This is a genomic window from [Eubacterium] eligens ATCC 27750, from assembly GCF_000146185.1.
GTDB lineage: Bacteria > Bacillota > Clostridia > Lachnospirales > Lachnospiraceae > Lachnospira > Lachnospira eligens.
Window position 1 is genome coordinate 1,394,042 of sequence record NC_012778.1, and the last position, 57,671, is coordinate 1,451,712.

Consider the following 57,671-nt stretch of genomic DNA (forward strand, 5'->3'; position numbering starts at 1 on the left):
AACCTCGCTGATTGTCTTCTCTGCCGCACCAACCATGTATTCACCAAGCTTGTTCTTAGCCTTGTGGATACCCGGAGTATCAACGAAAACAATCTGTCCACGCTCATCAGTGTATACAGTCTGTATTCTGTTTCTTGTAGTCTGAGGCTTGTTAGAAGTAATCGCAATCTTCTGTCCGATTATCTGGTTCATAAGTGTTGACTTACCAACATTAGGTCTTCCTATAAATGTTACAAAGCCTGTCTTAGTTCTTGTGTTCTCTGCCTTAGCGCCCCCGGTAATTCCGCTGGCTGCAAGCATCTCATCTAAATTCATACATTCTTCCTTTCTATTATCCCTGTACCTTGATAAGTGGCTGTATCTTATCAAAAAGTTCACTCTCTTTATTGATTTCCTTGCTGCTTCCCACAACGCAGAAATAATTCTCGTCCATTGCACATCTTACAAGCGGTGCAAGCTCTCTTATTCTTTCTACATTACAGTCAAGAACCTGACCTCTTTCTTTCTTGAGTGATTCATAATCTGTGTTACAGATGTATGCACCAAAGGATCTTGTTCCCTTTGCTGCCGGATTCATAGGTGTATCCATATCACCTATTGTTCCGATTATGAACTTAACCATATCCCTGTCACTTACATCAAAATGCTCAAGATAGTCTGCTGCATTTTCATATATCTCGTTAGTCTTTCTTAAATTAGGGTCTCTGTAAGAAACCATATACATGTCACCGTTTCTGTAAGAACCGCTCATGCAGCCGTATGCGCCACCTTTTACTCTAACATTAATCCAGAGATAATCGTACGAGAATATAACCTTAAGCACTCTTAATGCTCCTGTGTATTCATATCCTCCATCCCTGAAATTACCACATCTTGCAACATACTGGACCTGTGAAGCTGAAGTATATCCTGTCTTGACATTTGCAGGTGTGTACTTTCTTTCGCATGCTGGCATGTCCGATTTTTTCAATCCTTCCACATACTTTCCGAAAGCAGGTGCAAATGCATCATATCCCTTATCATCAGCAGTAAAGCTGACAATAATATTCTCTTTGTGGAATATATAATCGACAAGTTTGCTTAACTTATCTGCGATATCTTCCTTAAGCTCATCAAACTGTGAGTCAAGCTTCTGTATAAGCTCATAGAACCCATATCCTCTCATCTCATTAGAATAATATGCATTTCTTGAAAACTGTGCCATACCTGCAAGCATTGCTGTTGAATGTCCCGCACTTGTCATTGTGCTTTCCATCCTTGACTTAAGCTTCGCAATTATCTCTTTAAGTCTCTTATAATCTGAGAACTTTGTCTTATATATAATTTCATTCATCATATCAAGCACAAACTGGATATTGTCATAGAGAACCTTACCCTTAACCTCGTACATGATAGTACATTTGTCAAAATCCTTATTATCTGTGTATATGGCAGCATCAGTTGAGATTCCACCACAGTTAATATTGATTTCATTAGTCAGCTCTGTATATGTGTACTTTTCAGTATCCATAAGTCCAAGAACCGAGCTTAAAAGTCCGATATATGGAAGCAGTTCATCAGGCACATTCTTACAGTCGTAGCACATCATTATATATGCAATTCCATTAGTGAACATATTGTGGTGGATTACATCAACACCACCAGTCTTCTTAGGGTCAATATATAACTTGGCCGGCTCTCTTGTGATATCCTTTAACTCAAGCTGTGGAATCTTCTCAAGGTCCTTCTGGCTTGAAGGTGTATCCTGATATTCCTTTAATGCCTTTGTCTGCTTAACAAGCTCTTCCAGCTCTTCCTTAGAAAGTGTTGCCTTATACTTTGCAAGCTGCTCTGCTTCCTTTGCTTCCTTCTTCTCTGCAAGTCCATGCTTTGGAACAAGACTTAACACTACCTCATGATTATTATTAATAATATTGTCTTCAATGAATTTCTCAAAGAAGCCGTTCTCTGAATCCTTCTTGATTATTTCAAATGTCTCACCTGCCTCAACATGAATGAATGGCTTGTTCTCATCATAAAGCCAGCTGTCCATCATTGTAAGATAATACATAAGTCCCTTCGGATATGGCCCAAAATCAGCTTCTCTGTATTTGAATTCGTAATAGTTGATTCCTGCCTTAACCATTCTCTTGCTAAGACCGTTCTTAACAATATCAGAAAGTGTGTCTTCAACAACCTTTACGAATCTGTCTCTGTCACTTTCATTCGCATTCTTGGTAATAATTGAATACACCGGCTGGTACACAGATGTCTCTAACACACTATACACATCTGTTCCAATTCCGGCATCAATAAGTGCCTGCTTAAGCGGAGCACCCGGTGCCATGATAAGTGCATAATCAAGAATCTGTAATGCAAGGTAGCTTACAGGGTCTGTTGATGTTCCGATAACAACATTGTAAGAAAGATAAGTGTTATCCTCCTCTGGCTCATCATCAGTAATTGCATACTCTCTTGTTTCATACTTAGGTGCGTCAAATGCTTTCTGGAAAGTTACCTCGGCATCTATATTAACATCGTTCTTATCGAAAGCTGAGAGGTATTCCTTATCAAGATATTCAAGTCTCTCATCAACATCAATATCTCCGTACAGATAGATATAACTGTTCACAGGATGATAATATTCCTTGTGATACTTAATGAAATCTTCATACTTAAGCTGTGGTATAGCCTCAGGGTCACCACCTGATTCATTCTTGTATTCAGAATCAGGGAAGAGTGATACAAATGTATATCTTGAAAGTACATCATCTGCTGAAGAATACACACCCTTCATCTCATTAAATACAACTCCGTTATAAGCAAGCTCTCCATCTACATCTTCAAGTTCATAATGCCAGCCTTCCTGCTTGAATATCTCCTCATGCTCATACATTGCAGGATAGAATACCGCATCCATATAGACATCCATAATATTCTTAAAATCCGCCATATTGCAGCTTGCAACAGGATATACTGTCTTATCCGGATAAGTCATTGCATTAAGAAATGTGTTAAGAGAACCCTTGCATAGTTCTACAAATGGGTCTTTAACCGGATATTTTCTTGAGCCACACAAGGTAGAATGTTCAATTATATGCTGCATTCCTGTGTCATTATCCGGTGGTGTCTTAAAACCTATAGAAAATACCTTGTTATCATCATCATTAGAAATAATTGCAACTCTCGCACCTGATTTCTTATGCTTTAATAAAAGTCCTACAGAATTAAGGTCATTAAGCTTTTCAATATTAACAAGCTCATATGCACCGTAATCTTTATTAAGTTTGTTATATCTTGTCTCTAAATTCATATTACTGCTTTAATCTCCAATCTTTACAATAAGGAATTATACATATAAATATAATACCCCACAATGTAGGATTTTACCACATTGTGGGGTGAGTGTAAACTTACATTACATATGTAAGCTATAGTATTTATTTGCCGAAAAGACCTTTCTTCTTACCGTGTCTTTCATTGCCTGTAAGCGCCTTTTCATATGCCATAAGTGCGTCCTTCTGCTCCTGATTAAGCTTTGTAGGAATATCAACTATTAAAGTGATATAATGATCGCCTCTCTGTGCTGCATTTCTTACACTTGGCATACCTTTGCCTTTAAGTCTTACTCTTGTACCTGATGCTGTTCCCGGCTTAACTTCGTACAATACTTCTCCATCAACAGTCTTAACCTTGATTTCACCGCCAAGTACCGCTGTTGGATAGCTTATTACAACATTAGAGAATATATTGTATCCGTCTCTTTCAAATTCTGTGCTTGCTGAGATAATAACAGCAACTAAGAGGTCACCTCTTGGTCCGCCATTAACTCCCGGCTCACCTTTGCCCTGTATACGTACGCACTGACCATTATCGATACCTGCTGGGATATTGACTTCGATAGTCTTCTTGCTGCTTATATAGCCTGTTCCGTAACAATCCGGACACTTCTCCTTAATTATCTTACCAGTTCCATGACAGTCAGGACATGGCTGCTGGCTTCTTACCATTCCAAGGAATGACTGCTGTGTGAAAGTCACCTGTCCACGACCACCACATTTGCTACAGGTCTCTGGTGATGTACCAGGCTTAGCTCCTGTACCGTGACAGCTTGAGCACTCATCCTTTAATGTAACATCTATCTTCTTGGTTGTTCCCCTTACTGACTCGTCAAATGTAATTCTTACATTAACTCTTACATCAGCACCTCTTCTTGGTCCATTGCTGTTTCGTCTGCTTCCGCCGCCTCCGAACATACCGCCAAAGAGATCTCCGAAAATATCTCCCATGTCACCAAAATCGAAATCGAAGCCACCTGCTCCAGCTCCACCTGCTCCGCCTTCAAATGCGGCATGGCCAAACTGGTCATACTGTCTTCTCTTTTCAGCATCGCTTAACACCGCATAAGCTTCAGAAGCCTCTTTGAATTTTATTTCAGCTTCTTTATCCCCTGGATTCATATCAGGATGATATTTCTTTGCAAGTTGTCTGTATGCTTTCTTAATAGCAGCGTCATCGGCATCCTTAGGCACGCCAAGGACTTCATAATAATCTCTCTTATCTGCCATGATTGCTTCCTCTTTCTTATTTAATCAACAGAAACTGCACGGAGTTTACACCCCATGCAGTCCTTATTCCAGTCAGTTATTGCTGACAATTAAACCTCTTTGTAATCTCCGTCAACTACATCATCACCGTATGGAGCTGAACCATTAGAAGCACCAGCACCCATATCAGGACCTGCACCTGCTCCCATGTCTGGGCCTGCACCACCAGCAGCCTGCTGTGACTCATATAACTTAGCGAAAAGCTTCTGAGCACTTTCCATAAGTTTTTCCTTGGCAGCCTTGATTTCATCAACCTGTGCATCTGTCATGTTTTCTGGGTCAGAACCATCAACAAGTGCCTTTAATGCGTTAAGGTCAGTCTCAACTGCAGCCTTGTCAGAAGCATCAAGCTTGTCGCCTGCCTCATCCATAGCCTTCTGTGTCTGGAATACCATTGAATCAGCTTCGTTACGTGCATCAATAGCATCCTTACGCTTCTTATCCTGAGCCTCGAACTCAGCAGCTTCCTTAACTGCCTTATCGATATCTTCATCAGACATGTTAGAACCAGCAGTAATTGTGATGTGCTGTTCCTTACCTGTTCCAAGGTCCTTAGCAGATACATTTACAATACCATTGGCATCGATATCAAATGTAACTTCAATCTGTGGAACACCTCTTCTTGCTGGAGGGATACCATCAAGTCTGAACTGTCCAAGTGACTTGTTATCTCTGGCAAACTGTCTTTCACCCTGTACAACGTTGATATCAACGGCTGTCTGGTTATCAGCAGCTGTAGAGAAAATCTGACTCTTCTTTGTAGGAATAGTTGTATTTCTCTCAATAAGTCTTGTAGCAATACCACCCATTGTCTCGATTGAAAGTGAAAGTGGTGTTACATCAAGAAGAAGGATATCACCAGCACCTGCATCACCAGCTAACTTACCACCCTGGATAGAAGCACCGATAGCTACGCACTCATCTGGGTTAAGAGTCTTGCTTGGCTCATGTCCTGTTAATGACTTAACCTTATCCTGTACAGCAGGGATTCTTGTAGAACCACCAACTAATAATACCTTTGAAAGCTCTGAAGCTGTAAGACCTGCATCTGAAAGTGCATTCTTAACTGGCTCTGCAGTCTTTTCTACAAGGTCATGTGTTAATTCATCGAATTTAGCTCTTGTAAGAGTCATCTCAAAGTGCTTTGGTCCTTCAGCTGTAGCTGTGATGTAAGGAAGATTGATTTCTGTCTGAGTTGTGCTTGAAAGTTCCTTCTTAGCCTTCTCAGCTGCTTCCTTAAGTCTCTGAAGAGCCATTGTATCCTTAGAAAGGTCAACGCCTTCCTTAGCCTTGAAATCATTTAACATATACTGTGTAACAGCATTATCGAAATCATCACCACCAAGCTTGTTATTACCAGCTGTAGCAAGAACTTCAATTACACCATCACCGATTTCGATAATAGACACATCGAATGTACCACCACCTAAATCGTAAACCATAATCTTCTGCTCATGCTCATTATCAAGACCATAAGCTAAAGCAGCTGCTGTAGGCTCGTTGATAATACGCTTTACATCAAGACCTGCAATCTTACCAGCATCCTTAGTAGCCTGACGCTGTGCATCGTTGAAGTAAGCAGGAACTGTTATAACTGCCTCTGTAACCTTCTCACCAAGATAATTCTCTGCATCTGACTTTAACTTCTGTAAAATCATAGCTGAGATTTCCTGTGGAGTATATTTCTTTCCATCAATCTCAACCTTGTAATCTGTACCCATATGTCTCTTGATAGAAGAGATTGTCTTATCAGCATTAGTAACTGCCTGACGCTTTGCAGGATCACCTACAAGTCTCTCTCCTGTCTTTGAAAATGCAACTACTGAAGGAGTAGTTCTTAAACCTTCTGCGTTAGCGATAACAACTGGCTTACCACCTTCCATTACAGCTACGCAAGAATTAGTTGTACCTAAATCAATACCAATAATCTTTCCCATGATAAAATGTCCTTTCTATAATTAAATTGATTAATACCTTGTGTTACATATGCTTTCTGGCTTATCGCTAGTTAGCAACCTTGACCATGCTGTGTCTTATAACCTGGTCTCTGTATGTGTAGCCCTTCTCAAACTCTTCAACTACGATGTTCTCTCCAACTGAATCATCCTCGACATGCATTACTGCATTGTGGAAATCTGGATTGAACTCACCGCCTAAAGCTTCAATAGGCTTAACATCTGCATCCTCAAGCATCTTTAAAAGCTGCTTGTGAACCATATCCATTCCCTTAGCGAATGGAGTTTCAAGTTCCTCATCTGTCACACTCTTAAATCCTCTGTCGAAATTATCAACAATAGGTAAAAGCTTCTTAATGATATCTGAGGCTCCCATCTCGAACATAGTAGATTTCTCTTTCTCTGTTCTCTTTCTGAAATTATCAAACTCAGCCATCTGCCTCTTTACTCTGTCCTGAAGTTCTTCTATAACTGCATCCTTAGGATCTTTCTTCTTAGAGCTCTCAGTGCTCTCATCCTGTGCCTCGGCCTTGTCTGATTCATCAGCTTCACATGTATTCTGACTTTCATCAGCCTTACATTCTGATTCGCAGTTGCAGGCTTCTTCTTTCTTAGCATCAGTCTCCTGATTCTTTACTTCATCCTGAACTGTCTCTTCTGATTTCTTTTTCTTTACATCCTTTGACACTTCAATACCAACCTTTCCTAAGTTTTCTTAAATACATCATCCAAATGCGTCTGCATCTCTTTTAAGGTATCAACAACCTTTTCATAATCCATACGCTTCGGTCCAATAATACCAATTGTTCCCTTCATTCCATCCTGCAATTCATATGTGGCTGTTACCACACTACAGTCCTTCATGGACTCAACCGGTGTTTCATTTCCTATATATACCTGAATGCCGTGGTTATCATCTTCAGTCTTATCTGAATCATCCTTGTCATTAACAAGTCCAGACAAGCCCTGTTTTTCCTCCAAGGCATATATAAGCTCACTTGCTTTCCCGGAATCACTAAGCTCCGGATACTTGAATATGTTAGTTGCGCCGCTTGTGTATATCTTCAGGTCGTCAGCCTTACTTATAGTCTCAACAATCGCGTCTAACACTTCTTTAACAATACCCATATGCTCACCTGCCTGGCTCTCCATCTTGGATATAAGTCCCAGATGCATTTCCTGCAATGTAAGACCTGTGAGTGTTGTATTAAGAAGAAGATTAAGCTTCAGAAGATTCTCTGGTGAAATATCCTCGCTGATAGTTATAACCTTGTTCCTTATAAGATTACCTTCCATAACAATAACAGCAAGAAGCTTATTCGGTTCAAGCTGTGAAAGCTGAACAAATCTTAACTTATTACCAGTTACCTTAGGAGTTGTTATCATCGTGGCATAATTAGTATTATTCGCCAGAACCTTTGCTACATTCTGAAGAAGCTCCTCTACTCTGTCTACCTTCTCTGATAAGGCATCCTTCATAGAATCAAGTTCTTTCTCTTTATCACCAACCTGCTGTTCTCTTAAGGATATCTCTTCCTCTTTCTGGGCCATTAAATCGTCAACATATAATCTGTAACCCTTATCAGTTGGAATTCTTCCAGCAGAGGTATGTGGCTGTACAATGTAGCCAAGCTCTTCTAAGTCTGCCATCTCATTCCTTATAGTTGCTGAACTTAGCTGTAAGTCAGTCAGCTTGGAAATCGTTCTTGAGCCAACCGGTTCTCCGGTATCAAGATAATTCTGAATAACAGCTTTAAGTATCTTAACCTTACGGTCATCCAGTCGTCCATCCGTCTCCATGGCATCCTCTCCTTTCATCTTGTTAGCACTCATCAGATTGGAGTGCTAATATCGATACATTTAAGATATCACTACCCTTTCGTGATGTCAACAATAATATTTCTTTTTTCTATAAATAATTTATAAATTTATTGAACAGAATCTTAACATACTATATAATTCAGCTATAAATATCATTATTATATATAGAGATATTTACCAAGGAGTTATAATGAAAAAACACAGTTCAAAAAAAACATTTTTAAAGATTCTGCTTATACTTTCTCTTATCGCTGCATCTGTTACAATATCATCATTCCTTATCAATATGAAAAATTCTTCTCCTGATAATGTAAGTATTAACATAACACCAGTTGGGACTATTTCATCGGATGATTTATCGCGTGGAGAAGTTAATAATTCTGACAGTTCACAGGATAATAATAAAAATAATAATCCAGAGGATTCTTATAAAGATTTTCACAATACAATTCATTCTGAAAATGAACTGAAAGAACTACTGACATCTGGAAGAAAAGCGTATATAGATAATTTTCCGTGTCTGAATCAGTTACCGGAGCTTCCTACCGGCTGTGAAGTCACATCTCTCACTATGGTTCTTAACTATCTTGGATATGATGCTGATAAGACAGACCTGGCTGCTAATTATTTAAAAAAAGAAGACTACCCTGCTGCCAATCCTAACACAGCTTTTGTAGGAACACCTTTTGATAAATCATCATACGGCTGCTATGCTCCAGTTATTACAGATTGTGCTAATCTGTATGGTGCCCATGCCATTAATATATCTGGAGCCTCAATCGACCAGCTCTGCCAGTATGTTGAAAATGGACAGCCTGTTATTGTGTGGGCAGCTATGAATATGAATTCTATTGATTATGGTTCTTCTGTATGGATTGCTAAGGATGGTCAGCTTGTTATCTGGCCCGGTATGGAACACTGCCTGGTTATGATTGGATTTGATGCATCAGCAGATGAAGTATACACGGCTGATCCTCTGTTAGGAGAAATAAAAACATATAAATTTTCTGTATTTTATCAAAGATGGCTTGAACTTGGCTGTCAGGGAGTAATTGTTGACAGATAAATAAAAAAACTCCGGACCATCATCACACGGTCCGGAGATTTTTATTTTCTTATAATATTAGATTCCAAGAATCTTCTTAACTTCATCACACATCTTATCAGAATCACATACAGTATCATGAAGAACTGGTGCTGTTCTGATTTCTTCAATTGCGTTAGGAACTTTGACATTGCTTATCTTGCTAAGCTCATCTACAAGTTCGAAGTCTCCCATTGAATCATACTTAGAATCAATAGCATTCATAACACTTCTTGTAAACTTATATGGGCTTGCTGTTGAAGCAATAACTGTTTTAGTTGTATCGCCAGTTTCCTTTCTGTACTTATCATATACAGTTGCAGCAACTGATGTATGTGTATCGATTACATATCCGCAATCTTCATATATCTTCTTGATTGTAGCAGCGTCCTCTGCCTCTGTAGCATAATTGCCATAGAAGTCAGCTAACTGTGCTTTCATATCATCTGTAATCTTGTATTTTCCTTCTGACTTTAATGATGCCATAAGCTCTGCATTCTTAGCTGCATTATTGCCGGCAATTCTGTATATAAGTCTCTCAAGGTTGCTTGAAATAAGAATATCCATAGATGGTGAAGTTGTAAGAACGAATTCTCTGTTTCTGTCGTACTCACCTGTTGTAAAGAAATCATATAATACCTTATTCTCATTAGATGCGCAGATAAACTTATTAATAGGAAGTCCCATGTTCTTAGCATAAAATGCAGCTAAGATATTACCAAAGTTACCTGTAGGAACAACTACATTTATCTTCTCGCCATCCTTAATCTCTCCATTAGCTAATAACTTGGCATATGCATATACATAGTAGACAATCTGAGGAACAAGTCTTCCGATATTGATTGAATTAGCTGATGAGAACTGGAATCCGGCATCATTCATAACCTTCTCTAATTCCTTATCAGAGAAAATATTCTTAACACCTGTCTGCGCATCATCAAAGTTACCCTTGATCCCGATTACATATGTATTGTCACCCTTCTGTGTAACCATCTGCTTCTCCTGAATTGGGCTTACACCATTCTTAGGATAGAATACGATAATCTTAGTTCCAGGAACATTAGCAAATCCAGCTAAAGCTGCCTTTCCTGTATCTCCTGATGTAGCTGTAAGAATGACAATTTCATTCTTAACATTGTTCTTCTTTGCAGAAGTTGTAAGAAGATGTGGAAGTATAGAAAGTGCCATATCCTTGAAAGCTATTGTAGCTCCATGGAAAAGTTCAAGGAAATATTCATTCTCAACTTTAACAAGTGGAGTCATCTCCTCTGTATCAAACTTAGAATCATAAGCTCTGTCTATACAGCTCTTAAGTTCTTCCTCTGTGAAATCATCAAGCATAAGCTTCATAACTTCATAAGCAACTTCCTTATAATTCATCTTAGACAACTCTTCTAAGCTTTTATCTAATGATGGAATACTCTCTGGTACAAAAAGTCCTCCGTCTGCTGCCAGCCCCTTTAATATAGCCTGCGATGCAGTAACCTTAACACTGTCGTCTCTAGTACTTCTGTAGAACATGCTCATCTTTAATACACCTCATAATTAATATAGTGTGCCTGCGAAAACGTCGTAGGCTTTTGATATTATACAACAGACTTCTGTGCAAAAACAATACCTTTATATATCAGTTTCATCATTTGTTTGATATTTTGCCACATTTTCTACACATTTCACTTATATGTTTTCCCGCATTCTTTTAATATATGTTATAATCCATGTAACAATATTTAAAGGAGACTCACCATGACAGGAGTTTACGAGGCAAGAAAGAAAAGCGGTGAAATATATTACCGTGCGTCATTTACATATAAGAATAAACACATCAGCCTCGGAAGTTCCTCTGACGAGGCTTCCTGTCATGCCATGTACAACGAAGCCTGTGAGATAATAAACAATTCTTCTGACCACTGGATTGATACTGACCACAGAACAACTTCATATAATGAAGCAATGACACTTTCTCTTGGTAAATACATCTCACTTATCAATTTCAGGGATAACAACATTTATATAAAGACACCTATATATATGTGCCATAAATATTTCCTGTATTTTCTCAAAGAACATGAGGTTTTACAGTTTTCTACTGATGACCTTTTTTACTATTCCAACCACACAATTATGAGCCGCGGAGGATATTATTTTGTAAATGATTATGGAATGCAGACAAGCATTCTCTCAAGATTCGGAGTAAGAAGCCACTCTGTAAAAGGCAGGGATTATGTATTTAAAAATGGGGATACGCATGATTACAGATACGAAAACATTCTTGTTGTCAATAAATACAATGGTGTTTCCCAGTTTACTAAGAATGGACGAATTATGTACAGAACCAGGATTCATATTAACGGCGACTATATACTCGGTGAATTCTCATCCGAAGCGGAAGCTGCAATTGCATATAACAAGGCCGTTGACATGCTTTCAGGCCTTGTAAATATAACTTATACCCCTAATTACATAGAAGGCATATCCTCCGTAGAATATGCCTCCCTTTATCACAATATTATATTGTCTAAGAATTTCAGAAATTATGTAAAGTCTGTCTGTTTTTAAGCCTCCACAATCTTTCCAGCAATAGCACTTGCTGCTGCTGTAGCTGGAGACGCAAGGAATATCTTAACCTTGCTTGTTCCCATTCTTCCAAGGAAGTTTCTGTTGTTAGTTGCAACAACTACCTCTCCGTCAGTAAGAATTCCGCCTGTTCGTCCACAGCATAATCCGCATCCTGGATGTGTAACAATTGCTCCGGCTTCAACAAGTGTCTCAAGTGTTCCGTCTGCAAGAGCTTCTTTATATATCTTGCGGCTTGCAGGAGTAACTATTAACTTGACAAATGGTGCAACCTTCTTACCCTTAAGAATAGCTGCTGCACACTGAAGATCCTCTAATCTTCCATTAGTACATGAACCGATGAATACCTGATCTACTGCTGTTCCGGCAAGCTCTGTAACAGGCTTGATGTTATCTACCTGTGATGGACATGCAATAACTGGAACTAAATCCTCTGCATTATATGTAATCTCTCTTGCATATACTGCATCCGCATCTCCCTTTAAATCCTTTAATTCATCTGTAAGTTCTACATTACAGTACTCTGCTGTCTTTTCATCTGGTGTAAAAAGAGCACATTTGGCACCGGCTTCAATAGCCATGTTAGACATAGTCATACGGCTTGCAACGCTCATCTCGTCAATTGTTGAACCTGTGAATTCAAGTGCCTGATAAGTTGCGCCATCTGCTCCAAGGTCACCGATAAGTCTTAATATGATATCCTTTGAACGCACATTTTCAGGAAGCTTTCCATTAACTGTTACCTTGATAGTCTGTGGAACTTTAACCCACATTTTGCCTGTTCCTAATACACTTGCCATCTCTGTATATCCGATACCTGATGAAAATGCACCAACACAGCCGTATGTTGTTGTGTGGCTGTCTGTACCAAATGCGATATCTCCCGGCTTTACATAACCTGCCTCTGTCATTAACTGATGGCAGATTCCGTCTGAACGGTGGATATTCTTCATTCCGTATTCTTCCACAAATTCATTACCAATACGGAAATGTCTTGTATCATCAACCTGACTTGCTGGAACAAGATGGTCATATATAAGAACAGCCTTATCAGGGTCCCATATCTTAGTGAATCCCATTTCCTCGAATTTTTCTTTAACAAATGGAATGAAAATATCATGAATCATTACTCTGTCAACATTAACAGTTACGATATCTCCCGGCTTTACTTCCCTGCCAATATTCTTTCCAATAATCTTCTCAATAATTGTATGTCCCATTATTCTTACCTCTCCCTGTCTTAGTCAAGACCGTTAAGCTTTCTCATTGCCTTAACAAGTCCGCCTGCATTAAGTATATCCACAAGATTATCAGGAAGTGAAGCAATAGGATATGCTTTTCCATTGTGTGTAATCTTTGCATTTACTTCAACATCAATAGTATCGCCTTCCGTAACTTCGTCGTGAAGGTCTGCATTCTCTATAAGGAGAAGTCCGTTATTAATAGAATTTCTGAAGAATATTCTTGCATATGATTTGGCAATAACACATTTAATACCTAATGCCTTAATAACCTCAGGTGCCTGCTCTCTTGATGAACCACAACCAAAGTTCTTTCCTGCAACAATGATGTCGCCTGGCTTAATCTGACCTGCAAGTTCTGGTCTTAATGGCGAAAATGCATATGGTTTCATATCTTCTACTGTCTTTAATGCAAGGTACTCTGTAGGGATAATGATATCTGTATCAATGTCATCACCAAGTACCCATACTTTACCGCTAAATTTCTCGTTCATAATTACTCCTTTGAAGTTAAATCCTTGTCTTATACCATGTCTGCTGTTGCTATCTCGCCCTTGATTGCTGATGCTGTAACAGTAGCCGCTGAAGCAAGATATACAAAAGAATCTTTATGTCCTGCACGTCCCTTGAAGTTTCGTGTACCTGTACTGATAAGAGTCTCACCCTCACCGATAACACCCTGACAGCTTCCCCAGCATACAGAGCAGTTAGGATTCATAACAATTGCACCTGCGTCCATGAATATATCAAGGAGTCCCTCTTTCATAGCCTGAAGATATACCGAACGGCTTGCAGGAACTACAAGGAATCTTACCTTAGGAGCAACCTTTTTCCCTTTGATGATCGCTGCGCCAACTCTTAAATCCTCGATTCGTCCATTGTTACATGAACCAAGAAATGCTTCATCAATCTTTACACCAAGTGATTCCTTAGCCGGAACTACATTGTCAACAAAATGTGGCTTTGCAACAATTGGCTGTATTGTTGAAAGGTCAATATCATAAACCTGCTCAAATACTGCATCATCATCTGATGTAAAGCATGCCTTTGGCTCTCTGCCATGCTCCTTAAGATAATCCATTGCAACATCATCAACTTCCATGAGTGCAGTCTTAGCACCTGCCTCTACACAAAGGTTACAGATTGATATTCTGTCTGCCATTGAAAGGCTGTGTAAGCCTTCTCCTGCAAATTCCATTGCTTTATAGTTAGCACCGTTAGCGCCAATCTTTCCAATAATAGAGAGTATTAAATCTCTTGCATATACTCCATCGTTAAGCTTTCCCTTAAGGTTGAATCTTAATGTTCCCGGAACCATTACCCATGATGTTCCTGTAACCATTGCATACAAATAATCTGTACAACCAACACCTGTACCAAATGCACCTAACGCACCATATGCACAAGTATGGCTGTCTGCTCCAAATATAAGCTCACCCGGCACTACATGATTTTCCATCATAACCTGATGACACACACCCTCGCCCTCGTAGAACTTAATATCATTAGCCTTAGCAAAGTCTCTCATCTTCTTCTGTGAGGCTGCTGTCTTAGGACTGTCTGATGGAATATTGTGGTCTACAATCCATACAAGCTTATCCTTGTCAGCAATATGAGGATTCTTTAACTTCTCATACATACCAATAGTAAGATGTGTTGTTCCATCATTACTCATAAGTCTGTCAAGAGTAACAGTTGCAATATCACCAGCCTTAACCTGTGAAAGACCTGCTGCCCTTGCGATAATCTTCTCTGCAATAGTCATGCCATGCTTTGCCTCATCTGCAGGTACGGCTGTACTCTCAGACTCTTCTTTCTCACCATCAAGTGATGCAATAAGACCACCCTGATTAAGAATAGCCTGCATCTTGGCTGGAAGCTTAGTACATGTATAAGTCTTTCCATTAACAGTTATAATTCCATCTTCTAATGAAAGCTCACATTCATCCCCCGCATTAACTTCGTCATGGAGTTCTTTACATACAATAACAGGAAGTCCTATATTAATAGCATTACGATAGAATATTCTTGCAAATGATTTGGCAATCACTGCCTTGACACCTAATGCCTTAAGTACGCTTGGTGCCTGCTCTCTTGATGAACCACATCCAAAGTTGTCATCTGCAACAACGAAATCTCCCGGCTTTACGGCAGAAGCAAAATCAGAGTCTAATGATTCAAATGTATGACTCTTCATCTCATCAATTGTCGGAAACAAAAGATACTGCGATGCAATAATCTGATCTGTATCAACATCTTTATCAAACTTAAATATCCTACCCATTGTTTTCTCCTTATCTTATCCCTGATATAACAGGTATTATTAATAGTCATTTTAACATTTTACCCTATTAAAGTGTGTTTTTCAATCGTTAATATTAACAGAAACGGTAATTAAGTGAAAGGTCGTTATCCTTAACCTTAACCTGTGTATATGCCCCACTTACTATCGGCATTGAAGGTGAAAGATGCCCGAAATCACAGTCCATTATAACCGGCACATTATACTTTGCCGCAATATCTGTAACTGCTCTATACTGGTCAAGCCCCATCATTTCCTGTCCGTAGCACAGCGGTCTTCCTATGAGAAATCCCTTCACATTCTTAAACCACCCGGCATTATCCATCTGCCACATAGCCCTTCTGATTGCAAATACATTCAGATCACAGCTCTCTAAGAACCATATAATTCCGTCATCTGCGTATCTTTCGTTAAACTCTTTAACCTTGTCAAAACTTGTACCTGTAAGATTAACAAGACAGTCCATGCAGCCGCCGACAAGCCTTCCTTCAAATGCAATCTCCGTATCACATTCATCCCCACCAACATATTTTCTTAAAATCTTCTTCTCAGTAAGATTGTATTGTGGTGCAGGGTTCTCCTCATTCTTTAGAGACTCTCTCTCCCATGTGTCATATCCATGGACCTGTTTTTCCACAACTCCGTTATTGTTCTTGCAGCCTTTTCCACGAAGCACATCAAAAGTATCCACAAGCGCCTGATGCCAGTCCTTCATTGCAAATGCGCCTGCACACGGTCCGTATACACTTGCCGTATCAGCAATCGTGTTCTGTAAAAATGTGAAGTTGGTATTATCAGAATATCCAAGATACCACTTAGGCTTTGCCGCCTTAATCCTGTCAAAATCAACATATGGCAGAATCTCACACATCAGTTCACCACCGCCACATGATATAAGCACATCATTGACATTGCTCTCATACATCTGTGTAAGCTCCTTACCGCATTCCTGCGGTGTGTTGCTTATCCCAATTCCCTTGTCCTCATAACAGTTAGGTCCAAGTTCTACTGTATAACCTTCTTTTTCAAATCTTTTAATTGTCATTCCGAATGCTGTTTTATAAGGCTCCGTCGCACAACCAAAAGATGGTGCAACGAAGCCTATAGTTCCGCCTTCGGATAAGAATTCAGGATATCTCATATACTGCCTCCTTACCTCATCATTCAGATTCTGCCTGAATAATTAATCTACATATATTTCTTTACTACATTAATAGCATTATTGTTAATAATAACGCTAAAGTGTTCCTTAACAAAAGCAGCCCTTTCCTGCTTTGAAGAATCAAATTCACCATATTCCATAAGCAGATTAAGAAGGCTCCTGTATTTTTCTTCCGAACATCTTCCTTTCTGCAATACAAAATAATATGTATTATCTGTCTCATCCTTATATAAGGCATTGGTTATTCCCCATGTCCTTGCACTGACAGCACACATTTCCTCAAAGTCATTAAAGCTTTGCAGTCTGAACACTCCTGTTCCAGCCTTTAAAACATTGCTTCCTGTTTTCTTCGCATCAGAACGCTTAAAACTATCAGATTCATCATCAGATACCGCAAACTTATCAAGGCTGTCTCCAAATGTTTCAAATTCTGCATCACTATATATCCCATCACCATTCTTTATAACATTACTCTTCTCTGGCTTAGAAAATGCTTTTGATATACTTTCTCCAGCTTTCTTTAACATACTGCCTAAATCATCTTTACCCGATGAAACCGTGAGAAGTATAGAATGATCCGGCTGTGGTGCCAGCTGTAACGACATAACCTCTCCGCTTAATGTAACTCCTATATTCCTTTCAGCCTCTTCCATAACAACTTCTAACAGGCTGTGTATCTTATCTGTATCATTCTTAAAGAAATCATCCAGCGAAATATTATTATCCTCAAGGTCTTCTTCATTGAGTCTGCACTGGAACTTTCTATCATCAATTTTTTTGAATTCCATATATCCTCTTTTCAAAAATATTTATATATCAATATGTTATTATTACATACTTTTGCTAATTCTGTCTACTATTTTTCTCATTATAAGATTTTTATTTTTTAGCTCATCTTTTTCCTGAACCTTTATATTACCTCTGTATCCTTTTACATCAGCATATACTTCTATCTTATCTCCTGATATTTTCACATATGCATTACAGGATTTAACATAATCATTCATAAGAAGTCTTCTTATAATATCTTCCTCTATATCAAAGCTCATTGCCGTCGTCCGATGTGACACATCAAACATGTGCTTTATTACACTTCTTTTTCCATTAGTCAGAATGCAATATATTCCCTGTCCGTGTGGTGGAACACAATCTGAAAAGTCCATAAGAGTATATTTATACTTTAATCCGTTGTAAAGTCTGGCAATTCTGATATCATCATAAAATGCAAATACAGCATCACATTCTTCACTATCCAGTTTGCTCATGCAGTCTTTTATATTGTTTTCAACTACACACTCCACATTATCGTACATTTCACATATAACTGCGGCATTTTCATCAGAGTCCGTTACAACCACAGCATTTTCAACAACATCCTTTGTTCCTCTTCTCCGTATCATGACATACCTTGGATCTCTGCGTTTTATAACTCCCGATATAACTATTCCATCATCTAACTGCTGTCCTGACTTCTCCATTTCAACAAGCATTCTCATGTCAACAAGCACCATGTCTATATTATCATCAATAAGTGCTTCCAATGCAGGATAAATATCGCTTCCTCCAATTTCTACAGTATCCAGATTACCTTTCCAGTTCTTCTGCATTATGCCGGCTGCTTTTTTCAGTTTAATGCGTTCTATTCCCCGACCGTACATTCCCAGTCTTTCTGATTTCTCGTTATCTTTTTCCATATGTTTTAAGCATCCTTATATTCTGTTTAGGTTTTTATTATAACATATTGCTTTCAATCCTTGAAAGTATGTGTTCATTATGTTTATAATAATAAGGAAATTTTAATAAGGAATGGTATAATATATGATTCGAATTAAACTGAAACAATATTTAGGCAGCATAGTAACAATTGCTGCTGTCCTGTTTTTATTTGTTGTATTGTTTTCTTCTCCAGTAATGGCTGATGAAAATACTGCCTCAGAGGTAAATACTACAATAACACTTTCAAACAGCGGAAACGTAAGTAAAATGACAGATGGTTCTTACAACACAAAAACCTCATTTGCTTCTGGCGATTCCATAACTGTAACCGGAAAGGATAAAATATATTCTCTCTATATCAAATGGGATCTTGTTCCGGATGAATGGACTCTAAGCTATAATGGTACAACGAAAACATATGGAACTAACGGATTTCTGCATGAATATGTTGAAATTCCAGAAGGCGCTGAAACACTTACGATTACATTTTCTTCAAATGAAGCAATATGTGACCTGCATGCATATTCAGCCGGCACAGCACCTTCAGATGTACAGGCATGGAAAACGCCTTGTGATAAAGCAGATATACTTGTGTTTGCAACTCATGCCGATGATGAAATTCTTTTCCTGGGAGGAGTACTTGCAACATATGGAGGCGAGCAGGATTTAGCTGTACAGGTTGCATATATGTGTGAATTCACATCGTCTGCCAAGATAAGAGAACATGAGAAATTAGATGGTTTATGGGAATCCGGCATCAAACATTATCCTATATGCGGTGATTTCCCTGATTTATACAGCACATCCTTAGAAGCTGCCAAAAAACAATACATATATGATGATGTGTTATCATATACAACTTCAACCATAAGACGTTTTAAACCCCTTGTGGTTGTAACGCAGGATCTTAATGGTGAATATGGGCACGGCGGTCACATGCTTTTCTCACATGCAGTAGCAGAATCTGTAGAATCAAGCAGCGAGCCATCATATTTTCCTGATTCAGCTTCAAAATACGGAACATGGGATGTTCCTAAAACTTACCTTCATCTGTATTCAGATAATAAAATCACAATGAATTTAAGGCTTCCTCTTTCCCGAATGGGAAACAGAACATCTATTGAAGTTCAGACTGCTGCATATAAAAAACATGTATCACAGCAGTGGTGCTGGTTCTATGTTTCAGATGACTATGAATACAGCTGTGCTGACTTTGGTTTATACAGAACAACCGTTGGCAATGACTCTGGTAATGATATGCTGGAAAATATAACAACATACGAAGAACAGGAAAAAATCGAAAAAGAAAAAGCGGAAAAAGAATCAGTCGAAGCATCTATTGCAGCAGAAGAATCAAGTATAGCAGATGTAAAAAGCAATACATCCAATTCCACCAGACAGTCTGGCAGGAAAATAATAATTTTTGCAGCACTCATATTAATTGTTATCATAATATTATTTGCTGCCTACAGATATTATCAGCTGATACAGTCAAGAAAAAGACATCGTCGTCATAAAAGGAAGTAAATAATATATGGAATTATTAATCAATATAATTGCAATTTTACTCGTTGCAGTAATAATCGGATTCCAGTTTTCCAGAACCCGTAATTTATACAAAAAAAATATAATGAGAATAAAGACGAATTCAAAAAAGATCAGGAATAAATGATTTTCTCTGACTCATCATTACATTCAAAAAGGGCTGCCATAACGGCAGCCCTTAAATATTATCAATTACTGATTATTAGTTGTTGATAAGCATATCCTTTTCATTGTTCCAGCTGTAAAGCTTTCTAATCTCAGCTCCAACCTTCTCAGATGGATGCTCAGAAGCAAGCTTTCTCATAGCCTTGAAATGTACCTGTCCACCAGCATCGCTCATGTCAAGTAAGAATTCCTTAGCAAATGTACCATCCTGAATATCAGAAAGAATCTTCTTCATAGCCTTCTTAGTATCCTCTGTGATAATCTTAGGTCCTGTTATGTAATCACCATACTCAGCTGTGTTAGAGATTGAATATCTCATTCCTGCAAAACCTGACTGGTAAATAAGGTCAACAATAAGCTTCATCTCGTGGATACACTCGAAGTAAGCGTTACGTGGATCATATCCAGCTTCGCAAAGAGTTTCGAAACCAGCCTGCATAAGTGCACAAACACCACCGCAAAGAACTGCCTGCTCACCGAAGAGGTCTGTCTCTGTCTCTGTTCTGAATGTAGTCTCAAGAAGACCGGCTCTTGCTCCACCAATACCAAGACCATAAGCAAGTGCCATATCAAGAGCCTTACCTGTCTCATCCTGCTCTACAGCTACAAGACAAGGAGTACCCTTTCCAGCCTGATATTCTGAACGAACTGTATGTCCAGGTGCCTTAGGTGCGATCATTGTTACATCAACACCCTTAGGAGCCTTAATTAAACCAAAGTGAATGTTGAAACCATGTGCGAACATAAGCATGTTACCCGGCTCAAGATTTGGCTCGATATCTTCCTTATAAAGCTTAGCCTGCTTCTCATCATTGATAAGAATCATGATGATATCAGCTCTCTTAGCAGCCTCTGCAGCAGTGAATACTTCAAATCCCTGCTCTTCAGCTCTCTTCCATGACTTAGAGCCCTCATAAAGTCCGATAATTACATGACAACCTGAATCCTTAAGATTTAATGCGTGTGCATGTCCCTGGCTACCATAACCGATAATAGCGATTGTCTTACCGTCAAGTAATGATAAATTACAATCTGACTGATAATAGATCTTAGCTTCTGCCATTTTAAACTACCTCCATATAAATGTGTTTTATATTGTAAAAGTTCTCTGGATACTCCAAAGAATTATTACCTCTTTTTCAAATCAGCACTCCCTCTTGCAAGACCTGTAATACCTGTTCTTGCAACCTCTGTAATATTGAAGTCTTCAAGAAGTTCAATAAATGCATTCATCTTACTCAAACTTCCTGTAAGTGCAATTATCATTGACTCTTTTGATACATCAACAATATTGGCTCTGAATATATCTGCTATAGATGAAACCTGCTGTCTCTTCTCCGGACCACATTCAACCTTAATCATAACAAGTTCCCTGCAAACAGACTCATGTGCAGGAAGTTCTACAATTTCCTTCACATCAATGAGTTTGTTAAGCTGTTTCTCAATCTGCTCAAGAACATCATCCTCACCTGTTACTGCGATAGTCATTCGTGAATACTCAGGGTTGAGAGTCTCACCAACAGTAAGGCTGTCTATATTATATCCTCTGCGGCTGAACATACCAGCAACACGGCTAAGTACACCGGCTGAATTACCTACGAGAATAGAAAAAACTGCTCGTCTCATATCTAACACTCCTAAAACTCTAATTCATCTGCAAATTACTTTTAATTGCCAATTAATTATAGCACACAACATCAATCTGTCAATCGCCCACTTATAGCATTTGTCATGCCAAGGACAATCATTTTTAACATTGATATATCTGTGTCACTCCATTTTCTTCTGTTAGTTCCAAATATATCGAATTCAAACGTATATTCCTGCTCATCGTTTCCCATAGTTTTCATCTGGACAAATGAACAGATATTATTATCTCTTAATCTGCCAAATGCCTCTGGGAAATTAATTGTAAGCGATGCAATATTATTAACACAATTGATACCATATTCGTCAAAGTGGCTTTCATATCCATCTTTATATATATATGAAGCATTTTCGACCTTAATCTTGTAATGACCTGTACTGTATATGCACTTCATATCATTTCCTGCAAATATACTTATACCATGAATATTAAGCTTATCCATTATCTCAGAAAGAACATCCATGACTTTCATCTGTCCAAGTGAAACCTTCATAACGATATTAGCTGCAAGCTCATACTTCGCCATAGGCTTCATAAATTCATTGCCAAATGCAATATCATGCTTCATATCAGCCAATATATCGCCATGCTTGTCGTAATCATATATTATGTACCTGTCTTTACCCTTTTCTTTTGCAATATACAATGCTGCATCTGCAATCTTAAATAAAGTTTCAAAATCAGTTCCGTCTTTTGAAAACTGGGAAATTCCTATTGAAGTAGAAAACAGATATTCAGGCTGCTTCTGTGCCAGTAACATTTTCAGACCTTTTCTCATGGATTTAAGCATTATGCGGATTTCTTCTACTGATACATCTTTAAGAAGTACCATAAACTCATCGCCGCCAATTCTTCCAACAAGGCCTCTTCCTCCTACTGACATTCTTAATGAATCTGCAAAAGATTTAATTACTTCATCACCAAAATAATGCCCGTAGCTGTCATTAACTCTCTTAAAATTATCAATATCCAGTATCATAAGATACATTTGTCTATTCTTGTTTTCAACAGCTGCTTTATTGATTTCTTCCGTTATCATGTCAGTAATGGCTTTCTTGTTATATATTCCGGTAGCAGAGTCAAGCTTTGCCTCGTCCATATCTGTGTGCTCCTGAACCACTCTGGTTCTTTTGTCTGGCTCAGAAATAACACCAACAGTGAGTCTCTTATCAGACTCTATCATTAATGCCTGTCCATTAAACACGAGATTATCGACTCTTTCTCCCCTAGACATAATAGATGAACTGAACTTCACTGTAAAACTAGACATGCCGCTTAAGATGCTTGTGCATAATGCTTCAAAATGAATAACATCATCATTAGTAACATATCCCTTATTAATGCATGCGTCTCTCCACTCAATAAGATCCATTCTCTCGAATATCTCGGATTTATTATTTCTGTAGCAATATATTGTCAGCATCCGTGTCTCTGGGTCATATTCAAAAATCTTTTCTTCAATAACATTCATTAAAGCTCTGTATTTTCTTACCCTGTGATAATACATGTCAAAGTCATTAGATATAACAATAATATCCTGCGCAACAAGCTTTACCATACGTTCAGAACCGACATTATATATCTTCTTTTTTAGAAGGAGCATCCAGCGATATGTTCCATTCTTAATAAGACATCTGACAACGCAATATTCCTCTGACATATCAGAATTAACAAAATGTTCAAATGTAGTTACATCATCAGGGTGAACAAGTCCGTTAAAAGCTGAGAGCATTGTCTCTCCCATAAGATTATAAAATCTTTCATCTCCAATTTTGACAACATATCTGTCATCGAGTGTGAATTCAACCTCATTAGGCATATTGCCTTCGTATGAAATATCTAATTCATATTTACGCATAATTCCCCCATTCTAAGGAATCCGGCTGCTTATCCGTCAATATGTCCTTCCCGATTTTCCTTTTCTACTTTAACTTTAAGTATCATCCTGTTACGGACTTCAAGAGTCTTAAATATGTACCCATTATACTCAACTTCAAAGCTCTCCCCATCATCGGGTATTTTGCCAAGCTTATAAATCATAAAACCACTGAGTGTATCAATATCCTCACACTCAAATTCTATTCCTAACCTGGCTTCCACATCTTCAAGATCAGCCTGACCTTCTATTATATAAGAACCGTCTGCGTCGGTTACTATCTGTTCCTCTTCGTCATCATATTCATCAAGGATATTACCTACTATTTCCTCAAGTATATCCTCCATTGTTATGATTCCTGCTGTCTGTCCATATTCATCCACAACTATAGCCATATGGATTTTATCTGACTGCATCTGCCTGAATAATGGACTTATATTTCTCGTCTCAGGTATGCAATATGGCTGAAAAAGTATTTCTTTCCCAACCTCACCAAGTTTTCTGCTCTGGTTGCTTTCCTCTACATATATTTTGAGAAGATCACGGATATGTAACACACCTGTTATATTATCAATATCTCCATCATATACCGGATACCTTGAATAATTTTCTTCCATAACACGGTCAAATGCCTCTTTAACCGTAATATCATTATCAAGTGCTACAATATTGTTTCTGTGAGTCATTACATCTGATGCCTGCTTTTCTCCAAATTCGAATATATTGCCAATCATCTCAGCCTCATTCTCCTCAAGCACACCCTGTTCATGGCTCTCATTAACCATATCCATTATCTCTTCTGTTACATCCTCATCGCGTTTTCCTCTGCCAAATCTCTTAAACAGTGACGAAAACTTCTTTTCTTTCCCATCCGCGGGATGGCCGTCATTCATAATATTCCTCCATAAATAATATCCTATTGTACGATAACAATTATCCTGTCTATAATAACACAGTTTTATGCTGACAGTCAATTCATCTCTAAGCTTACAGACAGTGCTTTATTAACCTGTCCGATGATGTCATTATCCAGATGGCACACCTTATCCTTGAGTCTTCTTTTATCTATCGTTCTTAACTGTTCTAAAAGTATTACTGAATCCTTAACCATGTCATATCTTGATGAATCCAGCTCTACATGAGTTGGAAGCTTACTCTTATGCATCTGGCTCGTTATTGCAGCACATATAACTGTTGGACTGTGCTTATTTCCTGTATCATTCTGTATAATAAGTACCGGTCTTATTCCCCCTTGCTCCGAGCCAACCACAGGTCTTAAATCTGCATAAAAAATATCTCCTCTTTTTATTACCACAACTGTCACACTCCTAAAGCTAAATTGTTTCCTCTGGCATTAGTATTGCCTACTTTTAAGTGTGTATTCAGTTATCTTTTATCTTTTAATAGCATCTGCAACTGCATTTGCAATATCTGATGCCGTCATCCCTGCCTTTCCCCTGTTTAATGCTGCAATATCTCCAGCTTTTCCGTGAACATATACAGCCAGACATGCTGCCTCAAATGCATCAATTCCCATAGCTGTAAATCCCGCTGTCAGTCCTGTAAGAACATCTCCTGAACCTCCCGTTGACATTCCATCATTACCTGTACTGTTGATATACACATTTGTTCCGTCTGTTACAACTGTTCTTGCATCCTTTAATACACATATGCACTGATGTTCTTTTGCAAATTCTTTTGCACACTGTACCAGATTCTTTTTAATATCTGACACACTTTTTCCTATAAGCCTTGACATTTCCATAAGATGCGGCGTAACAATAATATTGCCTTCAGCATTTCCCCTAAAATCAATTTTTTCTGCAGCTATAATATTTAGTGCATCTGCATCTAATATTCTGACCTTATCATTAATTTCAATAACACTTCTGGTAATCTCTGCTGCCACTTCATTCATAGAAAGACCTGGTCCTGCAGCTATACTTTTTGCCCATGCAAAATCCTTTTTCAATTCTGCTGCAAGAGGCTTATTATCCTGATAAGTTGCAATCAGGCATTCTGGCATCCGTACAAGTAACGGTGTTTTATTTGCTTCATGTGTAAGAATCTTAACAAGTCCTGTTCCACTCCTGTATGCTGCGCTTGCTGATAAAACCGCAGCACCCCCCATATCCTTAGAGCCTGCTATTATAAGCGTTCTTCCGTATGTTCCCTTGTTAGAGTCCGAAGTTCTCACAACAAGTCTATCTATATCGTCATCCGTATATGTGAATGTTCTGCCAAAGCCATCCACTTTATTATGTAACACATTTTCAGGAACAAATCCTGCATTAACAACCTCCACACTACCACTGTATGTTGCTCCCGGATAAAACATGATACCTGTCTTTTTATAACCAAATGTTACAGTATAATCAGCTTTGACAGCCACTCCCATAATCTGACCATTATCAGCATTAATTCCTGATGCAATATCCACAGCAACAACCACAGAGCCTTTTTCCCCTGCTTCGTTGACAGCTTCTGCAATCTGTGCATATCTTCCTTCAATATTTCTTGAAAGTCCTATCCCGAACATTGCATCTACAATATAATCATATTCAGAAAAATCAATATTGCCATTATATTCCACACATTCTATTCCAAGATTGCTGACAATATTTTTCTGCAGTCTGTATTCTTCTGTTCCCTCTGATGTTCCCGCAATAACAACACTTACATTAATGCCATTCTCATTGAGCTGTCTTGCAACGGCAAGTCCATCTGCACCATTATTGCCACTGCCACATACACATACAGTTTTGATGCATTTATTACTTTTCTCTCTGGTAATCAGACCTTTTAAAAACACTGAAACCCCCAGTGCGGCTCTTTCCATAAGCACCACTGAGGGAATCTTAAACTCTTGTATTGAACAGTTATCAACTGTCTTCATTGTATGTGAATCTGCTAAATATTCCATAACCTTATTCCTCGTTAATTCTGTCTAATTCTTTCATGACATCTGCTCCTAAAATATCATGCATTGATGAATACATACGATTATTAGCTTCTTCTTTATCCTGCCTGATAAGAATATTCTTCTTTAACTTTACTCTGGTTGCATTAATCCATTTATCAAGTACTTCAAGATCTTCTTTGTTACTGTTAATCTTATTATAACACACCTTTACTGTCTCTATAAGCAGATTTCTGTTAGCATCAACAATATCCCTCGGTATATCAAGTGCCTCATCCTCAAGACTGTTAATCTTATCCTTTGCCTCCTGGATAAGTCTCTGATTCTGCTCCATAACCTTAGCTTTCTTAGGATCGTTATCTTCATCCTGCATATTATCAACAACATCCTGAATAAGCTGTTTTTTTATCTTTTTTACTTCTTTTATGTCATTATTAACCTGTCCCTGCTTCTTAAGCAGCTCATTAAGGCGCTTTTCCCAGTAACGTATTTCGTCCGTCTTTAACTTATCTGTTATAAGGTGATACCATCTTTCATCAAGAGTAAGTATCGGTATATCATTTATGGCTGTACAACTTTTCAGCTTCTCAATATCAGGTTCTGCCATATTATCCTCCCAAACAGTTACTTTCTGTTAGCAATAGTATATGAAAGTCTCATAAGACTTTCTGACAAATGTACATTCTCAACAATAACATCATCCGGAAGATTAAGATCTGTATGTGCAAAGTTCCATATAGCCTTGACTCCTGCATCAGCAACAACCTTTGCTATCTGTCTTGCTGCTTCTTTAGGAATAGTAAGTGCAACTATCTCGATTTCATTATCTTTAATAAAATCAGTAAGTTCATTCATCATCCTTACTTCTATTCCACGAATCTTAGTGCCCTTAATCTTAGGATTATTATCAAATATTCCCTTAATAACGAATCCTCTTTTTTCAAAATCACTATAATTAACTATTGCCTTGCCTAAATTACCGGCTCCGATAATAACCATATTATGATTTCTGTCTATTCCAAGAATCTTGCCAATTTCTTCATACAGGTACTGCACATTATATCCATATCCCTGCTGACCAAAGCCTCCAAAATTATTAAGATCCTGTCTTATCTGAGAGGCAGTCACTTTCATTCTGGCGCTCAATTCTTTAGATGATATTCTCTGTACACCAGACTCTATCAGTTCTCCCAGATATCTGTAATATCTTGGCAGCCTTCTTATTACCGCCGATGAAATCTTTTTTTCTTCCATTACCATAAACCTCCAGACTACAATTGCATATATAAAAAACACATCAAATATTATATAAATCAATTATACTAAGTGCTATAATTATAAACATTTTTTCTCGATATGTCAAAATTTTAACCAAGAACTCTTTTAGCAATATCAACAGATTCTTTTGCATCCTTTGCATAGAAATCTGCATCTATCTCTTTAGCATATTCCGGAGTAAGTACTGCTCCGCCAACCATAACCTTACAATCAAGATTATTTTCTCTTATAAGTGCAATTGTTTCCTTCATAGATACAAGTGTTGTTGTCATAAGTGCAGAAAGTCCACACAGTTTAACATCATTATCTCTTATTGCATCAACAACTGTCTGGTACTCGACATCTTTACCAAGGTCAATAACATCATATCCATAATTTTCAAGAAGAACCTTAACAATATTCTTACCGATATCATGGACATCCCCCTTGACTGTAGCTATAACAATCTTTCCCTTGCTTACAGGAGCATTATCAGACATAACCATATGCTTTCTTATAACTTCAAATGCTGCCTGTGTAACTGATGCTGCCATAATAAGCTGTGGAAGGAACAATGTACCCTTCTCGAATTCAGCACCTATCTTATCAAGCGCAGGAATAAGCACCTGATTAACAATCTCCATCGAATCCATAGTTTTAAGAAGTGCCTCTGTTATCTCAGCCCCTTCATTTTTAAGTCCTTTTTCTACGGCATAGAAAAGGTCATCTCCTGTATAGTTCCCATCCTTCTTTTCCTTCTTGACAGGATCAATCTTAGAAACATTTGGCATAGCGCCATAGTTTTTTATATAATCAACTGAATTCTTATCAATATTGGCAAGAAGCTTGTACGCCCTTACCGCACCTGTCATCTCTGGGATGTTAGGATTTATAATCGCAAGGTCAAGTCCGTTAGTAAGTGCCATTGTAAGGAAAATGTGGTTTACAAGCACTCTGTTTGGAAGTCCGAATGAAATATTAGAAACACCAAGCACTGTCTTTAAGCCAAGCTCATTCTTAACTGTATGAAGTGCATTAAGAGTTTCCATTACGCCCTCCTGTTCAGCAGAAGCTGTGAGTGTAAGGCAGTCAATATAAATATCTTCTTTAGGGATTCCCATTGCAACAGCCCTGTCCATAATCTTCTTTGCTATTGCAACTCTGTCCTCTGCCTTCTTAGGAATGCCATCTTTATCAAGTGCAAGTCCGATAACTCCTGCACCATATTTCTTAACAAGAGGAAGAACATTGTTAAGAGACTCCTCCTCACCATTAACTGAGTTAACAAGCGGCTTACCATTGTATACACGGAGTGCTGCCTCAAGTACTTCAGGTATTGTAGAATCGATCTGAAGTGGGACATCTACAACTGCCTGTAATGACTTTATTGTATCAATCATCATTTCACGCTCATCAATTCCCGGAAGACCTACATTGACATCAAGAATATCTGCTCCGCCTGATATCTGCTCTAAAGCCTGTCCAAGAATATAATCCATATCATGTCTTAAAAGTGCTTCCTTAAAAAGCTTCTTACCTGTAGGATTGATTCTTTCACCGATAATTCTTGGCTCATCAACGACAACAGTGCTTGTTGCTGAACACACTGCACCCGGAATATATTTGTGTGGTGCTGCCGGATTGCCTTCTCTTTTTAACATTTCTGATAATTCTTTAATGAATTCAGGATTAGTTCCACAGCAGCCGCCGAATATCTTAATGCCATATTTTCTTAAATCCTTCATGAAATCTGCAAACTGGACTGCAGTAACATTATAAAGGTTAGTTTCAGGGTCAGGAAGTCCTGCATTAGGCTTTACTATTATTGGAAGATTAGTCCATTTTACAAGTTCTTCAATAACCGGTTCTAATTCCTTAGGTCCTAAAGAACAGTTTACACCGAGTGCATCAACGCCAAGTCCTGTAAGCGTAAGAGCCATTGCTGATATAGAACAGCCTGTGAATGTTCTCATATTCTGTTCAAATGTCATCGTAGCAGCTATAGGAAGGTCGCTGTTTTCCTTAGCTGCAAGTACAGCAGCCTTAACATCTAAAAGGTCGGTCATTGTCTCAAATACAACAAGGTCTGCTCCCGCAGCAGCTCCAGCCTTTACTATCTCGGCATACATATCATATGCTTCTTCAAAGCTTAATACGCCTGTTGGCTCAAGAAGTTGTCCGATTGGTCCGACATCGAGTGCAACAAGTCCGTCAGGCTTTACTGCATCTCTTGCCTTCTTTGCATTGACAATTCCGGCAGTTACAAGCTCCTCAACGCTTTTTCCGCATTCTTCAAGCTTATATCTGTTTGCACCAAATGTATTGGCATATACCACATCTGAACCGGCATTAAAATACTGCTCTGCAATTGAAACAAGAAGCTCCGGCCTTGTTATATTAAGCACTTCAGGTGTCTCTCCCATCTTCATGCCAGCTGCCTGAAGCATTGTACCCATAGCACCATCAAATATTATATAATCTCTATTTTTTAAGAGTTCTCTGAATCTGTCAGCCACTACAATGTCCTCCCATTCCTCTGTATGCGCAGGTTTTATTAAGATTGCAGGTTGCGCAACCTCTGTTCTCAGTACTTACCGGCTCCTTAGTAAGTCCGATAACCGCAGTTACCGACTTTACTGGAGCAAGCATATATGATTTGTTAAGATTAAGTCCTATCTTTTTACTGGCATCTAATACCTTAAGGAAAGGAGCCTGCATGCTTATCGGCAAATCACCGTAACCAATTCCGAACCTGAATGTCTGGTAATAATCAGGATATTCCTCTCTTAAAAGTTCTTCAACCTTATCACATGCCTGTTCAACAGCTACACTTGCCAGACTATCAAACACCAGTGCCTTTGCCATATCTGTAAGCTGCAACACTCTTAGCTGTCTGTCAATACCTTCCGATATCGTTACAGCCATGCATATTGCACTATCACATTTATACAGGTGCTTCTTAATAGACTCACCCGGAAGCACCATGCTTGTATTCTTAAATGCCACACCGTCTTCATTAACTGTAAAATCGAACTTCTTATAAATAAATCTTGGAACTGCGGTCTTTAATACAAGCTCCTCACATTCATCCATAAGCTCTTCCACCCGCTCATCAGGTGCATTTTTCTTATATCCCAGATATCTTAACGCTTCTTTTCTGTTAAGACTGGTAAGCTTAATACTTTTCTCCATTTCTTCTTACCTTGCCGCCTTTACTTCTGCGTTCTTTAAGTTTGTCATGTTTTCCACGGGACTCGTCTTTTTTTCTTCTTGTATCTGGCTTTGACTTGGATTTTCTTGCAGGCTTTGCAGATACATTTGCCTTCTCTACATTAACCTTTCTGCCCTTGATAAGCACATTGTCATTCATTGCTGCAAGTACTGCTTCCGCATGCTTTGCAGGAACATCAACAAATGTATAATTATCCATCATATCAATTGCACCGACAAGTCTTCCCGGCATTCCAGATTCTCCTGCAATCGCTCCAAGAATATTGGCTGGTGTAATCTTGTCCTTCTTACCAACATTAATAAAGAGTCTTACCATTCTTGAAGTATCCGCATTTTCATCAAAATGGAAATTTTCAACCTCATCGATTCTGTCCAATGTATCTCCTACTATCATCTTAAGAAGTGCTGCTGCCATATCCATTGATGTGTAGTCTTCCTGATTAACATGCTCCTCAACCATATCAAGCATGGCTCTGTGCTCATCAGCTTCAATCATCTCTTTAATCTTGTCAAATATACCATCCATCTTGGTGTTCTTGACATCATCAAGTGATGGAATTGGCTTTGCTAGAATCTTAGTCTTGCAATATCTTTCGATATCCTTTAACTTATATACTTCTCTTCCAGATATAAATGAAAGTGCAAGTCCTGATTTTCCAGCCCTTCCTGTTCTTCCTATTCTGTGTACATAATATTCTTCGTCCTGTGGAAGGTCATAGTTAAATACTATATCAACTCCGTCAACATCAATTCCTCTTGCCGCAACATCAGTTGCAATAAGAATTTCTGTTTTTCCACTTCTGAAATCGTCCATTACACGGTCTCTCTGTTGCTGTTTCATATCTCCGTGTATACCGTCAGCAAAATATCCTCTGCCCTTAAGCTCTGATATAAGCTCGTCTACCTGTCTCTTGGTGTTACAGAACACAACTGACAGCTTAGGATTGTATATATCAATAAGACGGCTTAAGATTTCTGTTTTATTCTTAGGCCTTACTTCATAATAGAACTGATCAATGTTAGAGACTGTAAGTTCTTTTCTTACAACCTTGATAATCCTGGCGTCCTTCTGGAATTTTCTTGCAATCTCCATGATAGGCTTAGGCATTGTAGCTGAGAAAAGAACTGTCTGTCTTTCCTCTGGTGTCTCCGTAAGAATTGTTTCCATGTCCTCACGGAATCCCATATCAAGCATCTCATCAGCTTCATCTAATATAACCATAGAAACAGAATCAAACTTAACTGTCTTTCTTCTCATATGGTCCATAACTCGTCCCGGAGTTCCAACAATAATCTGTACGCCGGCTTTTAAAGACTTAATCTGTCTTACAATCTCCTGTCCACCATATACCGGTAACACCTTAATGTCGCTCATGTACTTGGCAAGCTTTCTTATCTCTTCTGCAACCTGTACTGCAAGCTCTCTTGTAGGGCAGAGTACAATTGCCTGTGGTTTCTTAACATCTGGATTAATCTTCTGTAACATTGGGATAGAGTACGCAGCAGTCTTACCTGTTCCGGTCTGTGCCTGTCCGATAACATCAATTCCTTCCAATACTGCAGGAATGGCCTGTGTCTGTATAGGAGATGTCTCCTCAAAGCCCATATCCTCTACCGCTCTTAAAATTCTTTCATCAATATTTAATTCATCAAATTTCATTCTTTAATCTCCATTTCTATAACTTGTTAATTTTACATTACAGAAAGCCATAAGTCAAAGTAATAATTGCATTTTATTTCTTGTACATATATAATCGATGTGAATATTAATTCAGGCTTTGACAATTAAGTTATGTCATATATTCAGCCGCTCATGAGGCTGTGTGCATTCACTTCTGTGTCTGTGTATACCATATGCCCTCAAGGATTGCTGCACTTAGTGGGAGTAAATGCCGCTATCTACAAAGCTTATTACGGCGTGCTAAATCAAACACGCTTCGCTTGAACGAGCTTTAGCACACCGCTCTTATGTATATAGCGGCATTAACTCCCACACAGTTCGCAATATATCGGTCATATGGCACACACAGACACAGCTGCAAACGCACACCGCCACATGAGCAGATATATAAGTATCTAACTTAATTGTCATAGCCTGAATAATAAAAAGGAGTTTTTATGATTTTATCTTGCAATAATATTAGTAAATCTTTTGGAACAGATGTTATTATCAAGTCCTGTTCTTTTAATATAGAGGATCATGAGAAGGCTGCCATTGTTGGAATCAATGGTGCCGGTAAATCTACTCTGCTAAAGATTATCACAGGTGAAGAACCTGCTGATACAGGTATTGTCACTCTTGCTAAGGATAAGACTCTTGGTTATCTTGCTCAGCAGCAGGACCTTCAGTCTGATAGAAGCATTTATGATGAGCTTCTTTCTGTAAAACAGTATATCCTTGATATGGAAAGTGAATTAAGACGCATAGAAGCCGCAATGAACAATGCTTCAGGTGATGAACTTGAATCCCTTATGAACAGATATACCAATCTTAATCATGAGTTCGAGATGAACAATGGTTATGCGTATAAGAGTGAGATTACGGGAGTACTCAAAGGTCTTGGTTTTGCTGAAGAGGATTTTTCTTTACACGTAAACACTTTATCCGGAGGTCAGAAAACCCGTGTATCTTTAGGTAAGCTATTACTTTCCAAGCCCGATATTATAATGCTCGACGAGCCTACTAACCACCTTGATATGGATTCAATAAGCTGGTTAGAGAATTATCTTCTCAACTACAGCGGTGCTGTTCTTATCGTTGCTCACGACAGATATTTCCTTGATAAGATTGTAAGCAAGATTATTGAAATTGATAACGGTGACTGTACCGTTTTTTCTGGTAATTACACAGATTATGCTTCCAAGAAGGCAATTCTTCGTAATATGAAGTTAAAGGAATATTTAAACCAGCAGCGTGATATCAAGCATCAGGAAGAGGTTATTGCCAAGTTAAAGCAGTTTAACCGCGAAAAATCCATCAAACGTGCAGAGAGCCGTGAAAAAATGCTTGATAAAATAAAGGTTGTTGACAAGCCTGTTGAACTTAATGCAAAAATGAACATTAAACTTGAGCCATCTGTTATAAGTGGTAATGATGTTCTTACTGTTACTGACCTTACCAAATCATTTGACGGCAATACTCTTTTCAATAATATTAATTTTGAGATTAAACGTGGTGAGCGTGTTGCTTTAATAGGTAATAACGGAACCGGTAAAACAACTATATTAAAGCTTATTAATGGCATTATCCAGCCGGACAGCGGAAGCATTTATCTTGGTGCCAAGGTTGCTATTGGTTATTACGATCAGGAACATCATGTGCTTGACCCTGACAAGACCCTTTTTCAGGAGATTCAGGACGCATATCCTGACCTTAATAACACACAAATAAGAAATACCCTTGCTGCATTTCTTTTTACTGATGATGATGTATTCAAATACATCCGCGATTTAAGTGGTGGTGAACGTGGCAGAGTTTCACTGGCAAAGCTTATGCTTTCCAATGCCAACCTGCTTATTCTTGATGAACCTACTAACCATCTTGATATTGTATCCAAAGAGATTCTTGAAAATGCACTTAACAGCTACACAGGCACTGTTCTATATGTTTCCCACGACAGATACTTTATCAACGCTACTGCAACCAGAATTATTGAACTCACTAACCAGAATATAGTCAATTATATTGGCAATTATGATTATTACATTGAAAAAAGGGATATACTGACAGCAAAGGCTTTTCCAGATACACCTGATATTTCTTCTGACAACATTTCTGTAAAGAGCTCTAAACTATCATGGCAGCAGTCCCGTGAAGAGCAGAATAAGCTTAAGAAAAAGCAGAACGAAATCAAGAAAACAGAAGAAAGAATTGCTGAAATCGAAGACAGGATGTCTGCTATTGATGCAGAATATTCTGACCCTTCAATAGGCAGTAACACAGCACGTTTAATGGAACTTCATAATGAATCCACTCAATTAAAGAAAGAATTAGACACATTATATGAACACTGGGAAGAATTAATGGAAGAAATGTAAGTGTTTACAATTAGCAAAAAGCGCCAAAAATCCCCATTTTGAGCCACTTTTTATTGACAAATTATCAATCTAGGAGTATAAATAATTTATACTTATTATTACTTAATTTTTTAAGGAGGACAATTTAATTATGAATAAGTCAGAATTAGTTGCTGCTATCGCAGAAAAGGCTGAGCTTTCTAAGAAGGACGCAGAGAAGGCTGTTAAGGCTTTTACAGACACTGTTGCAGAACAGTTAAAGGCTGGAGAAAAGATCCAGTTAGTAGGTTTCGGTACATTTGAAGTTGCTGAAAGAGCTGCAAGAACAGGTAAGAATCCTCAGACAGGAAAGGCTATCCAGATTCCTGCTTCTAAGGCACCTAAGTTCAAGGCTGGTAAGGCTTTAAAGGATGTTGTAAACACTCCAGCTAAGAAGTCTAAGAAGAAGTAATTATTGAATGACTTTTAAAGGCTGTCACTTATGTGGCAGCCTTTTTTCTCTTTATTTAATTAAGTTAAAAGAATCGAGGTTTATTATGGAAATCGAGCGTAAATATCTTGTGTCAGGAATACCTGACGATATAGATTTATATCCATGCCGCATTATTGAACAGGGTTATCTTAATACTTCCCCTGTTGTGCGCGTAAGGCGTGACAATGATGACTTTTATCTTACCTACAAAGGAAACGGCATGATAGCAAGGGAAGAATATAATCTTCCACTTAATAAGAATGCATATGATCATCTGATAAAAAAGGCTGATGGCAATATTATAACCAAGAAACGTTATGAAATTCCTGATGATAGCGGATATACAATTGAACTAGACATATTTGAGGGGCTTTTTGCAGGCACTGTTCTTGCTGAGGTTGAATTTCCAACTATTGAAGCAGCCAATTCATACACTCCACCTTCATGGTTTATACAGGATGTAACCAATAATCCGGATTATCATAACAGCAACATGAGTAAAAAGGACTTTTAAAGTATGAGGTATTGGGATATGGATAAAGAAACTTTGTTTGAATATATTCAACGGCTTAAACTTGCAGTAATAACTCTTTTCAAATGGCTATTCTGTTCGTTTGTATGTGGCTGTTTTATCGGTTCTGTCGGTGCTGTATTTCACCTGATGCTTGGTTATGTAGGCAGCCTGCGGGTTGAATACCCATTTTTACTATTCGGACTGCCTGTTGCAGGTATCATCATTGTATTCATGTACAACATTGTTCACGAAGCAGGAAACCGCGGAACTAACCTTGTCATAACTGCAATACAGTCGAATGATGAAGTACCTGGAAGAGTTGCCCCTCTTATAATTATATCAACTCTTCTTACCCATCTTTGTGGTGGTTCTGCCGGACGAGAAGGTGCTGCGCTTCAGGTCGGTGGTGCATTAGGCAATACATTTGCAAAACTATTTAAATTCGATGAGAAGGATACTCGAATTATGATTATGTGTGGTATGAGTGCCTGTTTCTCAGCACTTTTTGGAACACCTATTGCAGCAGCCGTTTTCTCTATGGAAGTAATAAGCGTTGGTGTTATGTATTATGCTGCTTTAGTGCCATGCGTACTCGCTGCATTTGTAGCACAGGGCATAGCCTCTGCACTGGGACTTGAATCTACACATTTTGTAGTTGATGAAATCGCTTCTTTTTCTTTTATTAATGGCAGTAAATTCATCATCATGTCCGTACTTTTTGCTCTTGTAAGCATTCTGCTGTGTGTTGTTTTACACGGTACTTCAAAGCTCTACATTAATTACATAAACAACCCATACATAAGAATAATTATTGCCGGAGTCCTTGTTATTTCCATGCGTTACATATTTGGCACAACTGATTATCTCGGTGCAGGCTCAGATATTATTGCAAAAAGCTTTGTAACAAGCTGTGCATGGTATGTATTCCTTTTAAAAATGCTGTTTACAGCCGTAACATTGGGTGGTGGATTCAAAGGTGGTGAGATTGTTCCTACTCTTTTCGTGGGTGCAACGCTTGGAAGCTTCTTAGCACCTATATTCGGACTCCCTGTTGGATTGTGTGCAGCATGTGGTATGGTAAGTGTGTTCTGTGGAGTAACTAACTGCCCACTCACATCATTCATTCTATCTATTGAGATGTTTGGTGCATCAACAATGAAATTCACAATTCTGTGTATTGCATTAAGTTATCTGTTATCCGGATATTACAGCCTGTATAACAGCCAGAAAATCGTCTATTCTAAGTATAAGACAGAATATATAAACCGCCGGTCCCATTGACCTATACAGGTCAAAGAACCGACGGTTCTTTTATTGGAAGGCTGCTATTTACACATATCTCCAGTCTTCTATCCGAAACTGTATTGAAACAATCCCATTATATTCATTAATATCCGGGTAATACACCATAGATATCTTCCTTCCAACCTCTGGTATCTCCTGTCCGTCTAATTTGAACCTGATTGCTGTCACCAGCTTGCCATGCTCACTTTCTAACTGACATCTTAATACATTTTTATTTTTTCCAATCACAGCTGACTGTCTGACAGTAAGATTTCTGTCTGCAAACACCGGTTTTTCATTACCTTTCCCGAAAGGCTGCAGCTTCTCAAACTGTTTTATAAGTTTTATATCAACATAATCAACCGGCATAGGCACATCAATCCACACTGTCGGCGTTAGTACATTTTCTGTCATTGTCTGATTCTCATTCAGCGCTTTCCTGAATTCATCAATTTTATCAATATCAAGCGATATTCCGGCAGCCATTGGATGTCCGCCATATTTGTTAAGGAGTTTACCACATTTGCTTATCTCCTCAAACATGTTATAGCCTTCTATTGAACGCCCTGAGCCCTTTGCACCATCTTCTGCCTTAGTGATTACTATTGAAGGTCTGTAGAATTTTTCTCTTACCCTTCCTGCAATTATCCCTGCAACACTTTCATGGCATTCAGGAAGATACACAACTAACACCTTATCGTCTTTTAGTTCAGTGTTCTCAACCTGTTCAATTGCAATAGCGGCATATTCTTCTGTTATATCTTTTCTTTCAACATTAAGTGTGCGAAGCTCTAAAGCCTTCTTTCTCGCATCTTCCATATCTGTAGTAAGAAGCAGCTCAATGGCTCTTCTTGCTGAATCAAGTCTTCCTGTCGCATTAAGACATGGACCTATAACAAATCCTATGTGATATGAGCTTATCTTGTCTATTTCAAGCTCACACGCCTCTACAAGCGCTCTTATACCGATATTAGAAGTTACTGCCAGATGCTTTAAACCATATTTGACAATTACCCTGTTCTCATCTGATAAATCAACTACATCTCCTATTGTTGCAATTGCCATAAGCTCTGCATATTCTTCAAGATCGATTGGATTAAGTCCAAGTCTCTCATATAGAATCTTAATAACCTTGAAGGCTACTCCGGCTCCACACAGCTTATCAAATGGATACGGACAGTCCTCCTGCTTAGGATTAACAATTGCATCTGCCTGTGGTACTTTATGTATCTTTTCTCCATCAACAAAGTCAAACGGAATATCATGATGGTCAGTAACAATTACTGTCATTCCCTTTTCTTTAGCATATTTAATCTGCTCAATCGCAGCAATTCCATTATCACATGTAATAATCGTATCAGTTCCATTATTATATGCTTCATCTATCAGATGCTCATTAATACCGTATCCGTCAATAATTCTGTCTGGTACTGCAAATGTAACATCTGCTCCCGCTGCCTTTAGCCCTTTATAAAGAATAGTTGTTGAACATATCCCATCTATATCATAATCACCGATAATATGTATTTTCTTCCCAGCATGTATCTTGTCTGTCAGGATATCAACACATTTGTCTGCATCCTTTAATAAATGTGGTGAATGCATATCATCCACGGTTCCATTAAGATACATATTTATCTGCTCGTCCGTTTCTAACCCTCTGTTACGGATAATTCTTGCCATAACCTGGTCAATGCCAAATCTTTCCCCAATTGCTTTGAAATCAGCTTTCTTAGTGTATACTTTCCAGTTGCTTTTCACTCTTTTCTCCCTGTTTCATTATTAAACCAATTATGGCGGGAACTGATATACAATCCCCGCCATGTCATAAACTTATTGTATCTGTTAATTAAACCTGAGAACCGTCTTCAAAAACCTCTTTCTTGGAAGCTGCTTTTTTATTATTCTCTTCTACAACGCCTCTCTTCTTACCACCCATTACGTACCACATAGCACTTGTTAAGCATACTGATGAGTAAGCACCAACAACAATACCTACGATAAGTGGAAGTGTGAACTCCTTAACCGAAGTTACACCCATAATGAAAAGAACAATAAGCATTATAAGTGTTGTTATAGATGTATATACTGTTCTTGACATTGTGCTTGTTATTGATGAGTTAACAAGCTCTGTAATGTTAGTCTTTGAATTAGCTGTCTTTAACTGCTCTCTTATTCTGTCAAAGATAATAATTGTACCGTTAATAGAATAACCTACTATTGTAAGCATACATGCAATAAATGTTGTTCCAACCGGAATTCTTGCAAATGCATAGAATGCAAGAACAACAAGTACATCATGAAGAAGTGCTAATACAGCTGCAAGTGCAAATCTGATATCACGGAATCTTACAAAGATATATATCAACATACAGATTGTAGCAAGTATAACTGAAAGAATAGCATCTCTCTTAACTGTTGCAGAAACTGATGAGCTGATTGTATCTGTCTCAACGATTGTTCCATCTTTGATTGGATACTTAGCTGTAACCGCATTTTCAATAGCTTCTCTCTGTTCAAGTGAAAGATCTGATGTCTTGAATGAAACCTGTGTTGAATCTGCAACCTTCTGCTGCTGAACCTCTGTAATACCTGCAGCATCTCTGATTACAGGAATGATATTATCCTCAATCTCTTCTGCTGTATATTCTTTATCAAATGTAAATGTTGTTGTTGAACCACCAACAAACTCAAGGCTGAAATTTAATGCTCTGTTTCCAAGACCAGCCTGAACTGCCATAGTTATGATACCTGCAGCAATAACTACTGCTGAGCCAATCGCAGCCCATTTCTTAATGCTAAGAACATCAAGCGTCTTTCTGTATACATTCTTACCATACCACTTAGCATCCCTGATACCAAAGTTATATAAAAGCTTCATAATAACCTTAGTAATAACAAGTGATGTAAAAATTGATACTATATTACCAACTGCAAGAGTTGTAGCAAATCCCTTAACTGGACCTGTACCGAATATGTACAATACTAAAGCAGCGATAAGTGTTGTTACGTTACCATCTACTATAGATGATGTTGCCTTGTTATAACCTGAAAGAATAGCACTTTCTACAGACTTTCCGGCACCAATCTCTTCTCTTATTCTTGTGTAGATAATAACATTACCATCTACTGCCATACCAATACCAAGAATAATACCGGCAATACCCGGAAGTGTAAGAGTAAGATCATATACACTTACAAGGAATAAAACAAGTGATGTATAGATAATCAGTGATAATGTTGCAACAAGTCCAGGAATTCTGAACATAACAATCATGAATAAGCAGAGTAATGCAAGACCTATAGCAGCAGCAATTAAACTTGATTTGATAGCAGCATGTCCAAGCTGTGCTCCAACGATGTTAGAGCTTACTTCTTCAAGTGTAAGAGGAATTGAACCAACTCTTATATATGTTGCAAGGTTATCTGCCTCATCGAATGATTCCATACCTGTGATAGTTGCTGTACCACCTGATATAGCTGTCTTAACGTTAGGTGCACTTACAACTTCTCCGTCGTATACTATATATATTCTGTTACCAATATTAGCTGATGTTGCATCATAGAATTTAGTAGCACCATCATCTGTAAATGTAAGCTGGACACCATAAGGTGTATCTTCTGAACTGTTAGTATCAGTGTAAGCCTGTGCTGCCTTTACATCTGAACCTGTAAGAAGTGGTGTGTAATCATTGCCCTGTGAGAATGCTGTATATCCTGTAGAATCGAGGAATTCCAATGAACCTGGTGTACCAAGTTCCTTAAGAATCTCATTAGCATCTGTTACTCCAGGAATCTCAACAGTAATTCTGTTGTCACCTTCCTTATAAACCTGTGACTCTGTACTCTTTCCTTCTACTCGCTTCTGAAGCTTATAGATTGTATCCTCTACATCCTGTGATGTAAAGTTATCTTCCTTAATCTGATATGTGATACTTACACCACCTGCAAGATCAAGACCAAGATCTATATCATAGGTGCTTCCGTATCCCTTTCCATTAAGTCCGAAAAATGCTGTTAATACAAGTCCAACCAGTAAAACAGCAACGATTATTGAATAAATAATCTTCTTAGGTAAACTGTACTTCATGTTAAAAACTCTCCCTTATACTTATTCTTCCTCAGCCATGGCCGCACGAATCATTATTGCACATTCTATACGCTTTTTCTGAAGTTCACATCCAACATCATACGCATCATTGATATTACCATGGAAGTTATATGAGTTAGCTGCACAACCACCACTGCAATAGAATTTTGCAAAACAATTCTTACATTTTTCCTTTGAATAGACATTACTATTCTTAAACATGTCTCTGATGTCTGGTCTTACTATTCCATCATCAACATTACCCATAAGGAAATCTTCGTTACCAACAAACTGATGACATGGGTAGAAATCTCCCCAAGGTGTAACTGCAAGATACTCACAGCCTGAACCACATCCTGACAATCTCTTGGCAACACATGGACCACCATTAATATCTATCATAAAGTGGAAGAAATTAAAGCCTTTACCAGCTTTCTTTCGCTTAATGATTTCTTTCGCAAGGATATCATACTGTTCACAAAGGAACGGAATATCCTCTTCTCTTATAGCATATGAATCTGTCGGCTGTGCAACAACAGGCTCAACAGAAATCTGCTCAAATCCCTCATCAGCAAGATGAAGAACATCTTCTGAAAAATCCAGATTATTATGTGTAAATGTACCTCTGACATAATAATTCATCTGATTTCTGCTCTCTGCCACCTTCTTAAACTTAGGCATTATAATGTCATATGAGCTGCCGTGGTTATTCCTTGTCGGACGCATAAGGTCATTAATCTCCTTACGTCCATCTATGCTAAGTACAATATTACTCATCTCCTTATTGGCGAAATCAAGAATCTCGTCATTAAGAAGAATACCATTAGTCGTAAGTGTGAATCTGAACTTCTTATTATTAGCCTCTTCTATGCTTCTTCCGTATTCAACAAGCTGCTTAACAACTTCAAAATTCATAGTTGGCTCACCGCCAAAGAAGTCTACCTCAAGATTCTTTCTTGAGCCTGAATTGGCAACAAGGAAATCAAGAGCCTTCTTTCCTACCTCGTAACTCATAAGAGCTCTTCTTCCATGATATTCGCCTTCTTCTGCAAAGCAATATTTACATGCAAGATTACAGTCATGTGCTATATGAAGACATAAAGCCTTAACAACTGTAGGTCTGTCCTTAAAATTATCTATATATGGTTCATATATATCTTCTGTAAAGAGCTGACCTGCTTCCTTAAGTTCGTCAATCTCTTCATATGCCTCTTTAATATCCTGAACAGAATATCTGTCTCTAAGTGCATCTGTAATCTGCTCAAGAGTATTATTCTCATAAAGTCCTATAATATCGTATACCATATCATCAACAACATGTACTGAGCCGCTGTTGACATCCAATACGATATTATAACCGTTATTCTTATACTGATGTATCATTAAAAAGCCTCCAAACCGTAAATGTTCTCAATACATTTACGAAAAATAAGAGAGTGCAGAATAGCTCGACACTCTCTTACTAAAAATACTAGTTATTCTTATTCTCACAGCTCTGGTTACCAACTGTGCAAGATGTCTTACATGCTGACTGGCATGATGTCTGGCACTCGCCACATCCGCCGTGCTTCATTGTATCCTTTAATACGCGGTTGCTGATTGTCTTAATATGTTTCACGACAATACCTCCTTCATATATTCAAATTATATCGTATTATATCATGTACAAGTCTTATTTTCAATCATTTATTCTAAAGATTTGTTCAGATAATTATTCTTCTTTCAAAAGTCTTTTCGCAATTTTTATGTATTTTGCATTAAATACAGCTACTTTTCTTATGTTTTCACATAAATTATTGTTTTATATTATTAAGATATGCTATGTATTAATATAGGAGATTATTATGTTTACATCTAAAGATTTAAAGAAGCTTATTATTCCTCTGATATTTGAACAGCTGCTGGCTGTCAGCGTAGGTTTTGTTGATACATTCATGGTATCAATAGCAGGAGAGGCGGCAGTTTCAGGTGTCGCACTTGTTGATAATATAAGCAACCTGCTTATCCAGATATTATCAGCTCTTGCAACCGGAGGTGCTGTTGTATGCAGCCAGTATCTTGGCAGCAGGAACATTGATATGTCCAAGAAATCTGCCGGACAGCTTATATTTATTATGAGTGCACTATCATCATTACTAATGGTTATCTCTCTCATAGGCAATCACGGTATCATCAATTTCATATTTGGCAAGATTGAAACAGATGTATTTGAAAGTGCAAGTATATATTTCTATATAACAGCAATCTCATACCCGTTCCTCGGTGTTTATAATGCAGGTGCAGCTCTTTTTAGAAGTATTGGAAACAGCAAGATAAGTATGAACACAAGCCTTATCATGAACATAATCAATATTTGTGGGAATGCTTTATTTATATTTGTATTTGATATGGGAGTTGCCGGTGTAGCTTTAGCCACTCTTATTTCGCGAATCATATCAGCCATAATTATTATTGGATTTATGTTCAGAACAGAATCAGCAATAAGAATAAAGACCTGCAAAGATTTTCTTCCATCACCTTCTATCATTAAGAAGATTCTGTCTATTGGTCTTCCGAGCGGATTGGAAAACGGCATGTTCCAGATAGGTAAGCTTTCTGTTTCAAGCCTTGTTTCAACATTTGGTACTGCTGCCATCGCTGCCAACTCTGTTGCCAATTCTGTTACAATGTTTGCCAATATTCCGGGTAACGCAATTGGCATGGCAATGATTACTGTTATTGGCCAGTGTATAGGTGCAAAGAAGCCTGATGAAGCCAAAAGATATGGAAAAAAACTTATGTTTATTGCATATGCAGGTATTCTTGCAACCAACATTGTAATGACAATAGTTGCCGTTCCTGTGGTAGGACTTTTCCATCTGTCACCGGAAGCAACCAAAACCGGTTTAAGCCTTATCCATTGCTTCTCAATTGTAGCAATATTCATATGGCCACTTAGCTTTACTATGCCTAATGCTCTCCGTGCTGCCGGTGATGCCAAATACACAATGATGGTAAGCATCTTCTCTATGTGGGCATTCCGTGTGGGAAGCAGTTACCTTCTTGGTGGTACATTAGGACTTGGCGTGCTCGGTGTATGGTTTGGTATGTTCATCGACTGGGGATTCCGTTCACTTGCATTCCTTATAAGATTCATACGTGGAAAATGGACACAGAAGGCGGTTATATGATGATAATTATATGACAGTCTGATGTCTGTGAACTGTCTCTTAACACCGGATATCTACTGTCAGATGGACGACAAGTCGTCTAATTCTGGATATACAATGTCATTTGTGTGCTGAATAATGCGACTACCTATAGGTATCACATCAATAAAAAAGTTCCTGCCAATCAGGCGCTTTGAGCCCGCCGGTTCTTAATGAGCGTGTAACGCGAATTTAGTACCGCTGCGAGGCGAGAGCAGCGAAAGCGTGCCTGATTGGCAGGAACTTATTTTATTTCTTACCAACTTATTACTTCGTGTCCGTCCTCTGTTACAAGAACCTGAATTTCCCACTGTGCTGAAGGAAGTCCATCAGCTGTAGATACTTCCCAGCCGTTCTTTTCATCTGTAACAACATTTACCTTACCCATATTAACCATAGGCTCTATTGTAAACATCATTCCCGGAGCCATAACCATATCTGTTCCTTTTCTGGTGTTGTACCCAACCCATGGGTCTTCATGAAATTCAAGTCCGACTCCATGGCCGCCGATTTCTCTTACAACAGTATATCCATTAGCATATGCATGGTCATGTACTGCCTGTCCCATATCGCCTAAGAAGCCCCAAGGCTTAACCTGCTCAAGTCCTAATTCAACACATTCCTTAGTAACATCAACAAGCTTCTTTACCTCAGGCTTAACATCACCTATACAGAACATTCTTGATGAATCTGAAAAATATCCGTGAAGAATTGTAGAACAGTCAACATTTACAATATCACCTGACTTAAGGATAACATCCTTAGATGGAAATCCGTGGCATACCTGCTCATTAACAGATGTACACACACTGTAAGGATATCCTTCATAATTAAGTGGTGCTGGAATTCCTCCCATATCAGTGGTTACATCATATACAATCTTATCAATCTCCGCAGTGTTCATGCCCTCATGTATTTCTGCTGCAACCGCATCAAGGCACGCAACATTTATCCTGGCACTCTCTTTAATTTTCTCAATCTGTTCAGGTGTCTTGATTAACTTGTGTGATGGCACAATATGTCCAATATCCTCGAGATATCTTAACTTATCGTCAAATGCTTCATGACACGCTTTGTATTTCTTACCACTGCCACACCAGCAATGGTCGTTTCTTCCTAATTTCTTAATCATTGTTCCGCCTTCCTGTTACATATATTATAATCATACACAACTATAAGGCTTTCTTAATATTTTTTCAATATCTGTTTCAAATGATTAATCATTATTAACATTAAAAGCCCTGATTCCCGGATATACCGCACTGGCGCCAAGCTGTTCCTCAATTCTTAAAAGCTGGTTATACTTAGCAACTCTTTCTGATCTTGAAGGAGCACCTGTCTTAATCTGGCAAGTGTTAAGAGCAACAGCGAGGTCTGCAATTGTTGTATCTGCTGTCTCACCTGATCTGTGTGAGCTGATTGCTGTATATCCTGCCTTATGAGCCATCTTGATAGCTTCAAGTGTCTCTGAAACTGAACCAATCTGATTAAGCTTGATAAGAATTGCATTACCTGCTCCAAGTTCAATTCCCTTAGAGAGTCTCTCTGTATTAGTAACAAAAAGATCATCACCTACAAGCTGAACCTTATCTCCAAGTCTGTCTGTAAGCTTCTTCCAGCCTTCCCAGTCCTCTTCATCAAGACCATCTTCAATAGATATAATAGGATACTTCTCACATAATTTAGCCCAGTGCTCAATAAGCTCCTCTGCTGTATACTCTGTTCCAGCCTTAGGAAGCTTGTAATAACCCTTTCCTTTCTCACTCTTCCACTCTGAAGAAGCTGCATCCATTGCAATCCTAAAGTCCCTGCCCGGCTTATATCCAGCCTTTTCTACTGCCTGTAATATTGTCTCAATTGCTTCCTCATCCGACTTAAGTGCCGGAGCAAAACCGCCCTCATCACCTACAGAGGTTGCAAGTCCTCTTTCTTTAAGTATAGCTGCAAGTGCATGAAATACCTCTGCACACCATCTTAAGCATTCCTTAAAGCTTGGTGCACCAACAGGCATAATCATGAATTCCTGAACATCAAGTCCGCTTGATAATGCATGGCAGCCTCCATTAATAATATTCATCATTGGAACAGGAAGCCTGTTTCCTGATACTCCGCCTAAGAACCTGTAAAGAGGAATATCTAAAGATACAGATGCTGCTCTTGCTGCTGCAATAGATACCGCAAGAATAGCATTTGCACCAAGATTAGACTTATCCTTAGTTCCATCAGCTTTAATCATCGCTGCATCAACTGCATATATATCAGATGCATCTATTCCAAAGAGACAGTCATTAATAACAGTGTTTATGTTCTCTACTGCCTTAGTAACGCCCTTTCCCAAATATCTTGACTTATCCTTATCTCTTAACTCAAGCGCCTCAAATTCACCTGTAGATGCTCCTGAAGGTGCCGCGCCTCTTCCAACAGTTCCATCCGCAAGATAAACCTCTGCCTCAACTGTAGGATTGCCTCTTGAATCAAGAATTTCTCTGCCTATAACCTTTTCAATCTCTAAATATGCTGCCATATAATCCTCCTAATCAAATGCTTTGTAATCTTTTAAGTTAGTTTCTTCTAACTTTAGCAATACAATTCTAGCATTATACAACCAAATCCACAATGCAAGAAAATGGGAAGTTTTCTCATTAAAAAACTTCCCATTAACAATTATATCCAGCTATTTAGTTTGTATACACATAAATTATTTTTCCATCTTCTGTAAAAATGCTTTGGTTCTTTCATTACTTGGATTGTCAATAACATCCTCCGGCTTTCCCTGCTCAACAATAACTCCGCCATCCATGAATATTACCCTGTCTGCAACCTTTCTTGCAAATTCAATCTCATGTGTAACTATAATCATTGTCATCTTTTCATCAGCAAGCTGTCTTAAAACCTTAAGAATTCCTGCAGTAATCTCAGGGTCAAGTGCTGATGTAGGCTCGTCGAAGAAAAGCATTTCAGGATTCATTGCAAGTGCTCTTGCTATCGCAACTCGCTGCTGCTGTCCTCCTGACAACTGGCATGGATAACTGTTCTCCTTGCCATCAAGTCCAACTTTCTTTAAAAGCTCTTTGGCTTCTTTCTCTACTTCATTCTTGTCCCTTTTCTGGACACAAACAGGTGCATCAGTAACATTTTTCATGACTGTATAATGTGGAAAAAGATTAAAGTTCTGAAACACAAGTCCATATGTATTCTTGATTTCTCTTAATTCTTTCTTTCCAACATACACTGAAACTCCGTCCTTGTCCTCACATGCAGTTTCACCACCTAACTTAAGAGTTCCTGCATCCATTGTCTCAAGAAGTGTTGCACATCGAAGCAATGTTGATTTACCTGATCCGGAAGGTCCAAGAATTGCAACAACCTCCCCCTCATTAACTTCCATTGATATATCCTTAAGCACCTCAGTATCGCCGAAGGATTTCTTTAAATGTGATATTTCTAATAATTTCTTCATATTAAAATCCTCCTTAATCAAAATACTGCATACGCTTTTCTAGCTTTTCCATAACCATAGCAACAAGGAAATTGAAAATGTAATAGAACAATCCTGCTATGAATAATGGCATGATACTTGCTGTTGAAGCCGCTACCTGCTTGGCAAGTGTAAACATTTCTGTGTAAGCAAGTGCAAATGCAAGTGATGTATCCTTAACAAGTGTTATAACCTCGTTAGTAACCGGAGGAAGTACTCTCTTAACCATCTGAGGGAATATAATCTTCCAGAATGTCTGTACCTTGGAATATCCGAGTACCTCTGCTGCCTCGTACTGTCCCTTAGGTATGCTCTCAATTCCACCTCTGTATATTTCTGCAAAATATGCTGCATAATTAAGTGCAAATCCAATAATTACAGCATAGAATCTGTATGTTGCCGTAACCTTCATTCCAAACAGATAATATGGTCCGAAGAACACAACAAGAAGCTGTAACATAAGAGGAGTTCCTCTCATTATAGATATGTATATTCTCGCAATCCATCTTACAATGCCTATTCTTGACTTTCTTATTTCACATACAAGAAGTCCTAGCGGCATTGAGAATATAAGTGTTAAGAAGAATATTGCAAGAGTTGCTAACATTCCTGATGAAAGCTGCTTAACTATATCCACAAGTCTTTCACCAAATGAATCCTTAGTTGTACTGGTACTGTCAAGGAGATAGGCACTGTCTGTTCCTTCTTCTCCAAGACATACGCTGTCTGTAAGTCCCCATTTTTCAGCAATCTTGTCAAATGTGCCATCAGCAAGCATATCATTAAGGCTTGTCTGAACTTCATCTCTTAATGCTGTATTACCTAACTTAAAACCAATACCATACTGTTCGGATGAAACAGTCTCATCAAGCATTGTGAACTTGTTACCTCTCTGCTCAAGCTGGTACTTTGCAACACCCATATCCATACATACAGCATCTGCCGAACCTGATTCAAGGTTCATAAATGCTGAATTATAATCAGATACCTGCTGAAGTGTCTTAAATTGTGCCGCAAGTGCAAGATTTTCTTCTGTTGCATCCTCTCCTGTAAATGCTGCAAGAGCTGATGAATCAGCCTGTACAATAACAACCTTACCCTTAAGGTCTTCTAACTTCTTTATTCCTAAACCAGATTTAACTATAACAACCTGTGAATTATCAATATATGCCTTAGACCATGTATACTCACGCTCTCTTCCATTAAGCGTGAAACCGTTCCATATACAGTCAATAGAGCCTGAACTAAGCTCCATATCTTTAGAATCCCAGTCAATAGGCTGCTTAACCAGATTCCAGCCATTTCTTTCACATACTTCCTGTGCAAGATCAAGGTCAAAACCTACATACTCTCCACTATCATCCTTGTAACCATAAGGTGGGAATTCCGCATCAAATCCTACTGTAAATGTAGTTCGTCCATCATCGCTCTTTTTATTACTGCATGCTGTGAACATTCCCACAATCACAGACAACATTGCCAGTAACAGGACGGCTTTTCTGATATTCTTAGCCATATAAAAATCCATGCCTTTCTCGCTTTAATATGCTTTCACTTTACCACAGTAAATCAAGCTTGTCTATTATAACATGAATTACCTGATAAAAGCACTATAAATATTCTAAATAAGTCCAAAATTTCTCAATATAAATATCCACGCTGTAAGAGTCACACTTGAAAGTAATGTTGTAAGCACAACTATGCTTGATGACAGCACCTCGTCATTATCCATACCTTTAGCCATAACAAAGCAGGTAACTGTAGATGGTGAAGCAAGCATAATAAGAATTGCCATAAGTTCCTGATTACGAAATCCCATTTTTACTGCTATAGGAAGAAATATTGCTGCTAGACCCACGAGTTTTAAAAATGTAGCAATAACCGTAGGTTTAATCTTCTTAATTGCCTTTTTCCCTTCAAATGACGCACCAATACATATAAGTGCAACAGGTGTAGCTGTCTGCGCAATATTATTAATTGTCTTATTGATAATTACCGGATATCTTAATCCTGCAAGAGAAGATAACAACCCCAGCACAATTCCTATAATTATCGGATTAGTTGCAATATTAAAGCACGCTTTTTTAATGTTTTCTTTCTTATCCGTAGATTGTTCTTCTGTGCTGCCATGACACTCAGGATGTGCCTTAAAGGTAAGCACTATTACCGAAAATATATTAAACAACGGAACTGCAGCAACTATCATAAGTGGTGCCATTCCTGTACTCTGGTACATATTCTGTATGAATGCCATCCCAAGTATCGCCGCACTGCTTCTGAATGATGCCTGCACAAATGCACCCTTCTGCGTATCATCCTTCATGAATATCTCTGTGCATATCCATATTCCGCTAAACATTATAGTAGTGACTATCATACAGTACAGTACAAACTTAACATCAAACTGCGATTTAAAATCTGCTGCTGCTAAATCCCTGAATAACAGTACTGGAAGTGCCACCTTAAATACATATTTATTAGCCACATTTGCAAAATGGTCATCTATAACGCCAATCTGCTTTATTACCCAGCCAACTATCATAACTAAAAATATTGGTACCGTTGCATTTATACTATATAAGAAGCTGTCCATCTGTCTCTCCTTCTACTACTTATTAATATCAAGCCAGTATGTATGGTCAAGCGGGCCACTGCCGCTTCCAAGATTAAGCCCTGCTTTCAACGCACCTGTCAGGTACTCTTTAGCTGCCTTCACACTTTCTTCTATTGATAATCCCTGTGCAAGATTAGCTGCAATGGCTGATGACAATGTACAGCCAGTTCCATGTGTGTTAGGATTATCAACTCTCTCCCCATTAAGCCACACTATTCTGCCATCTACACACAGACAGTCGTTAGCCGTATGAACAGCATGTCCTCCTTTTACTAAGACAGCCGCATGTCCTCCTTTTGATTTAAGATTCTCATATATCTTTATTGCTGCTTTCTCCATTGAATCTGCACTGTCAACAGTCATTCCTGTAAGCACTTCTGTCTCCGGAATATTAGGTGTAATAACATCTGCAAGCACCATCAGGCGTTCTTTAAGAACCTCTGCTGCATCTTCCTTAATAAGTCTGCTTCCACTTGTTGATACCATTACTGGGTCAAGAACAATATTTCTTGCCTTATATGTAATTAACGCATCTGCTATTGTTTCTATAAGTTCCTTTGACGCAACCATTCCTATCTTAACTGCATCAGGATATATATCTGTAAATATTGCATCAAGCTGTGCCTTAAGAAATTCAGGTGAAGATTCCGATATTCCTGTAACTCCTAAAGTATTCTGTGCTGTAAGGGCAGTAATTGCTGACATTCCATATACCTTATGTGCTGCAAATGTTTTTAAGTCTGCCTGTATTCCTGCTCCACCACTGCAATCACTTCCTGCTATTGTTAATGCTGTATTCATATAATTTCCTTTCTACATCTATTCTCATCGCTTCCCGCACGACTGTGAACTTTCCATGTTTTCTCTCATCGCTGCCCGCACAAAAAAAGCACCGAGGTTACCTCGGTGCTTTTAGTGCAGTCGGCGGGACTTGAACCCGCACCCAAGCAATATGGACTAGATCCTTAGTCTAGCGCGTATGCCAATTCCGCCACGACTGCTTGTTTTGTTTTCGTGTCGCTCGCTGCTCGCTGACGACTTGATTATAATATCACCACATCAATATAATGTCAACAGCTTTTTTAAACTTTTTTGAAATTTTTTGAATTTTCTGTTTTTTCATGCTTCGACTTCCTTTTTGGACTTTTTCGTGCCTTTCCTCTGCATAAACGTCCAATCCAACCAGCTTTGACTTCTTTTTTGGACTTCATCGTGCCTTCCCTCTGCTTCAACGTCCAATCCAACCAGCTTTGGCTTCTTTTTTGGACTTCATCGTGCCTTCCCTCTGCTTCAACGTCCAATCCGAACAGCTTTGACTTCTTTTTTGGACTTCATCGTGCCTTCCCTCCACTTCAACGTCCAATCCAACCAGCCTCGATTCCCTTTCAGATAAGAAATTTTAAAAATGACAGCTATTCATATTGACACATTTTCAAATCTCCTATAAAATATCAATGTTGTGTAACTTATTAAGTTTGTTATACATCATATATGCAGAAGTGTCGGAATGGCAGACGAGCAAGATTCAGATTCTTGTGCGGGTTACCGCGTGTGGGTTCAAGTCCCATCTTCTGCACTCATTAAAAGAACCGTGTGATTTTGTGTCACACGGTTCTTTTTTCATATCAATTATATAACTTTCCTTTTCAATATCTCCTGCATAACAAAAGCCTTGCGCATCTCATTCTTATCGAACTTAAGGTCATCAAGAATAACTTTATCTCCCATCTGACTCTGTGGAACAATCTCATCATTATATTCATGTCCGCAGTCATACTGTGTAAATGTGTGTCCGCCTGTCATATCAGAATAAGTTCCTGTGCTTCCTGCCTGCATAACCGGTGAATGAAATTCTGCTTTATCAAAAGTCTTCATCACAGGTGCTGCATTATCTGCCGCTGGTGGCGGTGCAGTATACTGTGGCACAGGTGCCTCTGCCCTGTGTGAACTCACTGCGTCAGAGCCGGCAGTTTTTCCCTGAAAATTATTTCTCTCACGAATCTGCTGCTTGAGTCTTTCAGCTTCTGCGCTTGTCATCTTCTGACTACCTGAATATGTCTGTTGTTCCCTGTTAAGATTCGCTCCATGGCTTAATGTTCCCTGCTTTAACGGACCATTAACAGGATAAGCATTCTGTGTCTGTTGCACATTCTGGTTATGTTCTTGCATATTACGCTGGTGTTCCTGCATGCGCTCCTGCTGCATCTTCTTGGCTTTATTCATATTCATTATAACTATAATAATGAATATTGCCCATATAATTATTATTTCCATACAAATCCGCTTTCCTTTTAATTCACAAGTTCATTAAATAGTTGCCGGCTTCTCTGTTTCTCCTGCTATCGACTGTCTCATCTTAGTATCAGCCTTCAGATTCTGAAGGTCATAATAATCCTTAAAGCCCATTCTGCCTGTTCTTAAAGCTTCAGCCAAAGCCTTAGGTACTTCTGCCTCAGCAGCTACAACGCTTGCTTTCATCTCCTGCTCAAGAGCAACAGCGGCTGCTCTTCTTTCCTCTGCCTTAGCCTGTGCAATATTCTTATCAGCCTCAGCCTGAAGGCTCTGAAGATGAGCGCCTATATTTCTTCCGATATCAACATCCGCAATATCAATAGAAAGAATCTGGAAAGCTGTTCCAATATCAAGACCCTTCTGTAATATAGCCTTGGAGATAGAATCAGGATTCTCAAGCACGCTCTTGTGCGAATCTGCTGAACCTACTGTTGTTACAATACCCTCACCAACTCTGGCAATTACAGTAGCCTCGCCTGCACCACCAACCAACTGGTTAATATTAGTTCTAACAGTAACTCTTGCCTTAACTAACAGTTCAATACCATCCTTGGCAACTGCTGAAATATTAGGTGTCTCAATAACCTTAGGGTTAACACTCATTCTGACAGCCTCTAAAACATCACGGCCTGCAAGGTCGATAGCTGCTGCCATCTCAAATGGTATGTTCATACCGGCTCTGCTTGATGCAATAAGCGCATTAACAACAGCGTCTACATGACCACCTGCCATATAATGTGACTCAAGCTGATTAGTGTTAAGCTGTAATCCGGCTTTTCTTGCCTGAATAAGTGGAAGCACAATTCTTGCTGGTGGAACCTTTCTCAGTCTCATACCGATAAGAGTTCCTATACCGACATGGCTTCCTGATGCTAATGCTGTAATCCATAATCTCATTGGTACAAATGCGAATAACAATATAAGCAGTACCACAATAATGATTGGAATAATTGGAATGTAAGGCATAATTAATCCCCCTTTATATATTTTGATTTTCAAAAATATTATTACATATAATGAGAAAAAATACCACATTTATATAGAATCATTTTAAAAAATCTGCTATAGTAATTAGTAATCGATAATTTTTTGTCAATTATTACAAAGGAGGTTTCATTATGTTATCTAATGATGCTACTATTCAGAATATCAAGCATGAAATCCTGTATGAAGTTGCCAAGCTCGCATATGCAGGAAGGTTTGAAGAAGAAAAGGACGAACTGGCATACAAGATGTTTCCCGGTCCTAAAGCAAGATTCCGCTGTTGTGTATATAAAGAAAGAGAAATCGCAAGACAGCGAATCCGCCTTGCAGAAGGCAAATGTCCAACAGAAAGTGACCATCCGGGTGCCAATAACATAATCCAGGTAATTGAAGCCGCATGTGCCGACTGTCCACTTTCTCACTATATCGTAACTGATAATTGTAGAAAATGTATGATGAAAGCCTGCCAGCAGGCATGTAAGTTCGGTGCTGTAAGCATGACAAGAGACAGAGCCTACATAGACCCTGACAAATGCAAGGAATGCGGCATGTGTGCCAAAGCCTGTCCATACAATGCAATCGCAGACCTCATAAGGCCATGTAAGAAAATCTGTCCAGCCAATGCTATTACAATGGATGAGAATGGCATCTGTGAAATAGATGAAAACAAATGTATCCAGTGCGGACAGTGTATCCACGCCTGTCCATTCGGTGCTATCGGTTCTAAAACTGATATAGTTGATGTAATAAAGGCAATCGTAGACGGAAAGAAAGTCGTTGCCATGGTAGCACCTGCTGTTGAAGGACAGTTTGGAGACACAATAACAATGAGCAGCATCCGCACAGCATGCAAGAAGCTGGGCTTTAATGATATGTATGAGGTAGGTCTTGGCGGAGACCTTACTGCACAGGCCGAGGCAGAAGAATGGCTTGAAGCAGCTAAAGAAGGAAAGAAGCTTACAACCTCATGCTGTCCTGCATTTGTTAATCTGATTAAGAAACAGTATCCTGAGCTTGCAGAACATATATCAACAACTATATCCCCTATGTTTGCACTTTCAAGACTTCTTAAGTCAGAAGATCCTGATACAATAACCGTATTTATCGGACCATGTATAGCCAAGAAGAATGAAAAGCAGGAATATAAGGGTCAGGGAAATGCTGATTTCGTACTTACACTCGGTGAATTCAGAGCAATGATGCGGGCTAAAGAAGTAGTTCTTGAGCCTGAGGAAAACAGCGACCAGCAGGCAAGCATATATGGTAAAAGATTCGGTAACGGAGGCGGTGTTTCCGCTGCTGTTGCACAATGTATGCGTGAAGCAGGTGCTGACCCTGATAAATTCAATATAGAAAAATGCTCAGGTGCTGCCGAATGTAAGAAAGCACTTACACTTCTTAAAGTAGGAAAACTCCCTGCAGATTTCATTGAGGGAATGGTATGTGAAGGCGGCTGTGTTGGTGGACCAAGCCGTCACAGAAGCGGAAAGAATCCTGTTCTTGCTGCCAAAGACCGTGACAAGCTGCTCGCCGAAGCAGACAACCGTAATGTTTCAGACAACTTAAGTAAATATGACTTAACAGCATTTTCAATGCACAAATAAAATTAACGCAAAATAGCGTTGGCAATATTCACATTGTCAACGCTATTTTTTTAGTGCTGCTTTTAAAGTAAGCACAACAAGTTTTTCAAATATCACACTCAATACAACAATTATAACCGTCCACGCCAGCAAATCATCCGTATCAAGATATATTTTCGACATATAAAGCATTTGTCCAACAGAACCTTTGGGCATTCCGATAATCTCTGCTGCCACTCCTGCTTTCCAAGCCATACCAGCAGTAACTCTTCCTGCTGATATAAGATAAGGTGAAAGCTGTGGCATGATAATATAACGTATTCTGCGAATCCAAGGAATATGAAATACATCTGCCATTTCCCTAATGCCTTTATCAGTACTTCTAAGACCGGTCAGTGTATTCTGGTATATAACAGGCACAACTATTAAAAATGCAATGAACACCGACAGGTTCTTTGCCGTAAACCATATAAGACATATAACCACAAAAGACGCAACAGGTACTGCCTTAATTGTAACCATCCACGGCCACAGAATATATTCAACAGGCTTACATATATATGCAAGCACTGCACATATAATTCCACACAATAATCCTGCGAGAAATCCACCGACAATATGATACATTGTAAACCACACAGTTCCTGCAAAATCCGGTTCATGCCATATAGTAAATAATCTGCCAAGCACCTGTACCGGTGTCACTAATAATATCGGTGAATCAATCTTTAGCGCAGCTATTTCCCATAAAATAAGTGCCAGCATAACTGCCAGCACTTTATATATTACATTCAATATCTTCTTATTAATATTCATAATAGAAATCATCTTTCGGCATACTGCCACCTACCGACTTAGGATTCTGGTCATATAACACCTGTAAGAACCCTTCTAGTGCACTTCTCATGTTATTATTAATATAGCATACAATATGGCACTTAGGAAGAGCCTTATTAGCTATTGCTTCTGATGCAACAATTCCATACTCAGCAATAAGCTGTGCTGTCTCATCAATATTGCTTGAAGTATATGCAACACTTTCGTTATATTCATCAATGAACTTCTTAAGCTGTTCTGGATATTTTTCAGCAAATTCTTTTCTTACAACAATTACACCTGTAACAATCTTAGAATTATTATTAATCTTCTCCCATGCTTCATTAAGATCCATAACAACTCTTAAACCACTAATCTGGGCACTTGCTGCTGTAACAAAAGGCTGTGGAAGAACAGCAATTGCACCATCTTCTGACTTTAACTTAGAAAGTGCTTCTGTTGTATCTGAACACCACACAATATCAACATCTTTGTCGGCATCAAGTCCGTTACCTGAAAGAATATATCTTATGGTATATTCCGGCACAGCCCCCATTCCTGTAGCATATATAGTCTTACCCTTAAGGTCACTGATACTGTTAACAGTGTTGCCTCTTTCTACAAGATTAAGAACGCCAAGTGTATTAACAGCAACAACCTGGACCTTGCCTTCCGTCTTATTATATATATTAGCTGCAAGATTAGATGGTACAGCTGCTATATCAATCTCCCCGGTTGCAAGCGGCGTTACAAATGCAGATGCATCAGTAGCAAAATCTTCAAATGCATATGTGTTCTTAGTATTTCCATTCTCTGAATCTTTGCGTAGCTTAACCATCCCCATCGCTGTAGGTCCTGCCATAGCTCCGATTCTTATTGTTGTTGTCTCTTCTGTCTGACTCTCACCTTCATTATTGACTGATTTTCCTGCACATGCCGCAAATGAAAATACCATAATAACCGAAAGCATAACTGCTAGTAATTTCTTCAACTTATTATTCTCCTGATATATTTAATTAGTATTCCATGAACTCCTGTATATCCCTTAATACATCCTCTATCTCGCCTTCTCCGTCATTAATTGTAAGCTGCAATGGTTTACTGATATCCAGACTGAATAAACCAACTAAGGATTTGCCATCAACACAGCTATACCCCGACTCCACATCAAATCCACATGAGTACTTACTAATTGTACTTACAAACCTTTGAACCTTCTCCACAGAATCCAAAAGAATCGTCACTGTCAGCAT

48 protein-coding genes, 2 tRNA genes and 2 pseudogenes (1 of these 52 cut by a window edge) are annotated in these 57,671 nt (G+C 38.6%); 10 read left to right on the forward strand and 42 right to left on the reverse strand.

All coding sequences use genetic code 11. From position 1 onward, the window contains the following. The 6 genes from era to hrcA all read right to left on the reverse strand — a co-directional run. Positions 1 to 300, reverse strand: the beginning of a protein-coding gene (gene era / locus EUBELI_RS06570) for a GTPase Era (RefSeq protein ID WP_049777979.1). Its footprint begins 654 nt before the window's first position; 300 of the gene's 954 nt are visible here — the first part of the coding sequence; its start codon is at positions 298 to 300; its stop codon lies beyond the left edge, outside the window. Positions 301 to 331: 31 nt separating this feature from the next. Continuing rightward, positions 332 to 3,292 (reverse strand): insulinase family protein, encoded by a 2,961-nt coding sequence (locus tag EUBELI_RS06575; RefSeq protein WP_012739588.1) that lies wholly within the window; start codon positions 3,290 to 3,292, stop codon positions 332 to 334. Between the two features lie 127 nt (positions 3,293 to 3,419). Next, on the reverse strand, positions 3,420 to 4,547 hold the full coding sequence (gene dnaJ, locus EUBELI_RS06580; RefSeq protein WP_012739589.1) for a molecular chaperone DnaJ: 1,128 nt from the start codon (positions 4,545 to 4,547) through the stop codon (positions 3,420 to 3,422). An 89-nt stretch (positions 4,548 to 4,636) separates the two neighbouring features. Continuing rightward, complete coding sequence (gene dnaK, locus EUBELI_RS06585) at positions 4,637 to 6,523, reverse strand: molecular chaperone DnaK (RefSeq protein ID WP_012739590.1); 1,887 nt, start codon at positions 6,521 to 6,523, stop codon at positions 4,637 to 4,639. Positions 6,524 to 6,590: 67 nt separating this feature from the next. Beyond that, complete coding sequence (grpE, locus tag EUBELI_RS06590; protein WP_012739591.1) at positions 6,591 to 7,229, reverse strand: nucleotide exchange factor GrpE; 639 nt, start codon at positions 7,227 to 7,229, stop codon at positions 6,591 to 6,593. A 17-nt stretch (positions 7,230 to 7,246) separates the two neighbouring features. Continuing rightward, entirely contained in the window at positions 7,247 to 8,341 is a 1,095-nt protein-coding gene (hrcA, locus tag EUBELI_RS06595) for a heat-inducible transcriptional repressor HrcA (RefSeq protein ID WP_022099109.1), read from the reverse strand. A gap of 211 nt (positions 8,342 to 8,552) precedes the next feature. On the opposite strand from hrcA, the gene EUBELI_RS06600 reads away from it, so the two are divergent. Further along, positions 8,553 to 9,428 (forward strand): C39 family peptidase, encoded by an 876-nt coding sequence (locus EUBELI_RS06600; protein ID WP_012739593.1) that lies wholly within the window; start codon positions 8,553 to 8,555, stop codon positions 9,426 to 9,428. Positions 9,429 to 9,485: 57 nt separating this feature from the next. On the opposite strand, the gene thrC is transcribed toward EUBELI_RS06600, so the two are convergent. Further along, a complete protein-coding gene (gene thrC, locus EUBELI_RS06605) occupies positions 9,486 to 10,973 on the reverse strand; it encodes a threonine synthase (RefSeq protein WP_012739594.1) in 1,488 nt (495 codons plus the stop codon). A 219-nt stretch (positions 10,974 to 11,192) separates the two neighbouring features. Here thrC and EUBELI_RS06610 point away from each other — a divergent pair, with 219 nt between their 5' ends. Then, complete coding sequence (locus EUBELI_RS06610) at positions 11,193 to 12,005, forward strand: AP2/ERF family transcription factor (protein ID WP_012739595.1); 813 nt, start codon at positions 11,193 to 11,195, stop codon at positions 12,003 to 12,005. Here the strand turns inward: EUBELI_RS06610 and EUBELI_RS06615 are convergent. The 7 genes and pseudogenes from EUBELI_RS06615 to EUBELI_RS06640 all read right to left on the reverse strand — a co-directional run bounded on the left by EUBELI_RS06615 (position 12,002) and on the right by EUBELI_RS06640 (position 18,422). After that, positions 12,002 to 13,243 (reverse strand): 3-isopropylmalate dehydratase large subunit, encoded by a 1,242-nt coding sequence (locus tag EUBELI_RS06615; RefSeq protein ID WP_012739596.1) that lies wholly within the window; start codon positions 13,241 to 13,243, stop codon positions 12,002 to 12,004. The two genes, EUBELI_RS06610 and EUBELI_RS06615, sit on opposite strands and share 4 nt — an antisense overlap. 20 nt (positions 13,244 to 13,263) lie before the next feature. Then, positions 13,264 to 13,758, reverse strand: a complete 495-nt coding sequence (locus EUBELI_RS06620; protein ID WP_012739597.1) for a LeuD/DmdB family oxidoreductase small subunit — start codon at positions 13,756 to 13,758, stop codon at positions 13,264 to 13,266. Between the two features lie 29 nt (positions 13,759 to 13,787). Beyond that, positions 13,788 to 15,029, reverse strand: coding sequence for a 3-isopropylmalate dehydratase large subunit (locus tag EUBELI_RS06625; protein WP_041688659.1), 1,242 nt, complete (start codon positions 15,027 to 15,029; stop codon positions 13,788 to 13,790). Between the two features lie 78 nt (positions 15,030 to 15,107). Further along, a pseudogene (locus EUBELI_RS14915) lies at positions 15,108 to 15,548 on the reverse strand (LeuD/DmdB family oxidoreductase small subunit); the annotation flags it as partial. A gap of 94 nt (positions 15,549 to 15,642) precedes the next feature. Further along, a complete protein-coding gene (locus EUBELI_RS06630) occupies positions 15,643 to 16,707 on the reverse strand; it encodes a S66 family peptidase (RefSeq protein WP_012739599.1) in 1,065 nt (354 codons plus the stop codon). A 47-nt stretch (positions 16,708 to 16,754) separates the two neighbouring features. Continuing rightward, positions 16,755 to 17,516 carry an adaptor protein MecA gene (locus tag EUBELI_RS06635; protein WP_012739600.1) on the reverse strand — a complete coding sequence of 254 codons (762 nt, stop codon included), beginning with the start codon at positions 17,514 to 17,516 and terminating at the stop codon, positions 16,755 to 16,757. A gap of 42 nt (positions 17,517 to 17,558) precedes the next feature. Next, on the reverse strand, positions 17,559 to 18,422 hold the full coding sequence (locus EUBELI_RS06640; RefSeq protein WP_012739601.1) for a hypothetical protein: 864 nt from the start codon (positions 18,420 to 18,422) through the stop codon (positions 17,559 to 17,561). Positions 18,423 to 18,546: 124 nt separating this feature from the next. On the opposite strand from EUBELI_RS06640, the gene EUBELI_RS06645 reads away from it, so the two are divergent. Then, a complete protein-coding gene (locus EUBELI_RS06645; RefSeq protein WP_012739602.1) occupies positions 18,547 to 19,971 on the forward strand; it encodes a PIG-L family deacetylase in 1,425 nt (474 codons plus the stop codon). A gap of 220 nt (positions 19,972 to 20,191) precedes the next feature. Here EUBELI_RS06645 and ilvC read toward each other — a convergent pair whose 3' ends face one another. The 11 genes from ilvC to EUBELI_RS06700 all read right to left on the reverse strand — a co-directional run bounded on the left by ilvC (position 20,192) and on the right by EUBELI_RS06700 (position 32,746). Next, on the reverse strand, positions 20,192 to 21,217 hold the full coding sequence (gene ilvC, locus EUBELI_RS06650; protein WP_012739603.1) for a ketol-acid reductoisomerase: 1,026 nt from the start codon (positions 21,215 to 21,217) through the stop codon (positions 20,192 to 20,194). 65 nt (positions 21,218 to 21,282) lie between these two features. Then, a complete protein-coding gene (gene ilvN / locus EUBELI_RS06655) occupies positions 21,283 to 21,780 on the reverse strand; it encodes an acetolactate synthase small subunit (RefSeq protein WP_012739604.1) in 498 nt (165 codons plus the stop codon). 71 nt (positions 21,781 to 21,851) lie between these two features. Beyond that, positions 21,852 to 23,660, reverse strand: a complete 1,809-nt coding sequence (locus EUBELI_RS06660; RefSeq protein ID WP_012739606.1) for a sensor domain-containing diguanylate cyclase — start codon at positions 23,658 to 23,660, stop codon at positions 21,852 to 21,854. A 29-nt stretch (positions 23,661 to 23,689) separates the two neighbouring features. Continuing rightward, positions 23,690 to 24,571 (reverse strand): hemolysin family protein, encoded by an 882-nt coding sequence (locus EUBELI_RS06665; protein WP_012739607.1) that lies wholly within the window; start codon positions 24,569 to 24,571, stop codon positions 23,690 to 23,692. Positions 24,572 to 24,648: 77 nt separating this feature from the next. Further along, on the reverse strand, positions 24,649 to 24,993 hold the full coding sequence (locus tag EUBELI_RS06670) for a type II toxin-antitoxin system PemK/MazF family toxin (protein WP_041688162.1): 345 nt from the start codon (positions 24,991 to 24,993) through the stop codon (positions 24,649 to 24,651). Between the two features lie 78 nt (positions 24,994 to 25,071). Then, complete coding sequence (locus EUBELI_RS06675; protein WP_012739609.1) at positions 25,072 to 26,601, reverse strand: bifunctional ADP-dependent NAD(P)H-hydrate dehydratase/NAD(P)H-hydrate epimerase; 1,530 nt, start codon at positions 26,599 to 26,601, stop codon at positions 25,072 to 25,074. 4 nt (positions 26,602 to 26,605) lie between these two features. Then, the gene (locus EUBELI_RS06680) at positions 26,606 to 27,205 is read right to left on the reverse strand and encodes a hypothetical protein (RefSeq protein ID WP_012739610.1); all 600 of its coding nucleotides are present in this window, start codon (positions 27,203 to 27,205) and stop codon (positions 26,606 to 26,608) included. A 17-nt stretch (positions 27,206 to 27,222) separates the two neighbouring features. After that, positions 27,223 to 27,852 carry a redox-sensing transcriptional repressor Rex gene (locus tag EUBELI_RS06685; RefSeq protein ID WP_022099129.1) on the reverse strand — a complete coding sequence of 210 codons (630 nt, stop codon included), beginning with the start codon at positions 27,850 to 27,852 and terminating at the stop codon, positions 27,223 to 27,225. Positions 27,853 to 27,965: 113 nt separating this feature from the next. Further along, on the reverse strand, positions 27,966 to 30,371 hold the full coding sequence (locus EUBELI_RS06690) for a homocysteine S-methyltransferase family protein (protein WP_012739612.1): 2,406 nt from the start codon (positions 30,369 to 30,371) through the stop codon (positions 27,966 to 27,968). After that, positions 30,364 to 31,047, reverse strand: a complete 684-nt coding sequence (locus EUBELI_RS06695; RefSeq protein ID WP_012739613.1) for a vitamin B12 dependent-methionine synthase activation domain-containing protein — start codon at positions 31,045 to 31,047, stop codon at positions 30,364 to 30,366. The genes EUBELI_RS06690 and EUBELI_RS06695 overlap by 8 nt, the downstream gene beginning before the upstream one ends. Then, on the reverse strand, positions 31,031 to 32,746 hold the full coding sequence (locus tag EUBELI_RS06700; protein ID WP_012739614.1) for a DEAD/DEAH box helicase: 1,716 nt from the start codon (positions 32,744 to 32,746) through the stop codon (positions 31,031 to 31,033). The genes EUBELI_RS06695 and EUBELI_RS06700 overlap by 17 nt, the downstream gene beginning before the upstream one ends. 458 nt (positions 32,747 to 33,204) lie before the next feature. Here EUBELI_RS06700 and EUBELI_RS06705 point away from each other — a divergent pair, with 458 nt between their 5' ends. The 4 genes from EUBELI_RS06705 (at position 33,205) to EUBELI_RS06720 (ending at position 37,370) form a co-directional block, all read left to right on the forward strand. Next, positions 33,205 to 35,124 carry an ABC-F family ATP-binding cassette domain-containing protein gene (locus EUBELI_RS06705; RefSeq protein WP_012739615.1) on the forward strand — a complete coding sequence of 640 codons (1,920 nt, stop codon included), beginning with the start codon at positions 33,205 to 33,207 and terminating at the stop codon, positions 35,122 to 35,124. Positions 35,125 to 35,254: 130 nt separating this feature from the next. Then, positions 35,255 to 35,554 (forward strand): HU family DNA-binding protein, encoded by a 300-nt coding sequence (locus tag EUBELI_RS06710; protein ID WP_012739616.1) that lies wholly within the window; start codon positions 35,255 to 35,257, stop codon positions 35,552 to 35,554. An 85-nt stretch (positions 35,555 to 35,639) separates the two neighbouring features. Next, positions 35,640 to 36,089, forward strand: a complete 450-nt coding sequence (locus EUBELI_RS06715) for a CYTH domain-containing protein (RefSeq protein WP_012739617.1) — start codon at positions 35,640 to 35,642, stop codon at positions 36,087 to 36,089. Between the two features lie 18 nt (positions 36,090 to 36,107). Next, positions 36,108 to 37,370, forward strand: a complete 1,263-nt coding sequence (locus tag EUBELI_RS06720) for a chloride channel protein (protein ID WP_041688164.1) — start codon at positions 36,108 to 36,110, stop codon at positions 37,368 to 37,370. Positions 37,371 to 37,418: 48 nt separating this feature from the next. Here the strand turns inward: EUBELI_RS06720 and recJ are convergent, their stop codons facing one another. The 4 genes from recJ to scfA all read right to left on the reverse strand — a co-directional run bounded on the left by recJ (position 37,419) and on the right by scfA (position 43,081). Continuing rightward, entirely contained in the window at positions 37,419 to 39,134 is a 1,716-nt protein-coding gene (gene recJ / locus EUBELI_RS06725; RefSeq protein ID WP_012739619.1) for a single-stranded-DNA-specific exonuclease RecJ, read from the reverse strand. Positions 39,135 to 39,222: 88 nt separating this feature from the next. Then, the gene (locus EUBELI_RS06730; protein ID WP_012739620.1) at positions 39,223 to 41,463 is read right to left on the reverse strand and encodes a protein translocase subunit SecDF; all 2,241 of its coding nucleotides are present in this window, start codon (positions 41,461 to 41,463) and stop codon (positions 39,223 to 39,225) included. A 21-nt stretch (positions 41,464 to 41,484) separates the two neighbouring features. Next, the gene (gene scfB, locus EUBELI_RS06735) at positions 41,485 to 42,846 is read right to left on the reverse strand and encodes a thioether cross-link-forming SCIFF peptide maturase (protein ID WP_012739621.1); all 1,362 of its coding nucleotides are present in this window, start codon (positions 42,844 to 42,846) and stop codon (positions 41,485 to 41,487) included. Positions 42,847 to 42,934: 88 nt separating this feature from the next. Further along, on the reverse strand, positions 42,935 to 43,081 hold the full coding sequence (gene scfA, locus EUBELI_RS06740) for a six-cysteine ranthipeptide SCIFF (protein WP_012739622.1): 147 nt from the start codon (positions 43,079 to 43,081) through the stop codon (positions 42,935 to 42,937). 226 nt (positions 43,082 to 43,307) lie between these two features. Between scfA and EUBELI_RS06745 the strand changes: the two genes are divergently transcribed. Continuing rightward, a complete protein-coding gene (locus EUBELI_RS06745; protein WP_012739623.1) occupies positions 43,308 to 44,633 on the forward strand; it encodes an MATE family efflux transporter in 1,326 nt (441 codons plus the stop codon). 274 nt (positions 44,634 to 44,907) lie between these two features. On the opposite strand, the gene EUBELI_RS06750 is transcribed toward EUBELI_RS06745, so the two are convergent. The 8 genes and pseudogenes from EUBELI_RS06750 to EUBELI_RS06785 all read right to left on the reverse strand — a co-directional run bounded on the left by EUBELI_RS06750 (position 44,908) and on the right by EUBELI_RS06785 (position 51,744). Continuing rightward, complete coding sequence (locus EUBELI_RS06750) at positions 44,908 to 45,783, reverse strand: methionyl aminopeptidase (RefSeq protein ID WP_012739624.1); 876 nt, start codon at positions 45,781 to 45,783, stop codon at positions 44,908 to 44,910. Between the two features lie 84 nt (positions 45,784 to 45,867). Next, the gene (gene eno, locus EUBELI_RS06755; RefSeq protein ID WP_012739625.1) at positions 45,868 to 47,175 is read right to left on the reverse strand and encodes a phosphopyruvate hydratase; all 1,308 of its coding nucleotides are present in this window, start codon (positions 47,173 to 47,175) and stop codon (positions 45,868 to 45,870) included. A gap of 174 nt (positions 47,176 to 47,349) precedes the next feature. After that, positions 47,350 to 48,111, reverse strand: coding sequence for an amino acid ABC transporter ATP-binding protein (locus tag EUBELI_RS06760; RefSeq protein ID WP_022099143.1), 762 nt, complete (start codon positions 48,109 to 48,111; stop codon positions 47,350 to 47,352). A 13-nt stretch (positions 48,112 to 48,124) separates the two neighbouring features. Then, positions 48,125 to 48,766 (reverse strand): amino acid ABC transporter permease, encoded by a 642-nt coding sequence (locus EUBELI_RS14920; RefSeq protein WP_041688665.1) that lies wholly within the window; start codon positions 48,764 to 48,766, stop codon positions 48,125 to 48,127. Positions 48,767 to 48,874: 108 nt separating this feature from the next. Continuing rightward, positions 48,875 to 49,657 (reverse strand): annotated as a pseudogene (locus EUBELI_RS14925) (amino acid ABC transporter substrate-binding protein); the annotation flags it as partial. A gap of 93 nt (positions 49,658 to 49,750) precedes the next feature. Next, a complete protein-coding gene (locus EUBELI_RS06775) occupies positions 49,751 to 50,722 on the reverse strand; it encodes an AEC family transporter (protein ID WP_012739628.1) in 972 nt (323 codons plus the stop codon). A gap of 15 nt (positions 50,723 to 50,737) precedes the next feature. Continuing rightward, complete coding sequence (thiD, locus tag EUBELI_RS06780) at positions 50,738 to 51,544, reverse strand: bifunctional hydroxymethylpyrimidine kinase/phosphomethylpyrimidine kinase (RefSeq protein ID WP_012739629.1); 807 nt, start codon at positions 51,542 to 51,544, stop codon at positions 50,738 to 50,740. A 115-nt stretch (positions 51,545 to 51,659) separates the two neighbouring features. Continuing rightward, positions 51,660 to 51,744, reverse strand: a tRNA-Leu gene (locus EUBELI_RS06785). A 492-nt stretch (positions 51,745 to 52,236) separates the two neighbouring features. On the opposite strand from EUBELI_RS06785, the gene EUBELI_RS06790 reads away from it, so the two are divergent. Continuing rightward, a tRNA-Leu gene (locus EUBELI_RS06790) sits at positions 52,237 to 52,319 on the forward strand. Positions 52,320 to 52,372: 53 nt separating this feature from the next. Here the strand turns inward: EUBELI_RS06790 and EUBELI_RS06795 are convergent. Further along, positions 52,373 to 53,017, reverse strand: a complete 645-nt coding sequence (locus EUBELI_RS06795) for a hypothetical protein (RefSeq protein WP_012739631.1) — start codon at positions 53,015 to 53,017, stop codon at positions 52,373 to 52,375. 33 nt (positions 53,018 to 53,050) lie between these two features. Beyond that, positions 53,051 to 54,001: a flotillin-like protein FloA gene (gene floA / locus EUBELI_RS06800; protein WP_041688166.1), complete on the reverse strand. Its 951-nt coding sequence runs from the start codon at positions 53,999 to 54,001 to the stop codon at positions 53,051 to 53,053. Positions 54,002 to 54,153: 152 nt separating this feature from the next. Between floA and EUBELI_RS06805 the strand changes: the two genes are divergently transcribed. Next, positions 54,154 to 55,623, forward strand: a complete 1,470-nt coding sequence (locus EUBELI_RS06805; protein ID WP_012739633.1) for a 4Fe-4S dicluster domain-containing protein — start codon at positions 54,154 to 54,156, stop codon at positions 55,621 to 55,623. 42 nt (positions 55,624 to 55,665) lie between these two features. On the opposite strand, the gene EUBELI_RS06810 is transcribed toward EUBELI_RS06805, so the two are convergent. The 3 genes from EUBELI_RS06810 to EUBELI_RS06820 are packed head-to-tail and all read right to left on the reverse strand — an operon-like array spanning position 55,666 to position 57,671. Then, complete coding sequence (locus EUBELI_RS06810) at positions 55,666 to 56,418, reverse strand: ABC transporter permease (protein ID WP_147604203.1); 753 nt, start codon at positions 56,416 to 56,418, stop codon at positions 55,666 to 55,668. Continuing rightward, a complete protein-coding gene (locus tag EUBELI_RS06815) occupies positions 56,408 to 57,409 on the reverse strand; it encodes an ABC transporter substrate-binding protein (protein WP_041688167.1) in 1,002 nt (333 codons plus the stop codon). The genes EUBELI_RS06810 and EUBELI_RS06815 overlap by 11 nt, the downstream gene beginning before the upstream one ends. 25 nt (positions 57,410 to 57,434) lie before the next feature. Further along, positions 57,435 to 57,671 carry an HPr family phosphocarrier protein gene (locus tag EUBELI_RS06820; protein WP_012739636.1) on the reverse strand — a complete coding sequence of 79 codons (237 nt, stop codon included), beginning with the start codon at positions 57,669 to 57,671 and terminating at the stop codon, positions 57,435 to 57,437.

Bases quoted from the DNA above. Each gene is read 5' to 3' on its own strand.
- EUBELI_RS06685 (WP_022099129.1), bottom strand. From the start codon at position 27,852: ATGGAAGAAAAAAAGATTTCATCGGCGGTAATAAGAAGGCTGCCAAGA.
- EUBELI_RS06705 (WP_012739615.1), top strand. From the start codon at position 33,205: ATGATTTTATCTTGCAATAATATTAGTAAATCTTTTGGAACAGATGTT.
- thrC (WP_012739594.1), bottom strand. From the start codon at position 10,973: ATGAGCATGTTCTACAGAAGTACTAGAGACGACAGTGTTAAGGTTACT.
- dnaK (WP_012739590.1), bottom strand. From the start codon at position 6,523: ATGGGAAAGATTATTGGTATTGATTTAGGTACAACTAATTCTTGCGTA.
- EUBELI_RS06660 (WP_012739606.1), bottom strand. From the start codon at position 23,660: ATGCGTAAATATGAATTAGATATTTCATACGAAGGCAATATGCCTAAT.
- EUBELI_RS06680 (WP_012739610.1), bottom strand. From the start codon at position 27,205: ATGGCAGAACCTGATATTGAGAAGCTGAAAAGTTGTACAGCCATAAAT.
- EUBELI_RS06645 (WP_012739602.1), top strand. From the start codon at position 18,547: ATGATTCGAATTAAACTGAAACAATATTTAGGCAGCATAGTAACAATT.
- thiD (WP_012739629.1), bottom strand. From the start codon at position 51,544: ATGAATACAGCATTAACAATAGCAGGAAGTGATTGCAGTGGTGGAGCA.
- EUBELI_RS06720 (WP_041688164.1), top strand. From the start codon at position 36,108: ATGGATAAAGAAACTTTGTTTGAATATATTCAACGGCTTAAACTTGCA.
- EUBELI_RS06665 (WP_012739607.1), bottom strand. From the start codon at position 24,571: ATGAATGACGGCCATCCCGCGGATGGGAAAGAAAAGAAGTTTTCGTCA.
- EUBELI_RS06625 (WP_041688659.1), bottom strand. From the start codon at position 15,029: ATGACTATTGCAGAGAAGATTATCGCAAGGGCAGCAGGTCTTTCACAG.
- ilvN (WP_012739604.1), bottom strand. From the start codon at position 21,780: ATGAGACGAGCAGTTTTTTCTATTCTCGTAGGTAATTCAGCCGGTGTA.
- EUBELI_RS06710 (WP_012739616.1), top strand. From the start codon at position 35,255: ATGAATAAGTCAGAATTAGTTGCTGCTATCGCAGAAAAGGCTGAGCTT.
- EUBELI_RS06760 (WP_022099143.1), bottom strand. From the start codon at position 48,111: ATGAAGAAATTATTAGAAATATCACATTTAAAGAAATCCTTCGGCGAT.
- EUBELI_RS06805 (WP_012739633.1), top strand. From the start codon at position 54,154: ATGTTATCTAATGATGCTACTATTCAGAATATCAAGCATGAAATCCTG.
- scfB (WP_012739621.1), bottom strand. From the start codon at position 42,846: ATGATACATCAGTATAAGAATAACGGTTATAATATCGTATTGGATGTC.
- eno (WP_012739625.1), bottom strand. From the start codon at position 47,175: ATGGCAGCATATTTAGAGATTGAAAAGGTTATAGGCAGAGAAATTCTT.
- EUBELI_RS06630 (WP_012739599.1), bottom strand. From the start codon at position 16,707: ATGAGATATCCTGAATTCTTATCCGAAGGCGGAACTATAGGCTTCGTT.
- EUBELI_RS06620 (WP_012739597.1), bottom strand. From the start codon at position 13,758: ATGAACGAGAAATTTAGCGGTAAAGTATGGGTACTTGGTGATGACATT.
- EUBELI_RS06795 (WP_012739631.1), bottom strand. From the start codon at position 53,017: ATGGAAATAATAATTATATGGGCAATATTCATTATTATAGTTATAATG.
- EUBELI_RS06600 (WP_012739593.1), top strand. From the start codon at position 8,553: ATGAAAAAACACAGTTCAAAAAAAACATTTTTAAAGATTCTGCTTATA.
- EUBELI_RS06635 (WP_012739600.1), bottom strand. From the start codon at position 17,516: ATGGAATTCAAAAAAATTGATGATAGAAAGTTCCAGTGCAGACTCAAT.
- EUBELI_RS06730 (WP_012739620.1), bottom strand. From the start codon at position 41,463: ATGAAGTACAGTTTACCTAAGAAGATTATTTATTCAATAATCGTTGCT.
- EUBELI_RS06715 (WP_012739617.1), top strand. From the start codon at position 35,640: ATGGAAATCGAGCGTAAATATCTTGTGTCAGGAATACCTGACGATATA.
- EUBELI_RS06675 (WP_012739609.1), bottom strand. From the start codon at position 26,601: ATGGAATATTTAGCAGATTCACATACAATGAAGACAGTTGATAACTGT.
- EUBELI_RS06615 (WP_012739596.1), bottom strand. From the start codon at position 13,243: ATGGGACATACAATTATTGAGAAGATTATTGGAAAGAATATTGGCAGG.
- EUBELI_RS06640 (WP_012739601.1), bottom strand. From the start codon at position 18,422: ATGGAAAAAGATAACGAGAAATCAGAAAGACTGGGAATGTACGGTCGG.
- EUBELI_RS06610 (WP_012739595.1), top strand. From the start codon at position 11,193: ATGACAGGAGTTTACGAGGCAAGAAAGAAAAGCGGTGAAATATATTAC.
- EUBELI_RS06575 (WP_012739588.1), bottom strand. From the start codon at position 3,292: ATGAATTTAGAGACAAGATATAACAAACTTAATAAAGATTACGGTGCA.
- EUBELI_RS06745 (WP_012739623.1), top strand. From the start codon at position 43,308: ATGTTTACATCTAAAGATTTAAAGAAGCTTATTATTCCTCTGATATTT.
- EUBELI_RS06750 (WP_012739624.1), bottom strand. From the start codon at position 45,783: ATGATTAAGAAATTAGGAAGAAACGACCATTGCTGGTGTGGCAGTGGT.
- floA (WP_041688166.1), bottom strand. From the start codon at position 54,001: ATGCCTTACATTCCAATTATTCCAATCATTATTGTGGTACTGCTTATA.
- hrcA (WP_022099109.1), bottom strand. From the start codon at position 8,341: ATGGAGACGGATGGACGACTGGATGACCGTAAGGTTAAGATACTTAAA.
- EUBELI_RS06695 (WP_012739613.1), bottom strand. From the start codon at position 31,047: ATGGAGAAAAGTATTAAGCTTACCAGTCTTAACAGAAAAGAAGCGTTA.
- EUBELI_RS06810 (WP_147604203.1), bottom strand. From the start codon at position 56,418: ATGAATATTAATAAGAAGATATTGAATGTAATATATAAAGTGCTGGCA.
- EUBELI_RS06775 (WP_012739628.1), bottom strand. From the start codon at position 50,722: ATGGACAGCTTCTTATATAGTATAAATGCAACGGTACCAATATTTTTA.
- EUBELI_RS06700 (WP_012739614.1), bottom strand. From the start codon at position 32,746: ATGAAATTTGATGAATTAAATATTGATGAAAGAATTTTAAGAGCGGTA.
- EUBELI_RS06820 (WP_012739636.1), bottom strand. From the start codon at position 57,671: ATGCTGACAGTGACGATTCTTTTGGATTCTGTGGAGAAGGTTCAAAGG.
- ilvC (WP_012739603.1), bottom strand. From the start codon at position 21,217: ATGGCAGAAGCTAAGATCTATTATCAGTCAGATTGTAATTTATCATTA.
- dnaJ (WP_012739589.1), bottom strand. From the start codon at position 4,547: ATGGCAGATAAGAGAGATTATTATGAAGTCCTTGGCGTGCCTAAGGAT.